Annotated in this window: 51 protein-coding genes and 1 pseudogene (1 of these 52 running past the window's edge); 29 read left to right on the top strand and 23 right to left on the bottom strand. The window is 72.2% G+C overall.

The features are described from left to right. A protein-coding gene (locus P3T37_RS23910; RefSeq protein ID WP_280725867.1) for a class I adenylate-forming enzyme family protein crosses the window boundary here: on the bottom strand, nt 1–1,213 show its 5' portion. 494 nt of this gene lie to the left of the window's left edge; only the first 1,213 of its 1,707 coding nucleotides appear in the window; its start codon is at nt 1,211–1,213; its stop codon lies off the left edge, out of view. 139 nt (nt 1,214–1,352) lie between these two features. Then, complete coding sequence (locus P3T37_RS23905) at nt 1,353–2,510, bottom strand: acyl-CoA dehydrogenase family protein (RefSeq protein WP_280725866.1); 1,158 nt, start codon at nt 2,508–2,510, stop codon at nt 1,353–1,355. Nucleotides 2,511–2,719: 209 nt separating this feature from the next. Between P3T37_RS23905 and P3T37_RS23900 the strand changes: the two genes are divergently transcribed. Both P3T37_RS23900 and P3T37_RS23895 read left to right on the top strand, forming a co-directional pair. Continuing rightward, nucleotides 2,720–3,913: a TetR family transcriptional regulator gene (locus P3T37_RS23900; protein ID WP_280725865.1), complete on the top strand. Its 1,194-nt coding sequence runs from the start codon at nt 2,720–2,722 to the stop codon at nt 3,911–3,913. An 85-nt stretch (nt 3,914–3,998) separates the two neighbouring features. Continuing rightward, nucleotides 3,999–6,746, top strand: coding sequence for a PKD domain-containing protein (locus P3T37_RS23895; RefSeq protein WP_280725864.1), 2,748 nt, complete (start codon nt 3,999–4,001; stop codon nt 6,744–6,746). Nucleotides 6,747–6,827: 81 nt separating this feature from the next. Here P3T37_RS23895 and P3T37_RS23890 read toward each other — a convergent pair whose 3' ends face one another. After that, the gene (locus P3T37_RS23890; protein WP_280725863.1) at nt 6,828–7,814 is read right to left on the bottom strand and encodes an AsnC family transcriptional regulator; all 987 of its coding nucleotides are present in this window, start codon (nt 7,812–7,814) and stop codon (nt 6,828–6,830) included. Nucleotides 7,815–7,929: 115 nt separating this feature from the next. Here P3T37_RS23890 and P3T37_RS23885 point away from each other — a divergent pair, with 115 nt between their 5' ends. Continuing rightward, nucleotides 7,930–9,492, top strand: a complete 1,563-nt coding sequence (locus tag P3T37_RS23885; protein ID WP_280725862.1) for an MFS transporter — start codon at nt 7,930–7,932, stop codon at nt 9,490–9,492. On the opposite strand, the gene P3T37_RS23880 is transcribed toward P3T37_RS23885, so the two are convergent. Next, a complete protein-coding gene (locus tag P3T37_RS23880; RefSeq protein WP_280725861.1) occupies nt 9,471–9,788 on the bottom strand; it encodes a hypothetical protein in 318 nt (105 codons plus the stop codon). The genes P3T37_RS23885 and P3T37_RS23880 overlap by 22 nt on opposite strands. 274 nt (nt 9,789–10,062) lie before the next feature. On the opposite strand from P3T37_RS23880, the gene P3T37_RS23875 reads away from it, so the two are divergent. The 6 genes from P3T37_RS23875 (at nt 10,063) to P3T37_RS23850 (ending at nt 19,522) form a co-directional block, all read left to right on the top strand. Next, a complete protein-coding gene (locus P3T37_RS23875) occupies nt 10,063–12,009 on the top strand; it encodes an ATP-binding protein (RefSeq protein ID WP_280725860.1) in 1,947 nt (648 codons plus the stop codon). Next, a complete protein-coding gene (locus P3T37_RS23870; RefSeq protein WP_280725859.1) occupies nt 12,006–14,393 on the top strand; it encodes a hypothetical protein in 2,388 nt (795 codons plus the stop codon). The genes P3T37_RS23875 and P3T37_RS23870 overlap by 4 nt, the downstream gene beginning before the upstream one ends. A 101-nt stretch (nt 14,394–14,494) precedes the next feature. Next, nucleotides 14,495–15,133 carry a VTT domain-containing protein gene (locus tag P3T37_RS23865; RefSeq protein WP_280725858.1) on the top strand — a complete coding sequence of 213 codons (639 nt, stop codon included), beginning with the start codon at nt 14,495–14,497 and terminating at the stop codon, nt 15,131–15,133. 219 nt (nt 15,134–15,352) lie between these two features. Continuing rightward, nucleotides 15,353–17,122 (top strand): threonine/serine exporter family protein, encoded by a 1,770-nt coding sequence (locus tag P3T37_RS23860; RefSeq protein WP_280725857.1) that lies wholly within the window; start codon nt 15,353–15,355, stop codon nt 17,120–17,122. A 50-nt stretch (nt 17,123–17,172) separates the two neighbouring features. After that, on the top strand, nt 17,173–18,108 hold the full coding sequence (locus P3T37_RS23855) for a hypothetical protein (protein ID WP_280725856.1): 936 nt from the start codon (nt 17,173–17,175) through the stop codon (nt 18,106–18,108). A 139-nt stretch (nt 18,109–18,247) separates the two neighbouring features. Further along, nucleotides 18,248–19,522, top strand: coding sequence for a C40 family peptidase (locus P3T37_RS23850; RefSeq protein ID WP_280725855.1), 1,275 nt, complete (start codon nt 18,248–18,250; stop codon nt 19,520–19,522). A gap of 171 nt (nt 19,523–19,693) precedes the next feature. On the opposite strand, the gene P3T37_RS23845 is transcribed toward P3T37_RS23850, so the two are convergent. Further along, nucleotides 19,694–20,209 (bottom strand): NUDIX domain-containing protein, encoded by a 516-nt coding sequence (locus tag P3T37_RS23845; protein ID WP_280725854.1) that lies wholly within the window; start codon nt 20,207–20,209, stop codon nt 19,694–19,696. A gap of 155 nt (nt 20,210–20,364) precedes the next feature. Further along, nucleotides 20,365–20,943 carry a TetR/AcrR family transcriptional regulator gene (locus P3T37_RS23840; protein WP_280725853.1) on the bottom strand — a complete coding sequence of 193 codons (579 nt, stop codon included), beginning with the start codon at nt 20,941–20,943 and terminating at the stop codon, nt 20,365–20,367. Between the two features lie 91 nt (nt 20,944–21,034). Between P3T37_RS23840 and P3T37_RS23835 the strand changes: the two genes are divergently transcribed. Further along, nucleotides 21,035–21,481 (top strand): DUF1772 domain-containing protein, encoded by a 447-nt coding sequence (locus tag P3T37_RS23835; protein ID WP_280725851.1) that lies wholly within the window; start codon nt 21,035–21,037, stop codon nt 21,479–21,481. Between the two features lie 45 nt (nt 21,482–21,526). Here P3T37_RS23835 and P3T37_RS23830 read toward each other — a convergent pair whose 3' ends face one another. After that, nucleotides 21,527–21,949, bottom strand: coding sequence for a hypothetical protein (locus tag P3T37_RS23830; RefSeq protein ID WP_280725850.1), 423 nt, complete (start codon nt 21,947–21,949; stop codon nt 21,527–21,529). A gap of 118 nt (nt 21,950–22,067) precedes the next feature. Here P3T37_RS23830 and P3T37_RS23825 point away from each other — a divergent pair, with 118 nt between their 5' ends. After that, nucleotides 22,068–23,393, top strand: a complete 1,326-nt coding sequence (locus P3T37_RS23825) for a GNAT family N-acetyltransferase (RefSeq protein WP_280725849.1) — start codon at nt 22,068–22,070, stop codon at nt 23,391–23,393. A gap of 92 nt (nt 23,394–23,485) precedes the next feature. Here the strand turns inward: P3T37_RS23825 and P3T37_RS23820 are convergent, their stop codons facing one another. The 3 genes from P3T37_RS23820 to P3T37_RS23810 all read right to left on the bottom strand — a co-directional run bounded on the left by P3T37_RS23820 (nt 23,486) and on the right by P3T37_RS23810 (nt 25,625). After that, nucleotides 23,486–24,298 carry a TetR family transcriptional regulator gene (locus P3T37_RS23820; RefSeq protein WP_280725848.1) on the bottom strand — a complete coding sequence of 271 codons (813 nt, stop codon included), beginning with the start codon at nt 24,296–24,298 and terminating at the stop codon, nt 23,486–23,488. Nucleotides 24,299–24,578: 280 nt separating this feature from the next. Further along, nucleotides 24,579–25,121: a DCC1-like thiol-disulfide oxidoreductase family protein gene (locus P3T37_RS23815; RefSeq protein WP_280725847.1), complete on the bottom strand. Its 543-nt coding sequence runs from the start codon at nt 25,119–25,121 to the stop codon at nt 24,579–24,581. Between the two features lie 99 nt (nt 25,122–25,220). After that, on the bottom strand, nt 25,221–25,625 hold the full coding sequence (locus P3T37_RS23810; protein WP_280725846.1) for a hypothetical protein: 405 nt from the start codon (nt 25,623–25,625) through the stop codon (nt 25,221–25,223). 112 nt (nt 25,626–25,737) lie between these two features. Here P3T37_RS23810 and P3T37_RS23805 point away from each other — a divergent pair, with 112 nt between their 5' ends. Then, nucleotides 25,738–26,286, top strand: coding sequence for a GNAT family N-acetyltransferase (locus P3T37_RS23805; RefSeq protein ID WP_280725845.1), 549 nt, complete (start codon nt 25,738–25,740; stop codon nt 26,284–26,286). Nucleotides 26,287–26,377: 91 nt separating this feature from the next. On the opposite strand, the gene P3T37_RS23800 is transcribed toward P3T37_RS23805, so the two are convergent. Further along, on the bottom strand, nt 26,378–27,586 hold the full coding sequence (locus P3T37_RS23800; RefSeq protein WP_280725844.1) for an MFS transporter: 1,209 nt from the start codon (nt 27,584–27,586) through the stop codon (nt 26,378–26,380). Nucleotides 27,587–27,705: 119 nt separating this feature from the next. Between P3T37_RS23800 and P3T37_RS23795 the strand changes: the two genes are divergently transcribed. Further along, nucleotides 27,706–28,674 (top strand): LysR family transcriptional regulator, encoded by a 969-nt coding sequence (locus P3T37_RS23795; protein ID WP_280725843.1) that lies wholly within the window; start codon nt 27,706–27,708, stop codon nt 28,672–28,674. A gap of 75 nt (nt 28,675–28,749) precedes the next feature. Here the strand turns inward: P3T37_RS23795 and dmpI are convergent, their stop codons facing one another. The 3 genes from dmpI to P3T37_RS23780 form a co-directional block, all read right to left on the bottom strand. Next, nucleotides 28,750–28,932: a 4-oxalocrotonate tautomerase DmpI gene (gene dmpI, locus P3T37_RS23790; protein ID WP_280725842.1), complete on the bottom strand. Its 183-nt coding sequence runs from the start codon at nt 28,930–28,932 to the stop codon at nt 28,750–28,752. Nucleotides 28,933–29,047: 115 nt separating this feature from the next. Beyond that, complete coding sequence (locus P3T37_RS23785; RefSeq protein WP_280725841.1) at nt 29,048–29,971, bottom strand: LysR family transcriptional regulator; 924 nt, start codon at nt 29,969–29,971, stop codon at nt 29,048–29,050. Between the two features lie 100 nt (nt 29,972–30,071). Beyond that, nucleotides 30,072–30,701: a YceI family protein gene (locus P3T37_RS23780; RefSeq protein WP_280725840.1), complete on the bottom strand. Its 630-nt coding sequence runs from the start codon at nt 30,699–30,701 to the stop codon at nt 30,072–30,074. 156 nt (nt 30,702–30,857) lie between these two features. On the opposite strand from P3T37_RS23780, the gene P3T37_RS23775 reads away from it, so the two are divergent. The 3 genes from P3T37_RS23775 (at nt 30,858) to P3T37_RS23765 (ending at nt 35,481) form a co-directional block, all read left to right on the top strand. Beyond that, the gene (locus tag P3T37_RS23775) at nt 30,858–34,079 is read left to right on the top strand and encodes a DEAD/DEAH box helicase (RefSeq protein ID WP_280725839.1); all 3,222 of its coding nucleotides are present in this window, start codon (nt 30,858–30,860) and stop codon (nt 34,077–34,079) included. Beyond that, nucleotides 34,076–34,273 (top strand): hypothetical protein, encoded by a 198-nt coding sequence (locus tag P3T37_RS23770; RefSeq protein WP_280725838.1) that lies wholly within the window; start codon nt 34,076–34,078, stop codon nt 34,271–34,273. The genes P3T37_RS23775 and P3T37_RS23770 overlap by 4 nt, the downstream gene beginning before the upstream one ends. A gap of 71 nt (nt 34,274–34,344) precedes the next feature. Next, entirely contained in the window at nt 34,345–35,481 is a 1,137-nt protein-coding gene (locus P3T37_RS23765; protein ID WP_280725835.1) for a MerR family transcriptional regulator, read from the top strand. Nucleotides 35,482–35,492: 11 nt separating this feature from the next. Here P3T37_RS23765 and P3T37_RS23760 read toward each other — a convergent pair whose 3' ends face one another. Continuing rightward, nucleotides 35,493–36,143, bottom strand: coding sequence for an MOSC domain-containing protein (locus P3T37_RS23760; protein ID WP_280725834.1), 651 nt, complete (start codon nt 36,141–36,143; stop codon nt 35,493–35,495). Between the two features lie 79 nt (nt 36,144–36,222). On the opposite strand from P3T37_RS23760, the gene P3T37_RS23755 reads away from it, so the two are divergent. Further along, nucleotides 36,223–37,020: a YwqG family protein gene (locus P3T37_RS23755; RefSeq protein ID WP_280725833.1), complete on the top strand. Its 798-nt coding sequence runs from the start codon at nt 36,223–36,225 to the stop codon at nt 37,018–37,020. Between the two features lie 19 nt (nt 37,021–37,039). Here the strand turns inward: P3T37_RS23755 and P3T37_RS23750 are convergent, their stop codons facing one another. Continuing rightward, entirely contained in the window at nt 37,040–38,461 is a 1,422-nt protein-coding gene (locus P3T37_RS23750; RefSeq protein ID WP_280725832.1) for a phosphatidylinositol-specific phospholipase C domain-containing protein, read from the bottom strand. A gap of 173 nt (nt 38,462–38,634) precedes the next feature. Here P3T37_RS23750 and P3T37_RS23745 point away from each other — a divergent pair, with 173 nt between their 5' ends. From P3T37_RS23745 to P3T37_RS23735, 3 genes are all read left to right on the top strand, one after another. Continuing rightward, nucleotides 38,635–39,027, top strand: coding sequence for a helix-turn-helix transcriptional regulator (locus P3T37_RS23745; RefSeq protein ID WP_280725831.1), 393 nt, complete (start codon nt 38,635–38,637; stop codon nt 39,025–39,027). A 126-nt stretch (nt 39,028–39,153) separates the two neighbouring features. Then, complete coding sequence (locus P3T37_RS23740; protein ID WP_280725830.1) at nt 39,154–39,723, top strand: hypothetical protein; 570 nt, start codon at nt 39,154–39,156, stop codon at nt 39,721–39,723. Between the two features lie 115 nt (nt 39,724–39,838). Then, nucleotides 39,839–40,168, top strand: coding sequence for a DUF2516 family protein (locus P3T37_RS23735; protein ID WP_280725932.1), 330 nt, complete (start codon nt 39,839–39,841; stop codon nt 40,166–40,168). Between the two features lie 69 nt (nt 40,169–40,237). On the opposite strand, the gene P3T37_RS23730 is transcribed toward P3T37_RS23735, so the two are convergent. Next, nucleotides 40,238–41,914, bottom strand: coding sequence for a PP2C family protein-serine/threonine phosphatase (locus P3T37_RS23730; protein ID WP_280725829.1), 1,677 nt, complete (start codon nt 41,912–41,914; stop codon nt 40,238–40,240). 210 nt (nt 41,915–42,124) lie between these two features. On the opposite strand from P3T37_RS23730, the gene P3T37_RS23725 reads away from it, so the two are divergent. Continuing rightward, nucleotides 42,125–42,706, top strand: a complete 582-nt coding sequence (locus P3T37_RS23725; protein ID WP_280725828.1) for an O-acetyl-ADP-ribose deacetylase — start codon at nt 42,125–42,127, stop codon at nt 42,704–42,706. 142 nt (nt 42,707–42,848) lie between these two features. Here P3T37_RS23725 and P3T37_RS23720 read toward each other — a convergent pair whose 3' ends face one another. Continuing rightward, the gene (locus P3T37_RS23720; protein WP_280725827.1) at nt 42,849–43,685 is read right to left on the bottom strand and encodes a class I SAM-dependent methyltransferase; all 837 of its coding nucleotides are present in this window, start codon (nt 43,683–43,685) and stop codon (nt 42,849–42,851) included. A 334-nt stretch (nt 43,686–44,019) separates the two neighbouring features. On the opposite strand from P3T37_RS23720, the gene mshA reads away from it, so the two are divergent. Beyond that, the gene (mshA, locus tag P3T37_RS23715; protein ID WP_280725931.1) at nt 44,020–45,348 is read left to right on the top strand and encodes a D-inositol-3-phosphate glycosyltransferase; all 1,329 of its coding nucleotides are present in this window, start codon (nt 44,020–44,022) and stop codon (nt 45,346–45,348) included. A gap of 61 nt (nt 45,349–45,409) precedes the next feature. Further along, on the top strand, nt 45,410–45,928 hold the full coding sequence (locus tag P3T37_RS23710) for a YbjN domain-containing protein (protein WP_280725826.1): 519 nt from the start codon (nt 45,410–45,412) through the stop codon (nt 45,926–45,928). On the opposite strand, the gene P3T37_RS23705 is transcribed toward P3T37_RS23710, so the two are convergent. Then, a complete protein-coding gene (locus P3T37_RS23705; protein ID WP_280725825.1) occupies nt 45,925–47,214 on the bottom strand; it encodes an MFS transporter in 1,290 nt (429 codons plus the stop codon). The genes P3T37_RS23710 and P3T37_RS23705 overlap by 4 nt on opposite strands. 99 nt (nt 47,215–47,313) lie before the next feature. Here P3T37_RS23705 and P3T37_RS23700 point away from each other — a divergent pair, with 99 nt between their 5' ends. After that, entirely contained in the window at nt 47,314–48,072 is a 759-nt protein-coding gene (locus tag P3T37_RS23700) for a phosphoglyceromutase (RefSeq protein ID WP_280725824.1), read from the top strand. A 59-nt stretch (nt 48,073–48,131) separates the two neighbouring features. Here the strand turns inward: P3T37_RS23700 and P3T37_RS23695 are convergent, their stop codons facing one another. Together P3T37_RS23695 and phoU are read right to left on the bottom strand one after the other, a co-directional pair. After that, nucleotides 48,132–48,320: a hypothetical protein gene (locus P3T37_RS23695; RefSeq protein ID WP_280725823.1), complete on the bottom strand. Its 189-nt coding sequence runs from the start codon at nt 48,318–48,320 to the stop codon at nt 48,132–48,134. A 179-nt stretch (nt 48,321–48,499) separates the two neighbouring features. Further along, complete coding sequence (gene phoU, locus P3T37_RS23690) at nt 48,500–49,180, bottom strand: phosphate signaling complex protein PhoU (RefSeq protein WP_280725822.1); 681 nt, start codon at nt 49,178–49,180, stop codon at nt 48,500–48,502. Between the two features lie 275 nt (nt 49,181–49,455). Here phoU and P3T37_RS23685 point away from each other — a divergent pair, with 275 nt between their 5' ends. Together P3T37_RS23685 and P3T37_RS23680 are read left to right on the top strand one after the other, a co-directional pair. Next, the gene (locus P3T37_RS23685; protein ID WP_280725821.1) at nt 49,456–50,736 is read left to right on the top strand and encodes an ATP-binding protein; all 1,281 of its coding nucleotides are present in this window, start codon (nt 49,456–49,458) and stop codon (nt 50,734–50,736) included. Next, entirely contained in the window at nt 50,733–51,428 is a 696-nt protein-coding gene (locus P3T37_RS23680) for a response regulator transcription factor (RefSeq protein WP_280725820.1), read from the top strand. The genes P3T37_RS23685 and P3T37_RS23680 overlap by 4 nt, the downstream gene beginning before the upstream one ends. A 71-nt stretch (nt 51,429–51,499) precedes the next feature. Here the strand turns inward: P3T37_RS23680 and P3T37_RS23675 are convergent. Beyond that, nucleotides 51,500–52,539: pseudogene (locus P3T37_RS23675) on the bottom strand (IS30 family transposase). Nucleotides 52,540–52,983: 444 nt separating this feature from the next. Continuing rightward, nucleotides 52,984–53,667 carry a DUF461 domain-containing protein gene (locus P3T37_RS23670; RefSeq protein ID WP_280725819.1) on the bottom strand — a complete coding sequence of 228 codons (684 nt, stop codon included), beginning with the start codon at nt 53,665–53,667 and terminating at the stop codon, nt 52,984–52,986. A 463-nt stretch (nt 53,668–54,130) separates the two neighbouring features. Here P3T37_RS23670 and P3T37_RS23665 point away from each other — a divergent pair, with 463 nt between their 5' ends. The 3 genes from P3T37_RS23665 (at nt 54,131) to ispF (ending at nt 56,118) form a co-directional block, all read left to right on the top strand. After that, a complete protein-coding gene (locus P3T37_RS23665; protein WP_030244332.1) occupies nt 54,131–54,613 on the top strand; it encodes a CarD family transcriptional regulator in 483 nt (160 codons plus the stop codon). Between the two features lie 250 nt (nt 54,614–54,863). Further along, complete coding sequence (ispD, locus tag P3T37_RS23660; RefSeq protein ID WP_280725930.1) at nt 54,864–55,625, top strand: 2-C-methyl-D-erythritol 4-phosphate cytidylyltransferase; 762 nt, start codon at nt 54,864–54,866, stop codon at nt 55,623–55,625. Continuing rightward, the gene (gene ispF, locus P3T37_RS23655; protein ID WP_280725818.1) at nt 55,615–56,118 is read left to right on the top strand and encodes a 2-C-methyl-D-erythritol 2,4-cyclodiphosphate synthase; all 504 of its coding nucleotides are present in this window, start codon (nt 55,615–55,617) and stop codon (nt 56,116–56,118) included. Before ispD ends, ispF begins: the two co-directional genes overlap by 11 nt. Nucleotides 56,119–56,204 lie beyond the last annotated feature (86 nt).

The raw sequence follows: 56,204 nt of genomic DNA, 5'->3' as shown, positions 1-56,204 counted from the left end.
CGCCGGACGGATCCGCGATCCGTACGGACACCGCGGGGGAGGGGCGGCCGATGCTGCCGGGGAACTCGAAGTAGCGGGTGCCCACGCTGGCGATCACGCTGCCGCAGGTCTCGGTCAGCCCGTAGCCGTTGCGGGCCTCCATCCGGCCGGCGAACCGCTCGGCGATCCGCCGGGGCAGCTCCGGCGGTGCGGCGGCGCCACCGGTGCTGATCGTTGCGAGGCTCGGCAGCGACGCCTGCGCGCGGTCGACGGCGTCCAGCAGCCCGAGCGCGGTGGTGGGCACGCCCGTGAACGCGGTGATCTCGTGGCGGGCGATCAGCTCCAGCGCGAGCGCGGGATCCCACTTGCGCAGCAGGACGGCCGTGCCGCCGCTCGCCATCAGCGGGAACAGCGTGGTGAAGGCGGCGACGTGGAAGAACGGCCAGGTCAGCAACGCCGTCTGCGGGGTGGCCTGGGCGGGTTCCCGACCGGCCGTCAGGACGGCGGTGGCGGCGAAGAAGCGCGGGCTCATGGTGGCGGCGCACCAGGCGGACTGGGTGGCGGTCACGCCCTTGGGGCGGCCGGTGGTGCCCGAGGTGTACATGATGGTCGCGTCGTCCTCGGGGGAGACCGCCACCTCGGGGGCCGGCATGCCGTCGGCGGGGGCGGGCAGCCGCTCGTACCGTTCGGTGCCCGGGACGGGGGCGTCGGCGACGCCCACGGTGAGCAGCCAGGGACGGTCCGCGCCGCAGGCGGCGAGCCAGGGTCCGAGCCGCTCGACGCGTTCGGCGTCGGCGACGATCAGGCGGGGCGAGCAGTCGTCCAGCGCATGACCCAGCTCCTCGCCCGACCACCAGGCGTTCAGCGGGACGGCGATCAGCCCGGCCAACTGGGTTGCCCAGAAGGCGACCTGCCACTCGGGCAGGTTGCGCATCGCGATCGCCACCCGGTCGCCCGGGCGCAGCCCGTACCGGTCCAGGCAGCGGTGGGCCAGCGCGGCCGCCGCCGCGTAGTGCTCGGCGTAGCTGTAGCTGTTCTCGCCCAGCACCAGGAACGGCCGGTCGCCGTGCGCCAGGGTGGCTTCCAGGACCTCGCGCAGCACGGCGGGCCCGCTGGTGTAGCGCGGCCCCTGCGGCGTCTCGGTCACCGCGAACGGCGTGCCGGGGGCGGACAGCGCGGCCTGCACCCGGGCGACGACGGCGAGCGAGTGGCTGGACGGTACGGGGCGGGCCATGAACGTCCTCGGGGTGGGCTCTCGGAGGTGGCGGCGGGCTGCCTGGGGGAGCAGCCCACCGCCGTCGGGCGGCCGGTGGAACCGTGGGGGTGGCCGCCCGGGTGCTCGGCCGCTGGTGCCGACCGAGTCTCGAAAGGGGCTACAGGCCCATGGACTTGGCGATGATGGTCTTCATGACCTCGCTGGTGCCGCCGTAGATCCGGAAGACCCGGTTGTCGGTGTAGAGCCGGGCGATCGGGTACTCCAGGATGTATCCGTAACCACCGTGCAGCTGAAGGCACTTGTCGACCACCACCGACGTCGACTCGGTGCAGAAGAGCTTGAGCTCGGCGGCGTCCGCGATCGTCAGCTCACCGGTCTGGTAGAGCTCCAGCGCCTGGTCGACCATGGCCTGCTGGGCCGTCACCTGGGACTGGCAGTCGGCCAGCGTGAACTTGGTGTTCTGGAACTCCGCGACCGTCTGGCCGAAGACCTTGCGGTCCTTGACGTAGGCCAGCGCGAAGCGCACCGCGGCGGCCGCGGCCGCGTAGGCGCCGACGGCGATCGCCAGCCGCTCCTGCACCAGGTTGTGGGCCAGGTAGCTGAACCCCTTGCCCTCCTCGCCGAGCAGGTCCGCCACCGGCACCTTGACGTCGGTGAAGGCCAGTTCGGCGGTGTCGGAGGTGCGCAGGCCGATCTTCTGCAGCTTGCGGCCGACCGAGTAGCCGGGGGACTTGGTGTCCACGCACAGGATCGAGAGTCCGGCCCGGCGGTCGGCCGGGTCGTACGGCGCGGTGCGGGCGACCACCAGCACCAGATCGGCCACCACGCCGCCGGTGATGAAGGTCTTGGCGCCGTTCAGGACGTAGTGGGTGCCGTCCGCCGAGAGCTTGGCGGTGGTGGTGATGCCCGCGAGGTCGGATCCGGCGCCCGGCTCGGTCATCGCGATCGCGGTCATGATGTCGCCCGAGACGAAGCCCGGCAGCCAGCGCTGCTTCTGCTCCTCGTTGGCGTACTCCATGATGTACGGCAGGACCAGGCCGGTGTGCACGCCCGAGGACCCGAAGGTGACGCCCGCCCGGGCGGCCTCCTCGACCACCACGGCCTGGTACTTGAAGCCGGTCTCGCCCGCGCCGCCGTACTCCTCGGGGACCTCGATGCCGAACACGCCCAGCGCGCCGAGCTTGTTGTAGAACGAGCGCGGCGGGTGCCCCTCGGCCTCCCAGCTCTCGTAGACCGGGACGACCTCCTTGGCGATGAACTCCCGAATGGTGCTCCGGAACGCCTCGTGGTCCTCGTTGTAGACGGTACGGCGCACGATGGCGCTCCCTTCGCAGACGGCGCGGTTGGCCAGGGTGATCGTTGGGCCAAGTTAATCCTCGGTAGCCGCGCTGTCCAGAGTGCGCGACCGGTGAGTTCCCTCCAGGTGGAGGGCCCGCAACGGTGGACCTCCGGGCGGCTTATGTGAATCATTGCTAGCAGAACAGACAGGTCGGGTCGGGGCGGCCGAGGAGCCGGGAGGTGCGGATGGCGGAGCAGGCGGCGGCGCGCGGAGCCGCCCGGCGACCCCGGGGACGCCGGGGGCAGATCCTCGCGGTGGCCGCGGAGCAGTTCCACCGCAGCGGATACCACCAGGTCGCGATGGCCGAGGTGGCGGCGGCCGTCGGGATCACCGCGCCGGCGCTCTACCGCCACTACCGGGGCAAGCCGGAGCTGCTGCGCCAGGCCGTCCGTTCCGGGCTCGACCAACTGTCGGTGGCGGTAGCGGGAGTTGCCGAGTCCGCCGGACAACCGGAGGAGCTGGCCCGCGCATTGGCGGGCGTCGCGCTCGACCAGCGGGCGCTCGGGACACTCTGGCAGCGCGACGCCCGGCTTCTGCCGCCCGCCCAACGCGCCGCTCTGCGCCGCACGCTGCGCGCCGACGTCCGGACGGCGGCCGGCCTACTGCTCGCCACCCGCCCGGAACTGCCGTGTGCGGACGTCGAGTTGCTGGTCTGGTCGACGCTGTCGGTCTGCTCCAGCCTGTCGTACCACACCTTCGCGCCGCCCCGGCGCCGCTTCGAGCGGCTGCTTTGCGACCTGGTCCTCGCGCTCTTCTCGGCCTCCTGCGACGGCCGCCCAACTGCCGTCGCCGAGCGCCCGATGGTGCGCGGGGAGGTCGGATCGGTCGGCCGGCGCGAGGAGTTGCTGACCGCGGCCGTCCGACTGTTCCACGAGCGCGGCTTCGACAACGTCACCATCGACAGCCTGGGCGCCGCCGTCGGCATAGCCGGACCGAGCGTCTACCGCCATTTCCCCACCAAGGCAGAGCTGTTGGCCGCCGCCCTGGTCCGCTGCCGGGAACGCCTCTGGCACGAGGTCTCCGCCGCGCTCGCCGCCGCCAGCGGTCCGGCCGAGGCGCTGGAACGCGGCCTCGACGCCTACGTCGACTACGCCCGCCGCAACCACCACTACCTGGGTGCCATGGTGAGCGAGACCGACCGCCTGCCCGCCCCCGAGCGCAAGGCCGCTCTCGACTTCCGCCGCGACTTCCTGCGCGTCTGGGTCGGCCTCCTCCAACAGGTCCGCCCCGGCTACGACAACGCCGAGGCCCGGATCCGGGTCCACGCGATGTTCGCGGTCGTCAACGACGGCGTCCGCAACCCCGCCCACACGGCCCGTCCTGACCTGGGGGTGTGTCTGACCCTGCTCGCCCGCAGGGTGCTGGGGCTGGACTGCTGACGCATCAAATGACTGGCGGTGGGATGATCGCCACCGTCACAATGCGCTGCTGTCGGCAGCTTGCCAATCCGGGGGAACCCACATCTTGAGACTTCGCCACGTCGCCGGCCTCTCCGCCGCGACCGCCCTCACCCTGCTCGGCCTGCCCGCGATACCCGCGGCCGCCGACGCGGTGACCACCCTGTACGTCAACAACGCGGGCGGGAACTGCAGCGACGCCGGCAACGGCACTCAGGCGCTGCCCTACTGCACGATCTCGGCGGCGGCAAAGGTCGTCCAGCCGGGCCAGACCGTCCAGGTCGCGCCGAGCAGGTTCGGCTACTCGGAGCAGGTCGACCTCACCCACTCGGGCACGCCGGCCCAGCCGATCACGTTCGTGGGCGGTGCAGCTCCGGGCGGCAGTAACGGGGCTTCCATCCGGGGCGCCGGCATGACGCCCGGCGCGCATGCGCTGGGCATCAACGGCCTGCACGACGTCACGGTCACCGGATTCACCTTCGACGTGGGGACGTCGGTCGCGGTGCTCGACTCCAGTCGGATCACCGTCGACAACAGCTACGCCGTGGGCACCGTGGCCGTCTCCGGGCAGAGCGACCACGTGTCGATCACCCGAAACAGGATGCTGGACGTGGCCGTCTCGGCCGGGGTCCAGTCCACGGTGATCAGCACCAACGAGATCGACGACCCCAGCGTCGCGATCACCGCGGTCGATGCCCCCGGGACCGTCGTCACCAACAACACGATCTCCTACCAGTGCTACGGAGGTGTCTCCCTCACCGGCGCCTCGACGGGCTCCACGGTGGAGAACAACATCGTCGTCGGTACGCAGGCCAGCTGCCCGTCCGGCACCTCGGGGAACCTGATCTCGCTCTCCGCCGACTCCGTCGCGCAGAGCAAGGTGGACTACAACATCGTCCACCCGGCGTCCGGCCAGTCCGCCTACAACTGGGCGGGAGCGGCCTACAGTTCGCCGGCGGCCCTGCAGAGTGCCACCGGTCAGGGCGCTCACGACCTCGACGAAGCCGTGCAGTTCGAACCCGCCACCTACCCGCGCGTCCTCATCGCCAAGGACGGTTCCGCGGCGATCGACTCCGCCGACCCGCAGGCCCCGGGCATCCTCGACACCGATCTGCTCGGCCACAAGGCCGTTGACGACCCGAACGTGGCCAACACCGGTCCGGGTGGGAGCTTCCGTGACCGCGGCGCCGCCGAGTTCCTGGGTCTGACGTCGGCGGGCTTGGAGTTGCTGGAGCCGTACCTTCCCTACCAGGGCCCCACCCCGCTGGTGGTGTCGATGCAGGCGTCGGCGACCGACCGCTGGAACAGCAAGCTGACCTACAGCTTCGACTTCGGTGACGGCAGCGCGCCGGTCGTCACGACCGACGCGATCGTCACCCACACCTACCTCACCACGGGCGGCTACCGGCCCTCCGTCACCGTCACGGACGGGCTCGGCGGATCGCTGACGGGGACCGTGACGTCGACGCCTTCCCCGGTCAAGGTGACCGAGCCGGGATCGCTGGCCGCGAGTGTGACCGTGACTCCCGGTGGCGTGCCGCTCGGCTACCACTTCGTGGCGACGACCACCGGTCCCTGGGCCGTGGACAGCTACCAGTGGACCTTCGGTGACGGCAGCACAGCCACCGGCGCCACCGCTGACCACACCTACCAGAAGGCCGGCAGCTACAACGCCACCCTGACCGCCCTCGACGAGGACGAGCACACGGTGACCGTCCAGCAGACCGTGCAGGTCGCCCTCCAGCCCGCCGGCTACGTCCCGGTCGCGCCCACCCGGCTGGTGGACACCCGCAACATCGCCGGCGGCCGCCTCGCTCCGAACAGCGCGATGCTGGTCGCGACGCATGTGCCCGCCTCCGCCACCGCCGTGGTGCTCAACGTCACCGCGACCGGCGCGAGCGACTCCACCCACATCGACGTGGCGCCCACCGAGGAGTCCAGCACGTCGACCCTGAACCTCGTCCCGGGGCAGACGGTCGCCAACCTGGCCACCGTGGCGGTCGATCCGAACGGCAACGTCTCCGTCCGCAACAACAGCGGCTCGGTGGACGTCGTCGTCGACCTCTTCGGCTACTACGCGCCCGCCACCGCCGACAGGTTCACCACCACTGCCCCCACCCGTCTGCTCGACACCCGCAACGGCTCCGGCACGCCGCTCGGGTCGGGGGCCGTCACCACCGTGCAGGTGGCCGGGGTGAACGGGGTGCCGGCCGACGCGACGGCGGCCGTGTTCAACCTGACCGCCACCGAGCCCGACACCGACGGCTACCTCGCCGCCTACGCGGACGGCGCCGCCCGGCCGGGCACCAGCAACGTCAACTTCACCCGGGGCCAGACCGTGCCGAACCAGGCCATCGTGCCGATCGGCGCCGACGGCAAGGTGGCGATCTACAACTTCGCCGGCCACACCCAGGTGGTCGCCGACCTCTTCGGCTACTACAGCCCGGAGGGCAAGGGGCTCTTCACGCCGGTCGCCCCGACCCGCCTGGTGGACACCCGCAACGGCGCCGGTACCAAGGTCGGGCCCGGCAGCTGGCTCCCGGTCAGCGCGGCCGTCCCGTTCGGGGTCCCGGCGAACGCCACCGCGGCGGTGCTCAACGTGACCGCCACCGAGCCCGACACGGCGAGCTACCTCGCGGTCCGCGCCGACGGCTCGGGCACCCCGGGGACCAGCAACCTCAACCTGGTGCCGGGGCAGACGGTCGCCAACCACGTCTTCACCGGGCTCGACGCCAAGGGCGGCTTCGCGGTCTACAACCTCGCCGGGAACACCCACGTGATCGCCGACCTGTTCGGGTTCTTCACCGACAACTGAGCATCACGCACCCCCGAAACCCCTGGGCCCTGTCCGGTCGGCACTGACCGGACAGGGCCCAGGTCTGTCCCGGGGGACGGCCTACTCCGCCGGGTCGACCAGCCGGTGCCCGTCGGTCAGCAGCCCGGCGCGCTTCACCGTGCGGATCACCGGTGTCAGCTCGACCTTCTGGATCGCGGGCAGCGAGCCGACCTTGCCGGTGAGGAACTCGTAGAGCTCGTCGGTGTCGCGGCACAGCACGACGGCGACCAGGTTGGCCGAGCCGGTCACGGCGGCGGCGAACGGGACGCCCGGGTGCGCGGCCAGCGCGGCGCCCGCGGCGGGGAGGTCGGCGGGGGCGACCGTGGCCCACAGGGTGGCCTGGGTGGGGAAGCCGAGCAGCGCCGGGTCGATCTCGACGTCGAAGAAGAGCGCGCCGGTGTCGTGGAGGTGCTCCAGGCGGCGGCGGGCTGTGGACTCGGAGAGCCCGGTGGCGCGGGCCAGCTCCGGGTAGCCGACCCGGCCGTCCCTGGCCAGCGCGGCGAAGAGCGCGAGGTCGGTGGCGTCCAGCTGGACCTGTCCGTGGCCGGGCTGCCCGACGTGTTCCAGGGCGGTCACCTGCTGCGGGGTCAGCCGGTCCAGGCCCAGCCAGCGCGAGGGGCCGCCGACGAAGACCCGCAGCACGGTGTGCGCGGTCACCGCGGTGACCCGCTGGGTGCGCGGGAGCTTGTGCAGCAGCAGGGCGTCGCGGTCCTCCCGGGTGCGCGCCCGGGTGACGCAGTTGACCTCGGTGCCACCGGAGTTGAGGGTGACCCAGGCGATGTCGGGGCGGCGGGCCAGCGCGTCCGCGACGGCCACGGCGGCGTCCGGGGTGCACTGCAGTCGCAGCCAGGACTCCAGCAGCCCGACCCGGTGGCCGACCGGCAGCCCGACCACCCGGATCAGCCCGGCGGTGCGCAGCCGGCGGTAGCGGCGGATCACCGTCTGGTCCGAGACGTCCAGGACGGCGGCGATCCGGCTGAAGGGGGCGCGCCCGTCGATCAGCAGGGCCTGCACCAGCTGGTGGTCGAGATCATCGAGTTCTGTCATCGTCTGGCCAGCTTATGTCGGAATCCGGCGCTGCGGGCGGCCTGGATAGAGAAGTCAGTCGGTGCGGTGCGACCTTCAGGGGGACGAAACCAACTCGACCGAACGGAGAAGTCCGATGCGCAAGTGGCTGCCGCTGACCGCGGTGTGCCTGGGGGCGTTCATGCTGCTGGTGGACGTCACCATCGTGACCGTCGCCCTGCCGGACATGGCCAGGAGCCTGCACACCTCCTTCGCCGACCTCCAGTGGGTGATGGACATCTACGCCCTGGCCCTGGCAGCGCTGCTGCTCGGCGCCGGGTCGCTGGCCGACCTGGCCGGGCGGCGCAAGGTCTACCTGGCCGGCCTGGTGCTCTTCGCCGCCGCCTCACTGGCCTGCGGGCTGGCAACCGGCCCGGCCGTGCTGATCGCCTGCCGCGGTCTTCAGGGCATCGGCGGCGCGGCCATGTACGCCACCACGATGGCGCTGCTGAGCAGTTCCTACCAGGGCAGGGACCGCGGGATCGCGTTCGGCGTCTGGGGCGCGGTGAACGGCGCCGCGGCGGCGGCCGGCCCGGTGCTGGGCGGCCTGCTCACCCAGCACCTGGACTGGCGCTGGATCTTCTACGTCAACCTGCCGGTCAGCGCGCTGGCCGTGTTCGTGACGCTTCGCTACGTCGGCGAGTCGCGCAACCCGCACGCCAAGGGCGTCGACGTGCCCGGCATGGCCGCCTTCACGCTGGCGGCCGGCGCGGTCACCTACGCGCTGATCCGGGTCGGTGACAACGGCTGGACCTCCACCACCACGCTGGGCCTGTTCGCGCTCGGCGCGCTCGCCCTGCTGGCGTTCGTCCTGGTGGAGCGGCGCAGCAGCCGTCCGATGCTGGACCTGGCGCTGTTCCGTAGCCCGTCCTTCGTCGGCATCATGCTCGGCGGCCTGCTGCTCTCCGGCGCTGCCTTCTCCTACCTGGTGTACGCCTCACTCTGGCTGCAGTCGGTGCGCGGGATGGGACCGGTGACGGCCGGTCTGGCGTTCCTGCCGATGAGCATCGCGGCCTTCCTGGTGTCGGCGGCGGCCGGCCGGCTGCTGCACGGCGCCTCGCCCCGGTTGACCATCGGGATCGGCATGCTGCTGATCGGCGCGGGCGCGCTGCTTCAGGCCATGGTCGGTGCGGGGTCGAGCTGGACGGTGCTGCTGCCCGGCCTGGCGCTGGCCGGTGTCGGCGTGGGTCTGGCGACGCCCTCGCTGGCGGCCACCGCGATGGCCGCGGTACCGGCGGAGCGCGGCGGGATGGCGGCCGGTGCCGTCAACACCGCGCGCCAGCTGGGCAATGCGCTGGGGATCGCGGTGCTGGGCGCCGTCTTCCAGGACAAGGTGCTGGCCGCGCTGCGTGCCTCGGCGACCGCGCTCGCGGACCCGAGGACGACCGCGGACGCGCTGACCGGTGGCCGGGCGGCGGCCGTGATCGCCCGCACCGCACCCGGGCAGCGGGCGGCGGTGTCGCAGCTGGTGCACGAGGTGTTCGCGGCCGGACTGCGCCAGACCTTCCTGGTGGCGGGCGCGATGGGTCTGCTGGGCGGGGTGGTCGTCCTGCTGCTGGTCCGCCGCCCGGCCGCTCCTGCGGGTGTGCCGAAGGGCGGACCTCGTCAGGCCCGCCCTTCTCAGAAGCCGGTGACGGCTCAGGAGGCGATCAGCGGGTAGTGCACCGTGTGGCGGAAGTTGAGGTTGCCCTGCACGGCGCCCACGCCGCCCGAGTTGCCGGCCACGGCGGTGGTGTTGTTCTGGTTGCTGCCGCCGGAGCCGGTGGCGGTCTGCTGCGAGGAGTTGCCGTTGCCGGTCACGCTGCCGACCACGTTGCCGGAGCCCCAGTTGCTGACGATGCTGCTGTTGGATCCGTTGTCGGATCCGGCGGAGTTGTCGGCCTGGGCGGTGCCGATGCCGATGACGAGAAAGGCACCGAGGGCGGTGAGGGCGGTGAGTGCACGGGTACGGGACACGATGGTCTCCCTAGTTCTGCTGAGGTTGCGAGTGTGGCGCTCCCGGGGTGGCCGCCCCGGCCGCGCCGTTGTCTGACGTCGCACCAGCAGCATCCACCAGCGGATCGGTCGACTTCCACGGATTTCGGGGCGATTCGCTCAATCGTGTCAAATGGGTGAGAAGGCCGCCGTCCCAGGTTTGCGCCACGCCCCCGGGGGAAGCCCGCAGCCCCGTCCGTGGGGACCTGGGGAAAGCGCTGGTCCCAGGTTTGTCGTACTGGCAGACTGGGGCCTCATGTCTGAAGGTCACGAGCCAGACCGCACTCCGGGCGGCACACCGGGCACGCCGCCGAACCTGCGCACCACCGAGGTCGACCTCGGCGGCCTGGTGAGCGTCCTCGCCACGCACCTCTACTCCACGCCGCTGGTCGCGCTGCGCGAACTCGTGCAGAACGCGCACGACTCGCACACCCGCAGAAGGCTGGAGGACCCGGACGGCGCCGCCGGCCACACCCCCGAGATCCGGGTGCGCGCCGGAGCCCGCAGCGTGGCGATCGAGGACACCGGGGCGGGCCTGACCGAGCCGGAGATCCACGCCTACCTGGCCACCGTCGGCACCGGCTACACCCGGCTGCTGCGTGAGGTGACCGGCAGCGAGGAGCTGATCGGCGCCTTCGGCCTCGGCTTCCTCTCCGCCTTCTCGGTGGCCGACGAGGTCACCGTCACCACCACCTCGCACCGCGAGCCCGCGCAGGGCCACCGCTACCGCAGCCGCGGCGGCGAGCAGTACAGCGTCGAGCCGGTCGCGCCGCGGCGCACCCCGGGGACCGTCGTCGAACTGGCCCTGAAGGCCGAGCACGCGCACCTCGCCGACGAGCAGGCTCTGCGCGAAGTGCTGGGCCGCTACTGCGTCCTGCTGAGCGTGCCGGTCTACGTCGGCGACGACGAGAAGCCGGTCAACGCGATCCCGGTGCCCTGGCGCGAGCCCGTCCCGACGACCGGTCTGTACGCGGCGCGGATGGACTTCGCGGCCGCCTTCGGCCGCCGCTTCGCCCCGCTCACCGCGTTCCCGCTCAACCCGGCCGACGAGGGCGCCGACAGCGTCGGCCTGCTCTGGGTGCAGGACGGCGGCACGTACGGCAGCAGCGACAACCGCGACCTGGCCGTCTACCTGCGCGGCATGCTGCTCGCCGACGACGCCCGTGACCTGCTGCCGAGTTGGGCCGGTTTCATCGGCGGTGTGGTCGAGTCCAACCGGCTCACCCCGACCGCCAGCCGCGAGGACCTCCAGCGCGACGAGCACTATCGGGCGCTGCAACAGGAGTTGACCGACGCGATCGTCAACGGCCTGTACGAGACAGCCCGTTTGTACCCCAGCGCCTGGCGCCGGATCCTGGCCCGGCACGGGCAGGACCTGCTCGGCGCGGCGCTCTGCGACGACCGGCTCTTCACGCTGCTCGCCGACGACGTCCCGGTCCCCACCTCGCAGGGCGATCTGACGGCGGGTGCGCTGCGGGCCGCGGGCAACGGCGCGGTGCACGTCGCGCTCGGCTCCGGCGGCGGGTTCGAGGAGATGCTCTACCGGGCCATGCAGGTCCCGATCGCGCGCGGCGACCGCTACGCGGTGCTGCCCTTCCTGCGCCGCTACGCGCAGCTGCGGGACTGCCGGATCGTCGAGTTGGGCGCCGAGAGCGGCAATCGCGAGCTGTTCCGCGACCCGGAGACGCCGCTGCCGGCCGAGGAGGAGGCCTGGCTCGCCGCCGCGCTGGCCGAGGAGGGCGAGCAGCTGGTGCCCGCCAGGTTCGATCCGCCCGGCCTGCCGCTGGTGCTGGTGCCCGACCGCGAGGCCGAGTTGAAGGCCAGGATCGAGGACGACGCGGCGGACGCCCGGATCCCGTCCGCCGCCCTGCGGCTGGCCCGCGCCTTCACCGCCCGTACGGACGGCACGGTCAAGGCGCGGCTCTACCTCAACACCGCCTCGCCCGCGGTGCGCGACCTGCTGGCGGCCTACCGGTCGGGCCACACCGGCAGCGCCACGGCGGCCGGCCTGCTGCGCTCGCTCAAGGTGATCATGGCCGCGGCGGCCGGCTCGGCCGGCGGCGACCTCGCGGCCGCCCTGGCCGGGGTGGGCACCGCGGTGGCGGCGCTGACCGCTCCTTCTGACGCATTGTCAGTGGGGTTCGGCACACTGTTCGCGAGCGACGAACCAGGGCTGGACGAACGAGGGGAGGGCGGCCGATGACCACGGACGTCTGGGGCTGGGTCCACGACACGCATGCCCGGCTGGCCGAGGACGGCCAGCACCGGCTGGCCACCGCTCTCGCCGAGATCGCCGGCCACGCCGTCGACGGGCGCAACGACCAGCTCGACGCGATGTTCCCGGAGGCGCTGGCCTCGGCCCGCGCCCTCGGCCTGCCCTGGGCCGAGGTCTTCCTGCGGCACTGGCGGCTGCAGAACCTGCTGAACAAGCGCCACCAGGGTGAGCAGGCGATGGCCGAGGCGGTCTCGCTGCTGGAGTTCGCGCACCGCGAGGAGACCGCCGCCTGCCCGCAGTCGGTCTGCGCGGTGCAGGACTTCACCATCTGCCACGCCAACATCGACGGCCCCGGCTACGTCCCCGAGCGGCTCGCCGTGCTGGAGGAGGCGCTGGAGCGCGTCGAGCCGGCCCGGGCCTGCTTCGACTGCCTCTCCCGCGAGTACGCCGACACGCTGGAGGACGACGGCCGCGCCGAAGCCGCGCTCGTCCACCTGGACCGCGCGCAGAGCCGGATCCAGGCCGCCGGCGAGCGTGTCTCGCTGGCCTTCGGGCACGGCCGCGCCTCCGCGCTGTACCGGCTCGGCCGGTACGAGGAGGTGCTCACCGCGCTGGACACCGCCGAGCAGGCGTACGTCGCCGCCCGCAACGTCCTGGACGACGACGACCGCCGCAAGCTCGGCGTCCACCGAGCCCGCGCGCTGGCCGCGCTCGGCCGCTGGGACCAGGCGCTGGAGCAGCTGCCGCCGGCCGAGGAGGCCGACGCCTTCGCGGACGTCCGGCACCGCTGGGCCGACGCGGTGGAGCGCCTGGTCGCCGCCGACCGGTACCCCAACGACGTCCGCCTCGGTGTCCGGCTGGCCGGCTGGGTCTCCTACCTGGACGCCGCGGGTTCGCACCGCCCGTGCCTCGAACTGGCGCTGGTGGCCGGCCGGTTGGCGGTCCTTCGGGGTGCCGGTGCGGTGGCGCTCGCGCTGGTCGCCACCGGCGAGCGCAAGCTCACCGGGCTGCGCCGCACGGACGGTGTGGCCGAGCAGCTCGCCGAGCTGCGCAGCGCCGCGCTGGCGCTGGGCACCCCCGAACTGCCGGTGCCGGCCGGTGAGCTGGCCGACTGGCTGGCCGCCCGTCCCGAGACGGCCGAGCAGGACCCGGAGGGCGACGCGGACCTGCTGACCGCCGCCTGGGCGGTGGTCGGGCGAGAGCCCGCCGCCGACCCGGCCCCGGCCACCGACCTGCTGCTGCACCTGGCCGGGCTGCTCGCCTCGCTCGGCCACGAGCACGCCTCGGCCGAGCTGCTCTGGGCCCGCCTGGAGCAGGACCCGGGCCACCAGCAGCTGACCGGCATGCTCGGCTCGGTGCTGATCGAGGCCCGCGACGACGAGGGCATCCGCCGCCTGGCCGACCTGCTGGCCGAGCGCAGCCCGGGCGACGCGCACTGGATCCGGGCCCGCTGGGCAATCGCTCAGAGCCGCTGGGCGGAGGCCGTCGAGCAGTGCGAGGCGCTGCTCGCCCTGGAGCCGGACCGGATCAACCCGCGCCGGCTGGGTGCGGCCGCCGCCACCGAGCTCGGCGACCACGTCGCCGCCCAGCGGTTCTTCGAGGAGCTGCTGGAGCACGCGCTGCCGACCGACGGCACCCCGCCCGATCAGCAGTACCGGACGGTTCAGGAGTCCGACCTCTGGCACCTGCTGACCGCCGCCACCGCCAACCGCGACTGGCAGGCGGTGCGCGCCGCCGGGGCCCGGCTGGGCATCGAGTTCGACCAGCCCGACGGCCCGGTCGAGGAGGAGTGGCAGCTCGTCACCGTGCGGGCACGGCGCACCAACGGCGCGAACACCGATCTCCCCGCCGTCCGCACCGGCCCGGCCACCGCACGGCTGCTGCCGGTGCTGGGCGAGGACGTCCCGCTCAACCACCGGGACGTGGTGGTCTTCGCCCCCGCCCTCCTGGAGCACCCGCCGGCCGAGGACGCGCCGCAGGAGGAGCAGGAGCGCTGGCGGCCGACCTTCGAGCTGCTCACCCTGCTCGACCCGGCCGGGTACACCACGTACTGGTTGGACGGCGGCTGGCCCGGCTCGGAGGCCTGGGGCGCCTTCCGCGCCGCGCTGAGCGAGGCCGGGTACGGAGTCTGGGCGTACAGCGGCAGCCAGTACATGATCACCGACCCCGACTCCTCCGAGGAGGACGGCGAGCTGCCCGGGATCTACGCGGCCCTCGGCGTTCCGCCGACCGCCTCCGCCGCCGAGGCGGACGCGCTGCTGCACAAGCTGACCGGGCCGTGGGAGCACCCGCTGTCCTGGCTGGAGCTGGCCAAGGCGGCGGGCGCGGACCCGGCCCGGCACGAGGAGGTCGTCGACCGCTACGGCCTCTGACCCGCGACCGGTGCTTTGCCAATGCTTTACCATCACATGGTCAAGCCTTGGCGTGCGAGGTGCTGCCGCGAGGCCCGAGACCACCCCGGAGCGCGCCCACCGTGACCACCCTCGCCCTCGGCCCGTCCTGGCTCGATCCGACCACGCTGATCTCCGGCTTCGGACTGCTCGGCATCCTGGCCGTCGTGTTCGCCGAGTCGGGTCTGCTGATCGGGTTCTTCCTGCCCGGCGACTCGCTGCTCTTCACCACCGGCCTGCTGGTGGCCCACGGCCAGTACCTCACCCAGCCGCTCTGGCTGGTCTGCCTGCTGGTGGTCGCCGCCGCGATCGCCGGGGACCAGGTCGGCTACCTCTTCGGGCGGCGGGTCGGGCCCGGCCTGTTCCGGCGCGGGGACGCGCGGTTGTTCCGGCAGGAGAACGTCGAGAAGGCGAGCGCGTTCTTCGAGCGGCACGGTCCGAAGGCCATCGTGCTGGCCCGCTTCGTGCCGATCGTGCGGACGTTTCTGCCGATCGTCGCCGGGGTCAGCCGGATGAACTACCGGACCTTCCTGATCTTCAACGCGGCCGGCGGCCTGCTGTGGGGCGGCGGGGTGACGGTGCTCGGGTACTTCCTGGGCCAGGTGGCGTTCGTCCGCGACCACATCGATCTGATCCTGGTGGCGATCGTGCTGGTGTCGGTGCTGCCGGTCGCCTTCGAGCTGCTGCGCGCCCGCCGGGCGGCCTCCAGTCGTGCCGGGTGACGCGGTCGGGCTCGGCAGCCGTATTGTCTGCTCTCCGGACAGTCCGTCCGGTCGATTTTCGCCGCCGGCCTCGGCCGACCCGTACATGTGCGTCCGCGGTCGCCGTCAGGCAAGGTGGAGGCGAAGATCATGAGCGGTGGCGGGTCCACCCTTGGGTGGTGAGGAGCGGCAGTGCCTAAGCGGGGCCGACCGGGCGGCAGCGGAAGCGATACACCCGAAGTGGCCGACGACCCGGTCCAGGCCGTCCCACTTCCCGTCCCCACCGAGGCGCCTGAGCCCGAGTCCGAGTCCGCGCCCACCCCCGTGCTGCCCGCCGACGCGCCGCCCACCGAGGGCCTGCTCGGCCACCCCGTCCCGCCCGCCGACCAGGTCCCGGTCATCCCGTTCGCGCCGCCGCCGGTGGAGACCGCCGGCCTGCTCGGGCACCCGGCCGAGACCACCGAGCGGCTCGACCTGCTCGGCGCCGGCTCCGACGACACGCTCACCCCCGAGGTCTGGCGCGCCGTCGGCTACAGCCCGCCGACCGGCCTGGCCGTCCCCAGCCTGCGCGCCGGTGCCCCGGGCGCCGGCCCCTGGCCGGACCGGATGCGCACCCTGCTGCGCACCCCGATGTCCGAGCGCCCCGCCTTCGAACGCACCCCGCGCGAGCCGAAGCCCGAGGCCACCGCCCGGAACGTCCCGCGGATCCTCGACCTCACCCTGCGGATCGGCGAGCTGCTGCTCGCCAGCGGCGAGAGCGCCGAGGACGCCGAGGCGGCCATGCTCGGCGTCACGCACGCCTACGACCTGGACCGCTGCGAGCCGCAGGTCACCTTCACGCTGATCTCGATCTCCTACCAGCCGTCGCTGGTCGAGCCGCCGGTCACGGCGGCCCGGGTGGTCCGCCGCCGCACCTCCGACTACACCCGGCTGGCCGCGGTCTACCGGCTGGTCGCCGACATCACGGCCGAGAAGATCACGGTCAACGACGCCTACCGCCGGCTCGCCGTGATCCGCCGCAACCGCCACCCCTACCCGGTCTGGCTGATCTCGCTGACCACCGGACTGCTGGCCGGCGCGGCCACTTTCCTGGTCGGCGGTCAGATCGACGCCAAGGCCTGGCTGGTCTTCGTCAACGCCTTCATCGGCGCCGTCATCGGCGACCGGCTGGCCTCCCTGGTGGCCAGCCGCGGACTGCCGGAGTTCTACCAGTTCGTGCTCGCCGCGATGCCCGCCGCCGCCACCGGCATCGTCCTCTCGCTGCACGAGGCCGGACTGCGCGGCTCGGTGGCGATCACCGGTGGCCTGTTCGCGCTGCTGCCGGGACGCGCGCTGGTCGCGGCCGTCCAGGACGGTCTGACCGGCTTCTACATCACCGCCGCCGCCCGGCTGCTGGAAGTCGTCTACCTGGTGGCGGGCATCGTGATCGGCGTGATGCTGATCCTCTACGTCGGGGTCAGCTTCGACGCCCACCTCAGACCCGACGAGTCGCTGATCGGGTACTACAACCCGCCGATCCAGCTGCTCGCCGCGATGTTCCTCACGCTGGCCTTCGCGATGCTGCTGCAGACCGACCGCCGCACCCTGCCGATGGTCACCCTGAACAGCGGCATCGGCTGGTCCGTCTACGGCGTGCTGGTCTACAACGCCCACGTCTCGCCGATCCTGGCCACCGGGATAGCGGCCGGAGTGGTCGGCCTCTTCGGCCAGCTGATGGCCCGCTACCGCTCGGCCTCCGCGCTGCCGTACATGACCGCCGCCCTCGGCCCGCTGATGCCCGGTTCGGCGCTCTACCTCGGGATGCTCGCCTTCGCCCAGGGCCACTCCTCGGCCGGACTGGTCTCGATCAGCCGGGCGGCGGCGCTGGCCATGGCGCTGGCGATCGGGGTGAACCTCGGAGGCGAGGTGGCCCGGCTCTTCATGAAGGTCCCCGGCCTCGGCACGGAGGGCCGCCTCGCGCCCTACCTCGCCGCGCCCCGCCGTGCGGCGAAACGTACCCGGGGCTTCTGACCGGACGTTAGAGCCTGTGTCTGCCGTACCAACGCGAGGACGTACCGCCCATGCACCTTCCCGACCTGGTGGAGAGCTACCGCGACCACATCGTGGTGCCGCACAAGCAGCCGCTGTTCCTCCTGCTGGTCGGGTTCATCAGCTCCTTCGTCCTGATCCGGGTCAGCGTGCGGCTGATCCGGGCCCAGGTCCGCTGGTGGCCGGGAAACTTCACGCCCGGCGGCCTGCACATCCACCACATGGTCTTCGGCGTCGGCTGCCTGCTGGTGGCCGGCATCGGCGTCTTCGCGACCAGCGGCGGGCACCCCTGGATCGACTGGTTCGGGCTGCTCTTCGGGGTGGGCTGCGGGCTGGTGCTCGACGAGTTCGCGCTGATCCTGCACCTGGAGGACGTCTACTGGAGTGAGCAGGGCCGCAAGTCGGTGGACGCGGTGATCCTCGGCATCCTGGTGACCGCGCTGCTGCTGACCGGCTACGTCCCGCTCGGCGTGGTGCCCGGGCAGTCGTCCTCGGACTGGTTCGGCCGCTGGGGCCCGTTCGCGCTGATCGCGGTCAACGCGGTGATGTCGATCGTCGCGCTGGTGAAGGGCAAGCTCTGGACCGGGCTGCTCGGCATCATGGTGCCCGGCCTCTCCTGGCTCGGCGCCGTCCGCCTCGCCCGGCCCTCCAGCCCCTGGGCGCGCTGGCGGTACGCGGACCGGCCGCGCCGCCGGGCCCGCGCGCTGCGCCGTGAACGGCTGCTGCACCGGCGCGCGGACCTGGTCCGCAGGTGGGTCTTCGACCTCATCGCCGGGGCTCCCGACAAGGTCCCGGCGCACCACGCCGCGACCCACCGGGTCGCCGAACGGATGGCGGCCCGCGCCACCGCCCACCTCGACGCCCGTACGGCCGGCGCCGCCGAACGCGGCCCCGAGCACCGCCGCCGCACCGTCCAGGCCGGCCGGGCCCGCCCGTACGGGACCCGGGCGCCGCGCAGGCTGCCCTGACGTCCTGTCCCCAATCTCACCCGCTCGGCGGCATGGGGTTGGCATTGACGGATCGTCATGTTTGAGAATATTACGTCGAGTGACTGAATTGTCACGTCATGGGATATTTGGCTGATCGTCAGACGGAGAGGCATCTCTCGTGGCACGCAGGCTCCTTCCCGCTCTCCTCCTGGTGCTGACCACCCTGGTCGGGCCCGCCCTGGGACCCGCCACGGCCGTCGCCGGGCCCGTTCCGAGCCGCATGCCGCACGCCGCCCTTCCCGTGGACGACCCAGCCGACGGGACCTATCCATCGACCGACACGATCGACCGCGCGAAGGCGGACGCCGACCGCAGGTCCGCGGCGGCCACCGCCGCCGAGACGCAGCTCGCCGGCGCACAGGCCGAACTCGACCAGGCCGGCCGGCTCGCCGAGCAGGCCGTCGAGGCCTACGACGGCGCGCAGGTCCGCCTCGCCAAGGCCCGGACCGACGCCGCCGACGCGGCCCGCCGCTGCGCCGAGGCACAGGCCGCCCGGGCCGCCGCCGCCGATGACGCCGCCGCCCTCGCCGCAGCCACCTACCGGGCCGGCAGCACCCCCGAACTCGCCGCCATCAACGCCCTGCTCGGCGCCAGCGGCCCGCGCGCCGTCACCGACCAGGCGGTCGCAGTCGGCGCGGCGGGTGCCGACACCCGCCGGATCCTGGACGCGGCGACCTCCACCGCCGCCGCCGCGACCCAGGCCACCCGCGCCGCGAACGCCGCCGCCGACCAGGCCGCGCGCGCGGCCGAGACGGTCGAACGGGCCAAGTCGCAGGCGCAGTCCCGGCTGACGGCCCAGCAGGTCCTGGTCACCGAACTCGGCAAGCAGCGCGAACGCCTGCTCGGCGAACTCGCCACCGCCCGCAACACCACGGTGGACCTGGAGCGCCAACGCCTGGAGGCCCTGGAGGCCCTCGCCGCCCGCCAGGCCGAGCAGGCCGCCCAGGCCGCAGCCGCCGCCCATGCCGCGGCCGACGCCGCCCGCCACCCCGCCCCCGCCGAGTCCGCCCACGACGCCGTCGGGTCGGAACCGGCCGCGGCCGCCGCCATCGACTTCGCCCGCTCCAAGATCGGCCTGCCCTACATCTGGGGCGGCGAGGGCCCGGACGGCTATGACTGCTCCGGCCTGACCATGCTCGCCTGGCAGCAGGGCGGCAAGCACCTCACCCACTTCGCCGCCGACCAGTACGCCGAGTCCACCCCCGTCGACTACCCCCGACTCCGCCCCGGCGACCTCATCTTCTGGACCCACACCGGCCGCGCTGCCGACATCTACCACGTCGCCATCTACCTCGGCGACGACCAGATGATCGAAGCCCCCCGCCCAGGCATGGCCATCAAACAGGCCAGCCTCTGGATCATGGGCCGCCCCGACTTCTACGCCCGCCCGTAGCGCCTGCCCGGACGGTTGTAGGGACTCATCGCACTCTGCGCTTTCTCATCGCTTCTTCGCCTACTTTGCGCGGGGCGAAGAACCGATGAGACAACTGCGCTGGCGGCAGCGATGAGGTCGAGTGCGCTCGTGGAGCGCCTTTCTGACGGTAGCGGTCTCCTGGACGGAAGGTCACTCGACGCGGGGGAGTTCCGGCGAGCCGGTCAGGGCCTGGTACCGGGTGAAGGCTTCCTGGGCGTCGGGGACGAAGGACGGGCTGCGGATCGCGTCCCGGAGTTCGGCTTCGGTGAGCCAGGCGTGCCAGGCGACCTCCGAGGCATCCGGCGTGATCGGCTGGGTGATGGTGGCCTCGTGCACGCCCAGCCAGTAGGGGCTGATCACTCCGCGGCAGAGGTACTTGAAGACGAGCCGTGCGGAGGCGCGGACACCGATCTCCTCGGCGAGTTCCCGGGCCGCTGCGGCCTCGTATGTCTCACCCACGTTGACGGCGCCGCCCAGCAGCCAGTTGTACTGGCCGGGAAAGCGGGAGTCGTCGTCGGGACGTCGATGGACCAGGATCCGGCCCTCCGAGTCGCGGCAGACGGTCGTCGCGACGCGATGCAGCCACCGTTGGCGGATCGCCTCGCTCCGCTCCACGACTGCCAGTACGTGATCTTCCTCGTCAACGCGTTCCACCAGTTCGGCCACGGCGCACACGATGCCAGACGGCACTGACAGGTCCTCCCCGAAGAATGCGCAAAGAAGATGGGCCAGAACCCGCGCAACATCAGCGAGACCGCCGACAACAGCCCAGCTCACGCCGATGTCGAACGATGATCACTACGAGTCCCTACAACGGTGTGTCAGAGGACCGCGAGCCGGTCCACCAGCAGCTCCAGCCGCTGCTCGGCTTCCGGCGGCGGCAGTCGTCCGGCCCGGGTCAGGGTGGCCAGGCCGTGCAGGGCCGCCCAGAACACCTCGGTGAACAGTCCCGGGTGGACGCCGTCCCCGGCGACCTCGCCGAGGCTTTCCAACAGGGCGGCGAAGCCGTCCTTCAGCGGTTCCGGGGTGTCCTCGGCCGCGAAGGCCAGGCCGCCGTCGAGCTGGAACATGGCGTCGTAGACCGCCGGGTTGCGTTCGGCGAAGTCGAGGTAGGTGCGGGCGAGGGCGGTGACCCGGGTGCGGGGGCCGTCCGCGCCGGTGGTCGCGGCCCGCAGCGCTGCGGCCATCTCGGAGGCACCCTCCAGGGCGACGGCGCCGATGATCTCGCGCTTGCCGCGGAAGTGGCTGTAGAGGACGGGCTGGCTGTACTCGATGCGCTCGGCGAGCCGACGGGTGGTGACCGCGTCCCAGCCCTGCTGCTCGGCGAGTTCGCGGGCCGTCGCCACGATGAGGCGCTCGCGGCTCGCCCGTTCGCGTTCCTTGCGTTCCTGTACCGACATGATTCGATCCTAGCACCGCTAGACAGACGAGCGGCAGTAGTACTAGCGTTGCCTCATCACCTAGCAGCGCTAGATCAGTGGAGGGGTCATCATGCTCGAGGCACTCAAGGTCGTCACCACCGTCGTCGTCGGAGTGATGGCGGGGGTGGAGTTCTCCGTCGCCTTCGTCATCAACCCGATCCTCAGCGCACTCCCCGACGACAGCCGCGTGCTCGGCCGCGCCCACGGGGGCCGGATGCTCGGCGCCGTGATGCCGGTCTGGTACATCGGCTCGCTCGTCCTGAGCGCGATCTGGGCCGTCGCCGGATGGCACCGCCACGGCGCAGGCCTGGTCGTCATCGCCGCCGCGCTGCTGATCCTCAGCGTGATCATGTCGCTCCTGCTGCTCGTCCCGATCAACAACCGGAGCAAGACGTGGACCGCCGAGAACCGGCCCGAGGACTGGAAGGAGCAGGAGAACCGCTGGGACCGCTTCCACTACGCCCGCGTCGCCGTCATCATCGCCGCCTTCACCCTGCTGGCCGCCGCCCTCGCCTGAGCCGCCACACCGCCCTCGGCTTTGCTTGGCAGCAGTGGCGGGGGGTCACTGGTACGGCTGCCAGTCGTCGCGGTAGGCCGTGGAGTTGCCGGCGAGGCGCCAGCTGCGGCGGCGTTGGGTCAGGGTCCAGGTCTCGGGGGCATGCCGGACGGCGTCGATCCAGGCGGCGAGTTCGGGGAGGGCGTGCTGCCGGAGGGCGTTCCGGGCCTCGGCCCGATCGGTGGCCGGGAGCGGGACGATGCCGATTCCCACGCTGCGCGGCGGGCTGGAGTGGCTGCCGGCGAAACTGTAGTTGGAGGAGATCGGCGGGTTCCAAATGACCGTCAGCAGAGTCCCGTCGTCCATGGGGCGCTCGTGGAAACTCAGGGAGTAGACGCCCGCCTCCGGTACACCCAGGACGGTGCGGATGTCGGTTGTGGTGAGCGGCCACGACTGATCACGCGGCAGGCGGCGGTTTCTGGCTGGCACGGCCCCGAGGATGGCATGCGTCCGGGTGGAAGCGCACCCGCCTTTCGATCGGGCGACCGGACGGTGGCCAAGGGGAAAATCGGGTGCCGGATTTGTCCGGTCGTCGTACGGTGGCCGGATGAGCACCCAAATGCCGCGCAGCGGAGAAACGACGCCGGGGCACGCCACTGCGGACGCGGCGGGGGTCGGCGCCGGATCGGTCGACGGCGTCGAGATCCGGGCCGTCGGGGAGGCGGACCTGGGTGCCTGGGGCGCGGCGGTCAGCACCGGGTTCATGCGGCCCGGCGTGCCGGTGGCAGTGGAGTTCCGTCGGCTGCGGCTCTTCCCCGGACGGACGCTCGGCGCGTTCGACGGTGACCGCTGTGTCGCCACCTACCGCAGCTTCCCCACCGAACTGACGCTTCCCGGCGGTGCGTTGCTGCCGGTCTCGGCGATCACCGGGGTCACCACGACCCAGACGCACCGCCGGCGCGGCCTGCTCACCACGATGATGCGCCAGGACCTCGACGCCTCGCGCGAGCGCGGCGAGGCCGTCGCGATCCTGGTCGCCGCCGAGTACGGCATCTACGGCCGGTACGGCTTCGGCCCGGCGACCCGGCAGCACGGCTGGGAGATCGACATCGCCCGCTCAGGCGGTCTGCGCGCGGACCTGCCGGAGGCGGCCGGCGGCCGACTGGAACTGATCAGCATGACCGAACTGGGCAAGCTCGGGCCCGAGTTCCACGAGCGGTGGCGACGTACCCACCCGGGTGCCATCGCCCGTGACGAGTCCTTCTGGAAGGTCGCCAACGGCGAGATCACCCCGCCGGGCTCCGACTGGAAGGAGCCGTTCGCGCTCGTCCACCGCACCGCTGAGGGCACGGTCACCGGTCTGGTCGTCTATGCGGTCGAGGACGTCTGGGACCACAGCAACCCGAACTGCCCGCTGACCGTGAAGGACTTCCTGGCCATCGACCAGCCGACCGCCAACACGCTCTGGCGGTACGTCTTCTCGGTCGACTGGGTCCGCCGGGTGATCGTCCAGAACATCGGACCGGACGACCCGCTGCCGCTGCTGCTGGGCAACCCGCGTGCGGCCGTCCCGTACGAGGAGAACTTCGACCTCATGTGGCTGCGGGTCCTCGACGTCCCGGCGGCCTTCGGCGCCCGGACGTACGCGAGCGCCGGGCGGGTCGTCCTGGACGTCGCCGACCGGGACGGATACGCCGCGGGCCGCTGGGCACTGGAGACCGACGCCGACGGCACCGGGCGCGCGGTCCCGACCACCGAGGACGCGGACCTCGCCCTGTCCGCGTCCGCACTCGGCACGCTCTACCTCGGCGCCGAGTCGGCCGCCCGGCTCGCGGCGGCGTCGCTCGTCACCGAGCGGCGGCCCGGCGCAGCTGCCGCGCTCGACCTGATGCTGTGCACGCCGCTGAAGGCGTGGAACCCCGACAGCTTCTGACCGGGTCGGTGGTCATCCAGCAGTGGTGGTAGTACGCGTTTCGGTGGAACGCTGCCTGTTGAGCTGATCAGGCAGCGTTCCACCATACGGTCCTACCGACTCTGGGTGCGCCCGATGGTCGGGAGTATGAAGTCGTGGATCAGCCCCTTGGCATCCCGCACGATCGGGCGGAACACCCGGTAGCGCGACAGGTTGATGACTCGTCCGGCCAGCGGCGTGGACCGTCGGACGAACTCCCGGGTCCGCTCGGTGTCCGGTGTCCGGTCGAACACCCAGTACAGGACCACAATCATGAGGTGGAGCCAGAGCAACTCCGGTAGCAAGTCAGCAAGTTCGCTGTCCAGCTTGGGGGCGAGCTCTGAGCCTGTCAGTACCTCGTGGAACAACTCGACTGACTTGGCCCGGGCGGGGTGGGACTCGTTCGAGAACGGGCTGAGCGAGCTTGTCGGGTCGGCTGCCGTACGGAAGAACTGGGACGCGAATCCGTGATACTCCGCCGCGCAGTCGATCCAGGAGGTGAGAGCAATCTCGAGACGTTCCGAAAAGTCTTTTTTGCCCGCCATTCGATTTCTGGCATCGGCCGCATGCTCGTAAGTCATTTGGTCGTAGAATCCTTGAATCAAGAATTCTTTCGACGCAAAATAGTAATATGCATTGCCGACTGAGACACCGGCCTCGGCGGCGATGGCGCGCATGGTGGTCTTGTCGTAGCCGCGCTCCTTGAACAGGCGCATTGCGGTGTCCAGGATCAGGGCGCGGGTCTGCTCGCTCTTGTCGGTCTTCGGGAGCGCCCGCCCTCCAGGAAGTTGCGGGGGCGTCGGGGGCTGCTCGCCTGTACTGGGGCTTCCGCTGGCGCTGTTGCTGGGCTCATCCACGTTGGCTGAGCTTGCCGGGGTGTCGGTCATGCGCTCACGACTCCTGAAAGCTCGCCCTGCCTGGAAGTCGTCAAGGCCGTTCCGAGGGTTCGCATTGTGGCGGTGTCCAGGATCAGGGCGCGGATCTGCTCGCTCTTGTCGGTCTTGGGCAGCGCCCGGCCGCCGCGGACCTCGGGCTGCCGCGGGGGGTGTGAGGGCGGTGTGGGCAGCTGGTCGTCGGTGGGCCGGCCGCCGGGGCCAGGGGCGCCGGGGCGGGGGGTTTCGTTGCTGCCGGTGTCTGTTGCCACTGCGTCGTCCACGATGGTTGAGCCTAGCCGGGGACCGGGCAGGTCCCGTCGCTACATCCCGCGGAGCCGGCGTCGTACTCCGGGGCCGGTAGCTCGGCTAGGTCCGGTTGATCCGGTAGGCCGGGTCGGGCGGTACCGGGTGCCCCCTCCGCACCCGGTGCCGCCCGACCTGCCCGACCTCCCCGGTCCGCCCCTGTCGCAGCGCGGTACTTGCTCGCTGCGAAGGCCGCCGCTCGGGCGAGCGGCAGACCGGCCGGGGTGCTGAGCCGCTGGGCGAGTGGCCGGTGCTCGGCCAGCGCCCAGAGGCAGGCGACGAAGGCGTGCGGACCACGCCAGACCTCGCCGGTGTTCGCGACCACGGTGATCTCGCCGAGCGAGGCGTCGTGGTCGAGCTGTGGATAGCGCGCCTGCGCCTCCGCGGAGGCCGCCGCGACGAACTCCAGTGGGACGAGCTGGGGCTGTCCGCGGAGCCAGGCGGTGAGGTTGCGGCAGAGCAGGCAGCCAGGATCGTGCAGGACGGTCAGGCGGGTGACGGCCGGGCCGGCCGCGCTGTGGTGATCGGTCATCGGGTGGTGCCACCTTCCGGCTGTCCGGCGTCCCGGCCGCGGGGTTCCCCGGCTGGGTGGAGCGGCTGGGCTGGGTGGGGCGGCGAGGTCGCCCCGGGGTCAGGCCTTGGCCGGCTGGGTCCAGCCCTGGGGAGCGACCGGCGGGCGGTGCTGGCGGTCGAGTGCCCCGCGGCGGCGGATCCGGTTCAGCACGTACACGTTGGCCAGGTGCACCAGGCCGAGGATCAGCAGCACCGAGCCGAGCTTCACCGAGAGGGCGTCGAAGACCCCCTGGAGGTTGACGACCTGCGATCCGTTCTTCATCCACAGGACGACGAACCCCAGGTTGAGCAGGTAGAACCCGACCACCAGCAGGTTGTTGACCGCATCGGCGAGGGCACCGTCCCCGGCGAAGACGTCGGCCAGGAAGACCTTGCCGTTCCGGGTGAGGGCGCGGGCGACCCAGACCGTGACGCCGGTGGCGACGGGCAGGTAGGCGGCATAGCTGACGACTGTGTAGTCCATCGGGACCACTCCGTTTCGAACGTGTTCAAAACCTCCTGGTCGTGACTGTAGACCTGTTTTTGAACGTGTTCAAGCTTGGAATGGGTGATCGACCGTGTGGCAGGCTCGGGGTGTGAACGAAGCGAAGTCCGTCCCCCCTGCCGCCGTTGCCGTATCGATCCGCGTGGGAGGGGTCGGCGACGCCGCGGCGGTGGCCGCGCTGCACGCCGAGAGCTGGGCCGTCGCGTACGACGGGATCGTCCCGGCGGCCGCGCTGGGCGCCGGGCTGCTCGGGGAGCGGGAGGCGCTGTGGGAGATCCGGCTCGGCGTCGACTACGGCGAGCCCGCCAACACTCCGCGGCTGCTGGTGGCGGAGAGTGCGCCGGGGCGGCTGGTGGGCTTCGCCTACCTCGTTCCGCAGCCGGATGGCCGGCTGCTGCTGGACAACCTGCATGTCCGGCCCGGCCTGACGGGCGCCGGCATCGGCGGCGAGCTGCTGCGGGAGGCGCGCGCGTGGGCCGGGGCGGAGCATTCCGGTGCGGCGCTCTATCTGGAGGTGCTGCGGGAGAACCACCGCGCTGTCGCGTTCTACGAGCGGGCGGGCGGGGTGCGCACGGATGAGCGGTGGGCGGTGTTTCCGGGGGGCTTCGAGTTGCCGGAGTACGAGTACACGTGGGCGTAGCGGAAGGTGGGACGGAGGACGGCTGACAGATATCGTCAGCCGTCAGCCGTCAGCCGTCAGCCGTCAGCCGTCAGCCGTCAGCCGTCAGTGGTTAGCTCGCGTCTCGCGCGTGTCGGCCGAGGAGGCGCGAGCCCGTCAGTGTGACCAGCAGGGCGAGGGCGGCGGCCGCGGCGGAGAGGGCGTAGCCGGCGGCCGGGCCGGCGTGCTGGGAGGCGAGGCCGCCGGCGGCCGAGCCCGCCGAGATGCCGGTCACGATGCCGGAGACGGCCAGCGCCATGCCCTCGTTCAGCGTGCCCGTCGGCAGGATCTGCTGGAGCAGCGTCATGCCGGTCACCATGGTCGGCGCTGTCCCGGTGCCCGCCGTGAAGAGGACGACGGCCAGTACTCCCACCCCCGCGCCGAGGCCGGCCGCCGCGAGCGGGAGGAGCATCAGCCCGGTCATCGCCGTGAGTCCGAGCAGGAAGCGGACGACCGGGCTTCGCCGGGCCGGCCACAACCCGAACACCAGGCCCGACACGCACGATCCGCCCGCCAGCAACCCCAGCAGTCCGCCTGCCGCGGTCTGCTGCCCGCGCCCGCCGAGGTAGGCGAGGGTGGTGACCTCCAGCGATCCGAATACCATCCCGACGGCCAGGAAGGCGGCGACCAGGACCACGGTGCCGGGCGCCCGCAGCGGAGAGCGGGGGAGGTTCGCGGGGCTGCCCGAGACCGGTGGTTCGGTCCGGCGCTGGGCCGCGAAGAGCAGGGCGCCCACCGTGGACAGCACGGTGGAGGCCAGCACCCCGGCCTCGGGGAAGAGCCGGGTGCAGAGCAGGATCCCGAGGACGGGTCCGGCCATGAAGCAGAGTTCGTCCAGCGCCTGTTCCAGGGAGTTGGCGGTGCTGCGGGCTGCCGGGTCGTCCCGCAGCAGGTGGGTCCAGCGGGCCCGGGCCATGCCGCCGATGTTCGGCCCGGCGGAGGAGGCGAGGGCGCAGGCGAAGAGCGTCCAAGCGGCCGCTCCGACGTGGACGCACACCAGCAGTGCGACGCGGGGGAGGGCGGTGAGCAGGATCGCGGGCACGGTGACCCGGGCCTGGCCGTGGCGGTCTACCAGCCGTCCCAGCAGCGGCATGCCGACGGCCGTCCCGACAAGTCCGGCAGCCGAGACCGAGCCGGCCAGCGCGTACGAGCCGCGCCGGTCGGCGATCATGGCGAGCATGCTGACGCCCAGCATGCCGAAGGAGAGCCGGCTGAGCAGTCCGTAGCAGGTGAAGGCGGCCGCGCCGGGTAGGGCGAGGAGTCGGCGGTACGACGAGAACACAGGGCTCCAGGCGGAGGAAGGGGGAGGAAGAGGAGAACCCTCAGCCTGGGCCGCGCGCGTACTGCTGGTCCAACACCTGTTCGGGAGCATTGACGCACTCACGTTGTTAATCTGCTGCCATGCCCGTCGACCTGCACCCTCGTCTGCTGCGCGGCTTCGTGGTGACCGCGGAGACTCTGCACTTCGGCCAGGCGGCTGCTCGCCTGCACCTGGCTCAGCAGGCGCTGAGCCGGGACATTCGTACGCTGGAGCGGCTGCTCGGCCGTGAGCTCTTCGTCCGGACCACGCGCAGCGTGGCGCTCACCCCGGCGGGTGAGCAACTGCTGCCGCAGGCACGCCGCTTGCTCAGTCTGCAGGAGGAGATGCTCGCCCCGGCGGCGGATCGGCCGCTCCTGGTCGACCTCAACAGTGCGGTGACCGGCGACGACCTGACGGCGGACCGGATCCTGGCCGCGGCTCGTGCGGCCGATCCCCAGGCCGAGCTCCTGGCCCGCTATCACGGTGGACTCGCCTCTGCGGCGCGTGAGTTGGTCGCCCACCGGCTGGACGTCTCGTTCGGTTGCTTCAGCGGTCTGCCGACTGCCGTGCGCGATCAGCTGTCCCATCTCCCGGTCAGGCTGGAGCGGTTGGCGGTGATGCTGCCGCAGGGACATCCGCTCGCGCGGCACAGCGCGGTGCGGGTGGCGGAGCTGGTCGGCCATCCGGTGGACATCTGTGCCGGGAACCCGGCCACCACCGAGTGGACCGACTTCGGTGAACGCCTGCTGGCTGCCCACGGGTTGACGGCCGCCGCGCCGTTCACGCCACCGGTGGGAGCGGACGAGACGGCCCGCTACATCGCCCGGCACGGCGACCCGATGCTGACCACCCTGGGCGGTCCGGAGCTCGCCGGCACGGTGACTCGTCCGCTGGTCGATCCGGTGCCGCTCACCCTGGTCGGCATGGTGTGCCGAAAGGGCTGTGCCGGTAGGGGAGTTGAACTGCTGCGCGGTCAGGCGCGGGAGATCGGGGCGCGGGAGGGCTGGTTGCTGCGTCCGCAGGGGAGCTGGCTCTCCGCCGAGGACGCCGAGTTGCTCGGCGGCATGTGATCGGCGGCATGTGATCGGCGAGGGTGGCCGGGGGCGGCGGGGGGAGTTGCCACCCCGATCCGCCGCCCCGGACGGTCACTTGTCGGCGATGAGCTTGCCGGCCGCGCCCCAGCTGTCGGTGGGCACCTCGTGGATCCAGACCTGAACCGTCTCGGCCGGGATCTGGTAGGCGTCCACGAAGGCGTCGGTGATCCGGGCGACCAGGTCGCGCTTGAGCTCGACGTCGCGGGGGCCCTGCTGAACGGTGACGATCGGCATGATCTGCTCCTTGATCGATCGGCCGGCACCGGCTGTTCCGGTGCGTTCTGCCTACGGGGAACAGTTCATCGCGGGACACCGGCCCTGACCCAGACCCGAATCACTCTCGCAGCGATCACGAATCCTGATCGTCACTGGTCAGCTGGGCTCGGCAGGCCTCCAGGAGCAGGTCGAGTCCGGTCGCGGCGGCCGGCGCCGATCCGGCACTGCGGCGGACCGCGAGCGAGGTCGGCAGCGCCAGCCCGGGCGAGGCGAACGGGACGAAGGCGACCCGGGGGATCCGCATGATCCGCGCGTTGGCGCCGTAGACGACCGTCCACATCGGAGTGCCGGACCCGATCGCGGCCAGGGTGTCCTGCAGGGTGCTGGAGGTCGGGCCCGGGATCGGCTCGAAGCCCGCCTGCTGGCAGCCGCCGAGGACGAGGTCGACCAGCGCCGGGTGGTTGCGGCGCTCGGTGAGGCGCAACGGCAGTTCGGCGAGGTCGGCCAGGCGCAGCGAGTCGCGCTCCGCGAGTGGGTGCCTGCCGGGAACAGCGGCCACCAACTCGTCCTGCCAGAGCGGCAGATACCGCAGCTCCGGGGAGTCCGGCGGGACCGCTCCGCGGACGAACGCGGCGTCCAGGCGACCGTCCGCCAGCTGGGCCAGCCGCTCCTTGATCGGCAGTGCGGCCAACTCCACTCGCAGGCCGGGGGCGTGCTGGTCGAAGGCGTCCAGGATCCGGTCCAGGCGCTCGCCGAGGCCGGTGATGGTGCCGAGGCGGAAGGTGCCGAGCCGCCCGGCCGCGAGATCGGCGGCGACCGCGCGGGCCGCGTCCTCGGCGCTCAGCACCGCTCGGGCGGCAGGCAGAAACGCCTCACCGGCCGGCGTGAGCCGGACCAGGCGAGGCGTCCGGTCGAACAGGTCGACCCTCAACTCCCTTTCGAGCCGCCGGATCTGCTGGCTGACGGCGGGTTGCCCGATCAGCAGCCGCTCGGCGGCCCGTCCGAAGTGCAGTTCCTCCGCCACCGTGACGAAGTACCGCAACTGGCGCAGTTCCACAGCCCCTCCGCTCTTCCGGTCTCCCCGGGACATCCTGCCCGAGGCGCAGCGGGCGGAGAGGCCGGGGGAGGCCGGAAGAGCGGAGGGGCGGGACGGGGTGTCAGCCGGCCCGGACAGCGGAGATGTCGAAGCTCAGCTTGACCTTCTCGCCGATCAGCACCCCTCCGGTCTCCAGCGCGGCGTTGTAGCTCAGGCCGAAGTCGGTCCGGTCGACGGTGGCCGTGCCCTCGAAGCCGACCCGCTCGATGCCGTAGGGGTCGGTCGCGGTGCCGGTGAACTCCAGGTTCAGGACGACCGGGCGGGTGGTGGCCTTGATGGTGAGGTCGCCGGTCAGCCGGTAGGTGTCGGCGTCGATCTGCTGGGTGGAGGTGCTGCGGAAGGCGATCTCCGGGAAGGCCTCGGCCTCGAAGAAGTCACCCGTGCGCAGGTGTCCGTCGCGCTGCTCGTTGCCGGTGTCGACGCTGGCGACCTTGATGACCAGCTCGGCGCGGGAGTCGGCCGGGTCGCCGCCGTCGAGGTGCAGCTTGCCGTCGTAGTCGGTGAACTCGCCGCGGACGTTGGTGACCATCGCGTGGCGGACGGCGAAGCCGATCCTGCTGTGCGTGGCGTCGATGACGTAGTCACCGGTGAGGTGCGACAGGTCGGTGCCGGGGGTGGTGGCGTGGCTCGGTGCCCCCGGCAGGGTGGCGGTGGCGGATTCGGTGACGGTCTTGCGGCTGAACAGGCCCATGGCTCCTCCTGAGGTCCGAAGCCATTTGTTTAGGCTTCAACTTGTTCTCCACCGTAGCGCGCTTTGGTTCAATGTTCAACCATCTGGTGAATCGGGATGTCGCAGGTCGCGGCTACGCTGCAAGGAGACTGTTCGCAGACCGGAGGGCCGGGTTCTATGTTCGCCGTACACGGCCTCTGGCTGGCGGGCGGGCGGCTCGCCCTCTGGGCCGAGGATGCGCGAGCCCTGGCCGCCGCGCGCGGGCCGGTCCCCGGCGGGCCCGATGCGGTGCGCCCGCACCCGTACGCCTGTCCGGCCGGCCTGCTGGCGGAGCTGCTGGCCGGGATCGGGCCCAGGCTGGAGTGGCTGGCTGGGCAGGCGCCGGAGCGCTGGGCGACGCTGGCGCTGCCCTCGCTCAGCGGCTCGCCCAGTCCCTCGCCCGAGCTGCTCGGCACGCGGGGTGCCAGTGGTGTCTCGCTGCGTTCCTGGCGGGTGCCGGCGCTGCTCTTCGAATCGGCCGAGGCGGCTCAGCTGCTGGGCGAACTATTCGATCCCCGTTGGGCGTTGAGCAGCTCCGAGCTGCCGGGGGCCGGGCGGGTGGATGTCGCGTACGGGGCGTCGCTGCGCTGGCTCACCGGCGTGCACGACCTCGCCTGGCGGCTGGCCGGGCGGGGGCGGGTCCTGCCGGCCCTGGTGCGCGAGGGTGGGGTGCCGCACGCGCGCTGGCGGCCGGTGCTGAACGCTGCCGAGCGGCGCGAGGCCACGGCGCTGGCGGACGGTTGCCCGCCGGTCTGCCGCGGCGAGCGGGACGGCGGCGATCTGCTCGGCGAGGTGCTCGACGTGCTGACCGACCGCGAGGTGCGCGCCGCGCTGGCCGAGCAGCCGCAGGCGCTCCGGCTGCCGCCGCTCCCCGATCCCCTGGAGGCCGCGGACGGCCGCGAGCGGCTGGCGGAACGCTGGTTCGTGGCGCTCGGTGCCGCCGACGGCCGGATCGCCGTCGACGCGGCACCGGGGACGGCTGCCGATCCCGAGGCGTTCGACGCGCTGGCCGGCCGCCTCGCCGCCTGGTACGCCTCCGGAGGGCCCGCCGCCGAGTCGGTCCGGCTCTGCTTCCGCCTGGTCGAACCGCTCGGCCCCGACCCCACCGACCCCGAGGGCCGCCCTTCCGACGACCACTGGCGGCTGGACTTCCTGCTCCAGGCCGCCGACGAGCCCTCGCTGCTCGTCCAGACCGCGGATCTGTGGGCCGGCGGCGCGGCGCTCGCCGCCTTCGAGCGCAAGACCGACGACCCGCAGGCCGCCTACCTGGCCGAGCTGGACCGCGCGGTGCGCTGCCGCAGCGAGCTGCGGCCCGCACTGCGCAGCGCCCGCCCGGACTCGCTGGCGCTGGACCGGGCGGGCGCGCTCGCCTTCCTGCGCGAGGCGGCGCCGGTGCTGACCGCAGCCGGGTTCGGCGTGCTGCTGCCGACCTGGTGGCAGCGGCCGCCGCGGCTGGGCATGGCGCTCGCCGCTCGGGTGGCCGCGCCCGGCGCGGTGGAGACGCCCGGGCAGGTCGACCGCGACGCCGTGGTGGCCTTCCACTGGCAGGCAGCGCTGGACGGAAAGCCGCTCACCGCTGAGCAGTTGGCCGATCTGGCCGCGGCCAAGGAGGGACTGGTCCGGGTCCGCGGTCAGTGGGTGGAGGTGGACGCGCAGCAGATCGCCGCTGCCGTCGCCTTCCTCTCCCGTGAGGGGCGCGGCGAGACGACGCCGGGACGGCTGCTGCGGCTAGCGCTCGATCCGGAGGCCGTCGTCGGCGGTCTGCCGGTCACCTCCGTCCGGGCCGCAGGCGTGCTCGGCGGACTGCTCCGCGCGCAGGTGGACGGCGGCGAGGACCGCGCGGACACCGCAGTGTCCACGGCGGTGCCGCTGCCCGACAGCTTCGGGACCGCGCTGCGCCCGTACCAGGAACGCGGGGTGGCCTGGCTGCGGTCGCTCACCCGGCTGGGTCTGGGGGCGGTGCTCGCCGATGACATGGGCCTGGGCAAGACCGTGCAGACGCTGGCCCTGCTCAGCGCCGAACAGGCCGAGCAGGCGGAGCAGGCCGAGCAGGCGGGGCGGCCGGGGTCTGCCGAAGTGGGACCGACCCTGCTGGTCTGCCCGATGTCGCTGGTCGGCAACTGGCGGCGCGAGACAGCCCGGTTCGCGCCGTCCCTGCGGGTGCATGTCCAGCACGGCGCCGAACGGCCCACGGGCGACGAGCTGCGCGCCGCCGTGAGCGCGGCGGACCTGGTGATCACCACGTACGGGCTGGTCCAGCGTGACGCCGAGCAGCTGCGCCGCATCCCCTGGCGCCGGGTGATCGCCGACGAGGCGCAGATGGTCAAGAACAGCGCCACCGCCCAGTCCAGAGCGCTGCGTTCACTTCCGGCCGACCATCGGATCGCACTGACCGGCACGCCGGTGGAGAACCGGCTCGCCGAGCTGCACGCCATCCTCGACTTCGCCAACCCCGGGCTGCTCGGCTCGGCTTCGGCCTTCAGGGAGCGCTATTCGATCCCGGTGGAGCAGCACGCGAACGCCGAGCGGCTCGCCGAACTCCGGCGCCGCACCGGCCCGTTCATCCTGCGACGGTTGAAGGGCGACCCCGGGGTGGCCGCCGAGCTGCCGGCCAAGCAGGAGATGACGGTCTGGTGCACGCTCACCACCGAACAGGCCGGCCTCTACCAGGCCGTGGTGGCAGACCTGTTGCACCGGGTGCAGGGGATCAAGGGCGTCGAGCGCAAGGGGACCGTCCTTGCGGCGATCGGCAAGCTCAAGCAAGTGTGCAACCACCCGGCCCAGTTGCTGCACGACCGCTCGGCGGTGGCCGGCCGGTCCGGCAAGCTGGCGCGGCTGGAGGAGACCCTGGAGGCCGCCCTGGCCGAGGGCGACCGCACCCTGGTCTTCACCCAGTACGCCGAGTTCGGCACGATGCTGCACCGCCACCTGGCCGAACGGCTGGACACCGAGGTGCTCTACCTGCACGGGAGCCTCAGCGCGCGCCGCCGCGAGGAGCTTATCGCCCGCTTCCAGGAGCGGGACGGGCCCGGCGTCTTCCTGCTCTCGCTCAAGGCGGGCGGCACCGGACTCAATCTGACGGCGGCCAACCAGGTGATCCACCTGGACCGTTGGTGGAACCCGGCGGTCGAGCAGCAGGCCACCGACCGGGCCCACCGGATCGGTCAGCAGCGGGACGTTCAGGTGCGCACCTTCGTGTGCGTCGGCACGGTGGAGGAGCGGATCGCGGAGATGATCGAATCCAAGCGCGCGCTCGCGCAGACGGTGGTCGGCGGTGGCGGCGAGCGGTGGCTCACCGAGCTCTCCGTCGAGGAGCTGCGCGAACTGGTCACCCTCTCGGAGGAGGCGGTCGCGGAATGACGGATCGCGCGATCGACCGCCTGGAGGGTTACTGGCTGGGCGAGTTCGTCCTCGGCGAGGCGGCCGAGGCCGACGCGGAGGGGGCGGACGCGCCAGTGCTCCCGGTCGACCGGCTGTCGCCTCCGGAGATCACCGTGCGGGGACGGAACCTGGCGGTGCTGCTGGCTCCCGCCTACCGGGCGATGACCTCGTGACCGATCCTGCTCAAGCCGCAGCAGCCGTCCGGCTTGACCCTCGACCTGGTCGAGACTCCAGAGTCATCGGCATGGAGAGCGAGATGCGCAGTATCGGCCGGCTGGCCCGCGAGAGCGGCCTGACCGTCAGTGCGCTGCGGTTCTACGACGGCGCCGGTGTCCTCGGACCCGCCTGGGTGGATCCGCAGAGCGGCTACCGCTGGTACGCACCGTCCCAGTTGGCCGACGCCCGGCTGATCTGCCGGTTGCGCCGGGTCGGACTGCCGCTGGCCGACATCCGGCTGGTGCTGGCCGAGCCCGCCGGTTCGACGGCCGCCCGCAGTGCGCTCGACGCGCACCTGCGTCGGCTGGAGGACGGCCTGGCCGATGCGCGCCGCGAACTCTCCTCCGTCCGAGTCCTGCTCGACCAGAGGGAGCACCCGATGACCACGTCCACCCCCACCGTCCGACTCACCCTGGACCGCGGCGAGTTGGCCGCCGCGCTGGCCGCCGTGCGCTTCGCGGTGAGCGCAGACCCGGAGCTGCCGATGCTCGGCGGCGTCCTGTTCGACCTGGACGGCGACGTGCTGCGCCTGGTCGCCACCGACCGGTACCGGATCGCGGTCGCCGAGGCCGCCGCGCAGCGTCTGCCGGGGTCCGGCGGCAACGACGTCGACGCGGCGGCAGGCGGGTCGAGCGTGCTGGTGCCCGCCGGGCTGGCCGACGAGATCCGTGGACTGGCGGAGGCTGTCGGCGCCGACGAGCTGACCGTGCTGGTCGGCGGCGGGCGGGTGGCCGTCTCGGCGGACGGGCGCTCGGTCGAGGGTGACACCCTGGACCTCGACTTCCCCGACTACCGCCGCCTGCTGCGCCTGGAGACCACCCACCGGGTCGCGATCGAGGCGGCCGAACTGCGCCGGGCGGTGTCGGACGGCCCGACCCGCAGCAGCGCCTCCGCCCCGGACGGCACCGAGGTCGCGGCCACCGTCCTCGTGGTCGACGCGGCGGGGAACGTCCGGGTCGCCGACGACGTCGAACCCACGGCGGACACCGCGGCCGACACCGACCTGCGGGTCGCGGTGAACCAGGAGTTCCTGCTGGAGGCGCTGGCCGTCGGCACCCAGAGTCAGCTCGTGCTCGAACTCGGCGGTGCGATCAGCCCGTTGGCGATTCGACCGGCGGCCGGCGAGGGTGCCTTCTCGCTCCTGATGCCGATCCGGCTCGGCTGACACCCGCTCCGCTACTGCCCGGTGCGCCGGCGGACGGTCGCCTTCGCCTCCTCCGGCAGGGCGTCGGCGGCCAGCAGGCGCGGCAGCAGGTCCGGCTCCAGGGTCAGCGCACGGAAGCTGAGCGCGACGGTCACGTCATGGTCGGGCCGGTGCACGATCTCGACCGGATCGCCGGCCCGGATGTCGCCCGGCTCGATCACCCGCAGATACGCCCCGGGCAGCGCGGCCTGGGTGAACCGCTTGATCCAGCCCGCCCGTTCCAGCCAGCCCTGGAACGTCCCGCACGGGATCCTCGGGCAGGAGACCTCCAGGACGACTGTCGTCCCGATCCGCCAGCGCTCCCCGATCAGGGCGCCGTTCACGTCGACGCCGAGGGTGGTCAGGTTCTCCCCGAAGGAGCCGGAGGCGAGCCGCCTGCCCAACTCGGGCTCCCACCGGTCGAGATCCTCCCGGGCGTAGGCATACACGGCCTGGTCGGAACCGCCGTGGTTCCGCAGGTCGTAGACCCGGTCGCCGGCCAGCCCGACCGCGCCGGTGCCCCGGGGACCGGGCTCGCTGACGGCCACCGGGCCGTCGACGGGCCGCTTGTCGATGCCGGTCTCGGCGGCGCCCTTCCACGGGTTCGGCCGAGGCCTGCCGACATTGACCGAGAGCAGCTTCATACTCCCGACGCTACGTTCCACCGCAGGCCGGGGCCACCGGATATCCGCCTGCCCCGGATCGGGTTGAGAGGATCCCGGCATGGAATTCGATGACGCCACGGAGTTGCGCCGGCAGTGCGCCGAACGGCTCGGCGAGAAGGCCGGCGGGCAGTTCGCGGCCATGGCCCGCCGCGGCTTCCGGCTGAGCCCTGCGACGGACACCACGCAGGCCGCCGGCCGCTGCCGGCTCGGCGGACCCGCGCTTCTCGAACCGGGCACCCCCTGGCCCGAACTGGACGGCGTCCCGCTGTCGCTGCTCGCCGTACTCGACACCGACGCCCTCGCTGCCTGGCTCGGGGACGAACTGCCCACGCGGCCGGGCCTGCTCAACTTCTTCTCCCTCGATCCGGACGTGCCGTACGAGGTGTACCGGGAACTGGACACCTACCGGCCCGAGGCGTACCGGGTGGTTCCCGCCGATCCCGGGCGGGCGGTCGAGATCGCCGCACCCGTACCGGCGAGGAGCTATCCGGCCACCTCCGTCCACGCCGCCGAGGTCACCATGCTCCCGGACTGCTGGGACGTCGAGGACGGTGACGTCGACTTCGATGCGGACGAGCACTGGGGCGCGGCGTCGCTCATCCTCACCGAGATGGCAGACCTCGACGGCAACACCGCCGACAGCCACTGCGCCTTCGGTTGGCCCGACACCTCCTACACGCTCCGGGTGACCTCCCGCGACGCCGACGGGCCTGCGATCCATCTGCTCCAGCTCGCGTCGGATGCGCAGCTCGGGTGGGGCTGGGGTGACGTCGGAACGCTCTACTTCACGATCCCAGTGAAGGCGTTCACCGAGGGTGACTTCAGTAAGGCCACGGCGGAGGGGCAGTGCTGTTGATTCAGCCTCGAATCGCAGGTCAGGCGTGGAGCCACTGCTCGTTCGTGGAGCCCTGGCAGTCCCAGATGTCGAGCTGGGTGCCGCCGGTCTGCCAGCCGGGGACGTCGAGGCACCTGCCGGAGGCGGGGTTGACGAGTTCGTGCTTGCCGTCGGGTACCCATTGCTGGTTGGCGAAGCCGTTGCAGTTCCACAGTTCGACGGGGTTGCCGTTGGCGGTGCCGGCGTTGCGAACGTCCAGGCACATTCCGGCAGGTGTCCGGACGGTGTTTCCGACGATGGTCCACATCTGCGGGGCGGTGCCGTTGCACGCGTAGGCGTCGACCTTCGCGCCGGCGGCGCCGTTCCCGGCGTAGTCGTCCAGGCAGTAGCCGGGGATTCCTGAGGTGATGGGGGCCCGGTTGCGGTAGATGATGTCGTCCATCAGGGCCCAGCCGGGGAAGTCCATCATGACGACGCCGAGGTGGCCGCCGTTGCCGCCGCCGCTGTTGAGGTAGTTCATCAGGTCGATGTTCACGCCGGGGGCCCGGAAGCCCCCGGCGACGTTCGCCGGGAAGGTCCCGTACGGCACACAGTTCGCCGATGTGTAGGTCACGAACGTGGAGTGGTTGGTGTTCTGGGCCGCCTGATTGAGGTTGCTCTGTACGGCGCTCCACTTCTGCGGCTGGTTGCAGACCGAGTAGGCGTCCTCCTTGTTGTCGTTGTACCCGGAGATGCCGTAGCCGTAGTCACCGCCCTGGGGCCCCTCGAAGCTGGTCAGCACGATCTTTCCGCGGGCCTGGTTGAGCGTCGGCATGCCGGTCGGGTGGCCCGGGACCACCGAGGAGCCGTAGAAGAGACCTGAGTACTGGGCCACGTACTGGTTGAAGATGGTTTCGCGCGTGCTCTGGTCGACCGTCGAGGGATCGTCGGTGCAACTCCCTGTCTGTCCTGTGCATTCGGAGTGGAGACGCATCAGGATCGTCTCGCTGGGATAGGCGCTCAGGAAGGCTCGCGCCTTTGTCAGGACGTCGTCGAAGTTCGCGTTCTGGTAGTAGCTGCCGTGGTGGATGGCGAACTTGCCGCCGATGACCCGGACTCGGATGTCGATGGCGCGGATGCCGCGTTGTAGCTGAGTTGTCAGGGTTGCCGCGCTGTCGCCGTAGTTCTGCTGGGTCTGGACCCACTCACCACCGTGGAGGGCGAGTGTCTCGTGGGTACCGGGGATGGACATGTCCGACAGCGAGGTGTCGCCGGGTACGGAAGCCATCCAGTTCGCGTGCCAGGACGGTCCGATGTTGTTGAAAGCGTCGTTGTTCGATGTTCCGTTTGCCGCGGCGGGGTCGGCCGCGACCAACGGGGTGAGGGCGAGTACGGCGAGGACCATCGCGGCGCGTGCGGCGCGGTTCGCGCCTCGGCGCAGGGCGGTGCGGAACTTGCGGCCGAGTGCTGGTGGTTGCGTCACAGGAGGCCTCTCGAGGAACGGAAATCAGGTCCGTGCCCTGGATATCGCGGCCGGAGCACTGCCGTGAAGGAGCGATACGCGCAGACTCGGTGCCCGCACGGGCAGCCCCGGTAGCGCGAGCTGGCGCTAGCGGCCTGCTTGCATTTGCAAGCACCTGGGGGCAGACTCCTGGTATGGCCTCACTGAATGTCGGCTCGCTCGGCGAGTACATCCGCGAGCAGCGACGCAGCGCGCAGTACTCGCTGCGGCAGTTGGCGGAGGTCGCGGGGGTTTCCAACCCGTACCTCAGCCAGATCGAGCGCGGGCTGCGCAAGCCGAGCGCGGAGATTCTGCAGCAGATCGCCAAGGCGCTGCGGATCTCGGCCGAGACGCTCTACGTCCAGGCCGGAATCCTGGAGGAGCGGCCCGGTGAGGGGCTCGAGTTGCGGGCCTCGATTCTGGCCGATCCGTTCATCAGCGAGCAGCAGAAGCACGCGCTGCTCGCGGTGTACGAGGCCTTCCTGAAGGAGAACGGCCTCAAGGAGGGTGCGCACGGCGAGACTCGGGCACCCGTGGCCGACGACTGAGGACGCGGTACGCGGCGCCGCCCGTGAGGTGGGCGCCGGATGGACAGGCAGTTGCCAACACAGTCAGCACACGACAGCTACGACAGGCCCGTTGCCGGGCTTTCGAGCCTGGGAAGGACCGGTCACATGCCGATCACCGACGACATCAAGAAGACCCTCAGCGACCCGACCCCGCTGTACGCCCTCGCGGGTGCCGGAGACTTCGCGTACGAGAAGCTGCGCGAGGTGCCGGGAAAGGTCGAGGCGCTCGCGGGTGACCGCCGCGGTGCCCAGGAGCTGGCCGCGGCCCGCTTGCAGGAGGCTCAGGCCCGGCTGGTCGGGGCCCCGGCGAAGGTGGCGGAGACCGTCACCGGGCTGCCGACCGAGTTCAGGGCACTGCAGGAGCTGGCCCAGGGCTTCGCGCTGCAGCAGGTGGGCCGGGCCGTGGAACTCGTGGTGAAGGCCAAGGAGGTCTACGACGAGCTCGCCGTGCGCGGCCAGGCGGTCGTGGAGAAGGGCCAGCCGGCTGCCGGCGCGGACGAGCCGGCGCCCAGGGCGGCTGCTGTCGTTGTCGAGGTGGTTGAGCCCGCCGAGTCCGTGGAGCCTGCGGAGACCGCGGAGACTGTCGACGCCGAGGTCGTGGACGAGCCGGAGACCAAGGCCGAGGCGCCCGCGAAGAAGGCCCCGAGGGCGCGGAAGACCACTGGCACGAAGTAACCCGGCACATCCGGACCAGCCGGTACGTTGGGAGTTGTGTGGACGGTCGGCGGCGCCTTGACGGGCGGCCGTTCCGTCGTTCAGCCGGAGCCGTAGCGAGGAGAACACAGTGGAGATCCTGCTGTTCGACGTCCTGAACCCCTTCTGGTGGCTGTCCACCGCGATGGTGCTGTTCAAGCTGTACGCCCTGGTGGACGCCGCGCTGCGGCGCGACGACGCCTACCGGGCGGCGGACAAGAAGTCCAAGCGGTTCTGGCTGGTCATCCTCGGCCTCGCGCTCGGTGTCGACCTGCTCTTCGGGGCGAGCGTGCTGGCCCCGCTGACGCTGGTCGGCCTGGTCGCCGCGATCGTCTACATGGTCGATGTCCGTCCTGCGATCAAGCAGCTGACGGACGGGCGCGGTGGTGGCGGCCGGCGCAACATCGGCCCGTACGGGCCCTGGTAACGGGTAACTCCGGGTGCAGTGAGGGCCCGTCCGCCGATCGGCGGACGGGCCCTCACTCGTTGCGGCAGGTCAGCCCATGATGAGCGGTGTCTGGGCGCGCTCCAGCAGCAGCACGGCCACGTCGTCCGTGAGCGCTCCGCCGTTGAGTTCCTCGACCTGGGCGATGGCGCTGTCGACCAGTCGGCCGCGGGTCAGTCCGGCGGCCTGGTGGCTGCCGATCAGGTCGATCAGGCCCTCCTGCCCGAGCCGGCTCGATCCGGTGCCGACCCGTCCCTCGACCAGGCCGTCGGTGTAGAGCAGCAGGCCCCAGCCGGGCGGCAGCTCCACCTCGTGGGCCGGCCAGACGGCTTGGCCGTCGTCGCAGGCCAGCAGGCCAAGGGCCGGTCCGGCCTGATCGAACGGGAGCAGCGCCGGGCTGCCCTCGGGGCTGAGCAGCAGCGGCGACGGGTGACCGGCCAGGTAGAGCCGGGCGTGCTCGGCCGGGGCCGCCGACCGAGTGGCGGACCGGGCACCGCCCCGCTGCCCGCCGATGCCGGCGGCGTCAGCAGCGCCGACCGTGCCGGCAGCACGCGCGGTGTCAGCGGCTTCGGTGGGGCCGGGGGAGAGGACCACCATGCAGAGCGTCGCGAAGATCTCGTCGCTGCGCCGCTCGTGCTCCAGGACGTGCTGCAGGGTGGTGAGCAGGGCCTGCCCGGTGAGCCCGGCGAAGACCAGGGTGCGCCACGCTATCCGCAGTGCGACGCCGAGGGCGGCCTCGTCCGGGCCGTGGCCGCAGACGTCGCCGATCACCACGTGGACGGTGCCGTCGTCGGTGCGGACGGCGTCGTAGAAGTCGCCGCCGAGCAGGGCCCGGCTGCGCCCGGGGCGGTAGCGGCGGGTGAAGGAGAGCCGGGCGCCGTCGAGCAGCGGGGTGGGCAGCAGGTGGCGTTGCAGGCGGGCGTTCTCCTGGCCGCGAAGCTCCGCCTCGACCAGGCGGCGCTGGGACTCGTCGGCCCGTTTGCGTTCGACCGCGTAGCGCAGGGCGCGGGCCAGCAGCGGCCCGTCGGTCTCGTGCTTGACCAGGAAGTCCTGGGCGCCCGCCGCGACGGCCGCGGCGCCGAGGTCGGAGGCCGCCGCGTCGGTGAGGACCACCACGGCGGTGTTGGGGGCACGGCGCAGCAGCTCGCGCAGCCCGTCGAGCTGGTCCAGCCCGCCTGGGCCGTCGAGGGCGTCAGGGCCGCATGTCGTGCCCGAGTCGATGCCTGTGCCTGTGCCTGTGCCCGGGGCCTCGCCGTCGGAGGACGGCAGCTTGGCGGGGGCTGCGAGGTCGAGGAGCACGCAGCTGAAACCGGCGGCGCGCGGTCGACCTCGCCGGCCGCTCGCCGAGGCGGCCGAGAGCTGGGCGGCGGCCTGTTCGATGCCGTTGGCCCAGTGCAGTTCGATCGGGGTGTAACTCTCGGTGACCAGTTGGGCGATCAGGGCCGCGTCCGAGGCGTCGTTCTCGATCACCAGTAGGCGGAACGGGGCTTCGGGGGTGCCGGCCGTCGTCCCGCCGGTCGTCGCCCGAGGACGCGGTATCGGGGCGGCCTCGCCGTGCCCGACCCTGCTCTCGGTGTCGGACGGCGGTGTCGGCCGGCTCACCGGGAGGCTGCCCGGGAACTCGGAGGGGCGTCCGGCGGCGGTGCTTCTGCGGGTGGCCAGCACTCCGGCAGCGGCGCCCGGCCGGTGCGCGGCGCTCGGCGCCCGCCCGTCTCCCGTTGCGGGCATTGGTCGATCCTCCCTTTCCCCGACTGGGCAACGGTCGACATCCGCGCGCAGTGCCCGCCTTGGTGTCGGAGACTTTCTCGCGACCATAACGTGATCTCCGGAAATTTCTCTGGCCGACCGGCGCCGATGTGGCACGAGCCACGCTCCTGGCGGGACGAGCGATTACGTTGGGTACTCGTGTCGGGCGGTGTGGGATGGGAGGCGGGCACGGTGACGCAGATCACGTTGGCCGAGGGTGACATCACGGAACAGCAGGTGGACGCGGTGGTGAACGCGGCCAACTCGTCCCTGCTCGGGGGTGGTGGGGTGGATGGCGCCATCCACCGCAAGGGCGGCCCGGAGATCCTCGCGGACTGCCGCAGGCTGCGGGCCTCGCACTACGGCAAGGGCCTGCCGACGGGCCGGGCGGTCGGCACCACGGCCGGGCGGCTGCCGGCTCGCTGGGTGGTGCACACCGTGGGGCCGGTCTTCCTGGCCGAGGAGTACGACCGGCGGGCTGAGCTCATGGCCTCCTGCTATCGGGAGTCGCTGCGGGTGGCGGGCGAGTTGGGTGCGCGGACGGTGGCGTTCCCGGCGATCTCGACCGGGGTGTACGGATGGCCGCTGGAGGATGCGGCGCGGATCGCCCTCACGACGGTGGCCGAGGCCTGCCGGTCGGAGGAGGGCGAGGCTGAGGAGGGTGGGACCGAGGGGGGAGTGGCAGGGCTGGTCGAGGTGCGCTTCGTGCTGTTCGGCGCAGCGGCGTACGAGGCCTTCGAACGCGTGCGACGCGAGCTGGTGCAGCGGAGCTGAGGGCAGCTCGTGCGACCGCCCCTATCGTGACGCGGTGGGGCGTCAACACGCCAGGGGAATTCGATAACTCGTTCGAGTGAATCGATGATCCCAGGTCGTCAGGTCCGGCTGGCCCGGCACATCCGACACGTCCGGCGGTCTCTCACGGCGCCAGCGCACTCCACGGCACCGTGACCTCCCCCTGCCGCCACCGCCCCCGCGCGTCGACCAGCGGCCAGCTGCCCGCCAGCGACGTGCAGGCCGCGACCCACCGCTGCCGCGCCCCGAACGCCCCGTACGGCGCCGCGGCCGACCACGCCCGGTCGAAGTCCGTCAGGAAGGCGTGCACCGGCCGCCCCGGCACGTTGTGGTGGATCAACGCCTTGGGCAGCCGCTCCGCCAGGTCGGACGGCTGGCCGAGCCCGCCCAGCCGGGCGGCGAAGGTCACCGTCCGCGGCCCCTCCGGGCCCAGCGCGACCCACACGTGCCGCCGTCCGATCTCGTCGCAGGTCCCCTCGACCAGCAGTCCGCCCGGCGCCAGCCGTCCGCAGAGCCGCTCCCAGACCGCGGCCACCGCCGACTCCTCGTACTGCCGCAGCACGTTCGCCGCCCTGATCAGCAGCGGCCTGGCGCCGCCCGGCCCGGCACTGTCCAGCGGTACCTCGAAGCCGCCTCGCCGGAAGGTCAGCAGCGGCGGATCGGCGTACGGAAGTGCGGCCGCGACCCGCTCGGGCTCGATCTCGATGCCGACCACCCGGACGTCCGCCCGGACCGTGCGCAGCCGGCCGGACAGCTCCACGGCCGTCCAGGGCGCCGCGCCGTACCCGAGGTCCACCGCGACCGGCGGTAGCGGGAGCGAGCGCAGCGCGGGCCCGAGGGTGTGCGCGATCCAGCGGTCCATCCGGCGCAGGCGGTTGGTGTTGGTGGTGCCCCGGGTGACCGTCCCGACCGGGCGGGAGGACCGCCCACGGGCAGCGGCGGGGTCGAACGAGGCGGCCATGCCCGCAGTTTATGCGGGCGCAGATGCGCCCCCTGCGGGCGGATGCGCGCCCCCGTGCCCGTGCGCGCGCCTCCTGATGGCCGCCCTCGGGAATACCGTCCTTCGCCGCCGCGGTTGTGACACTGGACGTGAGCCCGTCGAAGCCGCTGTTCAGGGCAGCTCCGGCGAGTTCGCCCACCGGGCGGACTACCGGGGAGACTGGGAGGCCGGAACGAGCGGCGAGACCGGGGAGACCCGGGACGAGCGGCGTCCTGACAGCAGTCGGGGAGTAAGAGGAGGCTTCAGCCAGGTGACGCAGCACCCGGTACGGACGGCGCGCCGCGCCCAGACTGCGCTGGCGCCCACGCGCGGGCGCCTGCAGGTGCTCGTCGGCGGCCGCGCCCGCCGCCCGCGCCGCGTGGCGATGCTCAGCGTCCACACCTCCCCGCTGCACCAGCCGGGCACCGGCGACGCGGGCGGGATGAACGTCTACATCGTGGAGCTGGCCAAGCGCCTGGCCGAGCTCGACATCGAGGTCGAGGTCTTCACCCGGGCGACCTCCTCCGACCTGCCGCCCACCGTCGAGCTGGCGCCGGGTGTGCTGGTCCGGCACGTCACGGCGGGCCCGTACGAGGGGCTGATCAAAGAGGATCTGCCGGCCCAGCTCTGCGCCTTCACCCACGGCGTGCTGCGCACCGAGGCCGGCCACCGTCCGGGCCACTACGACCTGGTCCACTCGCACTACTGGCTCTCCGGCCAGGTCGGCTGGCTGGCCGCCGAGCGCTGGGGCGTGCCGCTGGTGCACACCATGCACACCATGGCCAAGGTCAAGAACGCGGCGCTGGCCGAGGGCGACACGCCCGAGCCGCCCGCCCGGCTGATCGGCGAGAGCCAGGTGGTCGAGGCCGCGGACCGGCTGATCGCCAACACCGCGGACGAGGCCGGGGAGCTGGCCCAGCACTACGGCGCCCGTCCCGACCAGCTCGCGGTGGTGCACCCCGGCGTCAACCTGGACGTGTTCCGGCCCGGCGACGCGGTTGCCGCCCGTGCCCGGCTCGGGCTGCCGCAGGACGCCGCGGTGCTGCTCTTCGCCGGCCGGATACAGCCGCTGAAGGCGCCCGACGTGCTGCTCAAGGCGGTGTCGGTGCTGCTCGCCCGGCGGCCGGAGCTGCGCGAGCGCCTGGTGGTGCCGGTGGTCGGCGGCCCCTCGGGGACGGGACTGGCCGAGCCCAAGAGCCTGCAGAAGCTCGCCGCCCAGCTGGGCATCGGCGACGTGGTGCGCTTCCACCCGCCCGTCGGCCAGCCCGAGCTGGCCCAGTGGTACCGGGCGGCGACGGCGCTGGTGATGCCCTCGTACAGCGAGTCGTTCGGGCTGGTGGCACTGGAGGCGCAGGCCTGCGGGACGCCGGTGGTGGCGGCAGCGGTCGGCGGCCTGCCGGTCGCCGTGCGGGACGGCGAGACGGGGACGCTGGTGCCCGGCCACGACCCGCAGGACTGGGCGCGCGCGCTGGAGCCGTACGTCGTCCAGCCGGAGCTGGTGGCCCGGCAGGGCGCGGCGGCGGCCCGGCACGCGGCCCGCTTCGGCTGGGGCGCGGCGGCCGGCGGCACGGCCGAGGTGTACGCGGGGGCGATGGTGCGCCCGGACGTCTGGCTGGGTGGCGGCACCCGGCGCCGCAGGGCGTAGGACGCCGTCGGTACCGGTGCGCCGCTGCGGGGCGCCGGTACCAGCGGGTAACGTCACCGCCATGGCAACCCGTACCAAGGACGAGGCCCTCTCCGTGCTGCGCGCCGCCCTCGACGAGGCAGGCGTGCCCTGGGAGCCGGCCGTCAGCGACGCGTACACCCTGGTCGCGACGCTCCCCGGCACCCGCAAGCTGAGCACCACCTGCGCCCTGCGGGTCGGCGACCACAGCCTCTCGGTGAACGCCTTCGTGATCCGCCGCCCGGACGAGAACCACGAGGCCGTCTTCCGCTGGCTGCTGGAGCGCAACACCCGGATGTACGGCGTCGGCTACGCGCTCGACGCCCTCGGTGACGTCTACCTGACCGGGCGGCTGCCGCTGGAGGCGCTCACCGCGGACACCGTGGACCGGCTGCTCGGCACGGTGCTGCAGAACGCCGACGAGCCCTTCAACACCCTGCTGGAGCTGGGCTTCGCCTCGGCGATCCGGCGCGAGTGGGAGTGGCGCACCAAGCGCGGCGAGTCGACCCGCAACCTGGAGGCCTTCGCCCACCTCTCCGGCCCGGAGCAGCACCAGTCCTAGGCATCGACGCGGCTGTCGACGCGGGCGGCGGCAGCGGCAGCGGCAGTGGCGGCGGGGACCGCGGCGGCCGCGCGGGTGCGCCGGCCGAGCAGCATGAACCCGACGCCCGCGATCGTCCCGATCACCGCGCAGCCGCCCCACACCACACCGCCGCCCGCGTGCTGGAGCAGGAACCCGCCGACCGCCGGTCCCAGGCAGGCCGCGGACGACCAGGCGAGCGAGTACGTCCCCTGGTAGCGCCCGCGGGCGTGCGTCGGCGACATCTCGGCGACCAGTCCCGTGGTGGTCGGCGTCTGCAGGATCTCGCCGACCGTCCAGACCGCGACGGTCAGCCCGTAGACGACGGCCGACGACCCGGCGAACGCCGTCAGCCCGAACCCCCAGCCCACCAGCAGCCCGCCGACCAGCAGCAGGGTCCCGCGGTCGTGGTGCCTGGTCAGCCGGGTCAGCGGTATCTGCAGCAGCACGATCAGCAGCCCGTTGACCGCGGCCACCAGGCCGAACTGCGTGGTGCTCAGCCCGGCTTCGCCGATCTGCACGGCCAGCGTGGTGCTGCCCTGCTGCATCACCATGGCGAACAGGAAGGTGAGCCCGACCACGGCCATGAACCGCCGGTCGCGGAAGACCGTGCCCAGGGTGACCTGCGGCTGGGCCGACTCGCGCGGAGCGGCGGCCGGGCGGGTCTCGGGGACCTTGACGAAGACCACCAGCGCGCAGAGCAGGGTGGAGGCCGCGTCGGCCAGGAAGAGCGTCAGATAGCCGTGCGCGGCCACCAGGCCGGCCACCGTCGCTGAGACACCGAAGCCGATGTTGATCGCCCAGTAGTTCAGCGCGTACGCCCGGACCCGGTCCTCGGCGGGCACCACGTCCGCGATGACCGCCGAGATGGCCGGTCGCGAGGCGTTGCCGCTCAGGCCGACCAGGAAGGCCACCGCGGCGATCATCAGCTGTCCGTCGGCGAATCCGAGGGCCGCGGTGCTGGCGGCGGTGAGCAGCTGGGCGGCCAGCATGGTGGGGCGCCGCCCGATCCGGTCGGTGAGCACGCCGCCGCCGAGGGCGGCGATCACCGAGCCGAGGCCGTAGAGCGAGGCGACCAGGCCGGCGTAGGTGGCGGAGTAGCCGCGCTGGGCGGTCAGGTACAGCGCGAGGAAGGTGACCACGAAGCCGCCGAGCCGGTTCACCAGGGTCGAGAGCCAGAGCCACCAGAACTGCTGCGGCAGTCCGCCGAGGGATTCGGCGGCGGCTCGGCGCAGCCGGCCGGGAGCGAACGGGGCAGGCGTGGTCACGGAAGCTCCGGAATGGTAAGTGGCTAAAGCGATAAGCGCACATTACCGGTGAGCTCATGGCCCGGTCAGCCCATTTTTCGCTCCCCTAAGATGTGGGCCATGGCTGACACGACCTACCGACTCATCCTGCTCCGCCACGGCGAGAGCGAGTGGAACCAGAAGAACCTCTTCACCGGCTGGGTCGACGTCGACCTCAACGAGAAGGGTGAGAAGGAGGCCGCGCGCGGCGGCGAACTGCTCGCCTCCGAGGGCCTCTTCCCCGATGTGGTGCACACCTCGCTGCTGCGCCGTGCGATCCGCACCTCGCAGATCGCCCTGGACAAGGCCGACCGGCACTGGATCCCGGTCAGCCGCAGCTGGCGGCTGAACGAGCGCCACTACGGCGCTCTGCAGGGCAAGGACAAGGCGCAGACCCTGGCCGAGTTCGGCGAGGAGCAGTTCCAGCTGTGGCGCCGCTCCTACGACACCCCGCCGCCGGAGCTGGCCGACGGCAGCGAGTTCTCGCAGGCCGGTGACGCCCGCTACGCCGACATCCCGAGCGAGCTGCGCCCGCGCACCGAGTGCCTCAAGGACGTCGTCGACCGGATGCTGCCGTACTGGTACGACTCGATCGTCCCGGACCTGGCCGCCGGCAAGACCGTCCTGGTCACCGCGCACGGCAACAGCCTGCGCGCGCTGGTCAAGCACCTGGACGGGATCTCCGACGAGGCCATCGCCGGCCTCAACATCCCCACGGGCATCCCGCTGGTCTACGAGCTGGACGCCGACTTCAAGCCGGTCAACGCCGGTGGCCGCTACCTGGACGCGGAGGCTGCCGCCGCCGCCATCGAGGCCGTGAAGAACCAGGGCAAGAAGTAAGCGAATAAACGATCAGGCCCCTCACCGGCGCAGTGCGCGCCGGTGAGGGGCCTTCGTGCTCAGTGCCCGCCGCAGCAGCCGCCGCTGGCGCCGCCGCACTGGCAGGGCGCGCCGGACTGGCAGCCGCAGCCGCAGCCCGGGCCGCAGCCGCAGGCGCCGGCGAGCAGCGGAAGGCTCACCCGGGCGTGCCGGGGTGACTCGGCGGCGGTACGGGGAGTGGGTACGGGCCGGGCGGGAGTGGTGGTCATGGTGCTGAGCCCTCCTCGATCGAGGCAGCCGGTGATGGGCTGTCTGCTCATCGAGTGAAGCGCCCGCCCGCGGGGGGCGTCAACGGGCGCGTAGAAGTGGGGGCGCACAGTCCTCGTGCGCCCCCACGGCGCGTCGCCCGGTTCGCGCCGGGCCCCCGGCGCGAACGGCAACGCGGGTCTCAGGCCCCGGCGAGCGGCTTGTCGTCGGGGACGAACTCGCCGGCGTGCTCGCCGGTGACCAGGAAGACCACGCGCTTGGCGACCGAGACGGCGTGGTCGGCGAAGCGCTCGTAGTAGCGGCCGATCAGCGTGACGTCGACGCCGGTCTGGATGCCGTGCTGCCAGCGGTCGTCGATCAGGTGGGCGAAGAGCTCGCGGTGCAGGTCGTCGATCGCGTCGTCGTCCCGCTCCAGCTGGAGCGCCGCTTCGACGTCCTTGGTGGCGATCACCTGGCCGGCCTTGGCCACCAGGCGCTGGGCGAGCTGGCCCATCTCCAGGACGATCGGGTGCAGGTCGTTCGGCACGGCCGACTCGGGGTAGCGCAGCCGGGCGACCTTGGCGACGTGCCGGGCGAGGTCGCCGCAGCGCTCCAGGTCGGCGCTCATCCGCAGGCTGGTGACCACGATCCGCAGGTCGGTGGCGACCGGCTGCTGGCGGGCCAGCAGGTCGATCGCGCGGTTCTCCAGCTCGTGGTGCAGGTCGTTGACCCTGGAGTCGGCGGCGATGACGCCCTCCGCCAGGGCGAGGTCGGCGTCGAGCAGCGCGGTGGTGGCGCGGCCCATCGCCGAGCCGACCAACCTGGCCATCTCGACCAGGCCGTCGCCGATCGAGTCGAGTTCCTCGTGGTACGAGTCGCGCATGCTTTCTTCTCTCCTCAGTAGCTGTGTCGGTGGCGGTGCCGACCGATCGGTCCGCGGTACGGGGTACGCGCCGGACGACCGCTGCGGGTGGCGCGCATCGTACGCGCGTCACGGCCCCACACGGGCTGCACGGCCCAGACTGGGCCGTCCGGGCGACCGTGCGCGCCCGCTGTGGTGAACCGGCGGCTGCCTGAAGGTGAATTCTCGGCAACGCGTGGCGGATGCCTTGATCTGGGACTGTCAGGAGGCCGGGGCGATGCGCTTAGGCTGACGACATGGACGTGAATGTGGCCGCCGCCGCTGCCTGTGCCATCGCCGGGCTCGGCGTCGGTCTCACGGCCGCCATCGCCTTCCGCTGGAGCGAGCGCGAACAGTCCCGAGGCAGCAGGAGTGGCAATGGCAGAAGAACCGGTACTTCGACAGTGAGCTCTCCCTTGCAGGACTCGGCGCTCCCTCCCGGCGTGGACACCGTGCTCTCGGTGCTGCGCTCCTGCGCGATCGTGCTCGGCGACGGCGACGAGGTGGTCAAGGCCAGCTCGGCGGCGTACGCGATGGGCCTGGTCAGAGGCGGGGCGGTGGCCGTCGAGCCGATGCTGGCGCTGGCCCGGGCGACCCGCCGCGACGGCGAGATCCGCCAGGTCGAGCTGGACGTCCCGCGGCCCGGCGTGGCGCGGGCCGGTGAGCCGCTGGCCGTCTCCGTCCGGGTGGCGCCGCTGGGCTCGCGGCTGGTGCTGGTGCTGGTCGAGGACCTCACCGAGCGCCGCCGGATCGAGGCGGTCCGGCGCGACTTCGTCGCCAACGTCAGCCATGAGCTCAAGACCCCGGTCGGCGCGCTCTCGTTGCTCTCCGAGGCGGTCGCGGACGCGGCCGACGACCCGGAGGCCGTGCAGCGCTTCGCCGGCCGGATGCAGATCGAGGCCACCCGGCTGGCCAGCCTGGTGCAGGAGATCATCGACCTCTCCCGGGTGCAGGACGACCGGCTGCAGATGGAGCCGGAGCCCGTCCCGGTGGACGAGCTGATCGCGGAGGCGATCGACCGCTGCCGCCAGCAGGCCGCCGCCAAGCAGATCCACATCGCGGCGGGCGGCATCGCCGGACTGCACCTGCACGGCGACCGCGGCCAGCTGGCCGCGGCGCTCGGCAACCTGGTGGAGAACGCGGTCAACTACTCCCCGCCGCGCACCCGGGTGGCCATCGCGACCCGCCGGATAGCCAGCGCCGCCGCCATCGGTGAGGCGGACGGCGAGCTGATCGAGATCTCGGTGACCGACCAGGGCATCGGCATCTCGGAGAAGGACCGCGAGCGGATCTTCGAACGTTTCTACCGGGTGGACCCGGCCCGCTCCCGGGCGACCGGAGGCACCGGCCTCGGCCTCTCGATCGTCAAGCACGTGGCGGCGTCGCACGGCGGCACCGTCTCGGTCTGGAGCGTCGAGGGCCAGGGCTCCACCTTCACCGTCCGGCTGCCCGCCGGGCAGTCCCCCGCGCCCGACCCGGCACACCACTTTGAGCCGTCAACCCCATCCCCCCTTCCTGCCCCGGAGGCCCGATCGTGACCCGAGTACTGGTGGTCGAGGACGAGGAATCGTTCAGCGACGCCCTGTCGTACATGCTCCGCAAGGAGGGCTTCGAGGTGGCGGTGGCCGCCACCGGACCCGACGCGCTGGAGCAGTTCGAGCGCAACGGTGCCGACCTGGTGCTGCTCGACCTGATGCTGCCCGGCCTGCCCGGAACCGAGGTCTGCCGCCAGCTGCGGGTGCGCTCGAACGTGCCGGTGATCATGGTGACCGCCAAGGACAGCGAGATCGACAAGGTCGTCGGCCTGGAAATAGGTGCGGACGACTACGTCACCAAGCCGTACTCGACCCGCGAGCTGGTCGCCCGGATCCGCGCGGTGCTCCGCCGCCGCGGCGAGGACGGCGGCCCGGGCGAGAACGGCGGCGGCCCCGGCGCGCTGGAGGCCGGCCCGGTCCGGATGGACGTGGACCGGCACGTGGTGACGGTGGACGGCGCCAAGGTCGACCTGCCGCTCAAGGAGTTCGACCTCCTGGAGATGCTGCTGCGCAACGCCGGCCGGGTGCTCACCCGGATGCAGCTGATCGACCGGGTCTGGGGCGCCGACTACGTCGGGGACACCAAGACCCTGGACGTTCACGTCAAGCGCCTGCGGGCGAAGATCGAGCCGGACCCGGGCGCACCGCGCTACCTGGTGACGGTCCGCGGCCTGGGCTACAAGTTCGAGCCGTAAACCGCGACGCGAGCACGCCGAGGGCCCCGCTCCTCCTTGGGTTCAAGGGGTCGTCGCAACACCACTTGGTTTTAGGTGGTGAGTAGATCACGTAGACGCTCGGCTGGGGTATTCCAGCCGAGCGTCTTGCGTGGGCGGCCGTTGAGTTCCTGGGCGACGTGTTCGAGGTCTTCGGGGCCGTGCAGGCTCAGGTCGGTTCCCTTCGGGAAGTACTGCCGCAGGAGCCCGTTCGTGTTCTCGTTCGAGCCGCGTTGCCAGGGCGAGGCCGGGTCGCAGAAGTAGACGGGCATGCCGGTGGCCATGCTGAACTGCCTGTGACGAGCCATCTCGCTGCCCTGGTCCCAGGTGAGAGAGCCGCGCAGGTGGGCGGGCAGGGTCTGGACGGTGCGGACGAGCCCGTCGCGGACGGTCTCGGCGTCGTGGGCTCCGCCCGGCAGGTGGACCAGCATGGTGTAACGGGTGCTTCGTTCGACCAGGGTGGCGATCGCGGAGCGCCCGCCCGCGCCGATGATCAGATCCCCTTCCCAGTGGCCGGGCACCGCCCGGTCCTCGACGTCGGCGGGGCGGTCGCTGATCATCACCATCGGGTCGATGAACCGCGGGGTGCGCCGCTCCGGGTCGCGGCGGGGTTTGCGGCGGGTCCGGCCGGAGCGGACGGCTGCCTGCACTTCCCGTTTCAGGCCGCCGCGCGCCTGGAAATACAGCGCCTGATAGATCGTTTCCACGCTCACCCGCATGCTCTCGTCGTCGGGATGCTCCGTCAGCAGAGCGTGGCAGATCTGTTCCGTGACCACCGCCTGCGCAGTCCGCCCTGGACGAAGCGACGCAGCCGTCCCTCGCGCAGCAGCTTGCGCTCCTTGGGCCGGGGCCTGCGCGCCGCCGCCGCCCGGTGGGCCGCGTAGGGCCGGTAGCCCTCGCTGCCCGCGTTCGCGTCGATCTCCCGCTTGACCGTACTCGCCGGCCGCCCCAGGGCCCGTCCGATCGCCCGCAACGACTGACCCAGCGCCTGGAGATCCCGTATTTGTTCGCGCTCGGCCAGTGTCAGGAACCGCGGATGCAGTTGCTGTTCCAGGGCCCTCAGGCCCACTGGTGCTGTGGTCACGCCGCCCATCGTGACGGTCCCGGCGGTGTAGTCGACACGGCGGCCGTCGGTGTAGGTGCGCGTGGTGCGGGTCTTCTTGACGCCCCAGTCCCAGTCCTTGGCCGTACGCTCGTTCACCCCGATCTGCCGGGCCGCCGCCCGGCGTGCGACACCGGCGGCCCGAAGCTGCTCGTACTCATTGCGACCGGGGTGCCGCCGCGGCAGGCGCACCGAGCTCTGTCCGGCCTTCCGGGCCCAGCCGAAGGCAGTGTTCCGGTTCACCCCCAGCTCACGCGCCACCACGGTCACATTCCCCACGGCACCCAGCCGCGCAAGGAAACGCTCCCTCAAGCCCGAAAGATCATCGCGTCCAACGCCCACGGTCCCCGCAACTCCCACAGATCGCGGGCGTTGCGAGGACCGTTAGAACCCAAGCTCCCTCAGGGAGGAGCGGGGCCCTCGGGCGTTCGCAGGTCAGTGCGTGCTGGCCGAAGCGCCCGGCGAGGCCGCCGTCGTCGCCGACGCCGACGCGGAGGCGCCGGCCGAGGCCGAGGCGGAGCCCGACGGCGAGGCCGCGCCCGTGCTCGGGCTGCCCGAGGCCGCTGCCGAAGCGCCGGCCGACGCCGAGGCACTGGCCGACGGCGAGGCCGGACCGAACGAGGCGTAGGCGCCGGCGGCGGAGTTGACCTGCGCCTGGACGTCGACCTTGCCGGCCTTGTCGAACGCGAAGTCGGCCGGCGCGAAGCCGCCGACGTTCAGCGTGACGGACGACAGCTGGGCGGTGGGCTGCCCGTCGCCGCCGACCAGCACGGCGCCGCCGGCCGGGATGACGATGCCGGGGATCGTCGCGCCCTTGGCGTCCGCGAAGGTCGCGGTGCCGTTGGCCACGGTGAGCGACTGCAGGGTCTCCGGGGCGGAGCCGGTGTTGCTGATGTTCACGGTGACGTTGGCCGGGCCGGGCTGGCCGCTGGCCTGCATCGCGCCGGTGACGACGACGATGTTGTTGAGCTTGAGGTCGTTGCCGATGGAGGTGGCCGGGGTGTCCGGCTTGACCTTGGCGGTGTCCGGTGACGGGCCGTCGGCACAGGCCGACAGCGAGATGGCGGCAAGGGCGAGAACGAGGGCGGCACTGCCGCCGCGTCGAAGGCTGCGGCTCACGGCGGCGGCATCTCCTTGGTCACGAGTCGGGTGGTCAGCGCTCAGATTACCGACCGCACTTATCCGGTTCTCACGGGGTGGCCCCGTGTCGCGTGGGGAGCGCTCGTCCGGGGGGCCGTGCGGGGCCGCAGACCCGGGCCCTGGACGGTGCGCAGCTGCCGTAACCGGGGGGAGCGCTCCGGGCGCGGCGGCCGGGAACTCGATCAAGATCAGATCACGATCGGGAAACGTCGGATATTCGGCTCCGCGGGCAAGATCGAATCATGGTTTGCGACCCGCCGCCACATGTTTCGGTGGAACCGAGAAGGGCCTCCGACCTGCGGGAAGCCCGCTCCAAGGGGTGGCCGCAGCACGTCGCAGGGGTCCTTGTCAAGCCCCGAGACCCGCCCTGACCTGCGAAAACGCCCTTCGGGTGGACGGAAAAGCGTGTTATTCTGGAAAGCCACGGAAGGGGTCCTGTCACATGACGTTCAAGGTTGGCGACACGGTGGTCTACCCCCATCACGGGGCTGCACTGATCGAGGCCATCGAAATTCGCCAGATCAAGGGTGTGGACAAGACCTACCTGGTGCTGAAGGTTCAGCAGGGTGACCTCACGCTGCGCGTGCCCGCGGAGAACGCGGAGTTCGTCGGCGTGCGCGACGTGGTCGGCCAGGAGGGTCTGGACCGGGTCTTCGAGGTGCTGCGTGCACCGTACACCGAGGAGCCCACCAACTGGTCTCGCCGCTACAAGGCGAACCTGGAAAAGCTCGCGTCGGGAGACGTCATCAAGGTCGCCGAGGTCGTCCGCGACCTGTGGCGTCGTGAGCGCGAGCGCGGTCTGTCGGCAGGCGAGAAGCGGATGCTCGCCAAGGCTCGGCAGATTCTCGTCAGCGAACTCGCGCTGGCGGAGAACACCAACGAGGACAAGGCGGAGACGCTGCTCGACGAGGTCCTCGCCTCGTAGTGCGGCGATAGCCGTGTACAGCGCCCGGCGCTGCGGTATCGCCCGTGACCAGTGATGGTCCGGGTGATGCGGTGGCCCTCCGGGCGCTGTGGCATGCCCGGACGCAGTCGTATGCTCGCCGTACGCGCAGAGCGCTCTGCGCGCGCGGCCGCACGCCGGTACCCGAGAAACGGTGCCGGAGTGGAAGGGGTCCGGTGCACTGCCCGACGGGTACGCCAGGGCCATACCCACTTCGCCGAAGGAGTGAAACCTGAACAGCACAGGAGCAGTCGCAGCAGCCGTGGTCCCCGCCGCAGGGCGGGGCGAGCGGCTCGGTCCCGGGGCCCCCAAGGCCCTGCGCGAACTGGGCGGCGCGCCGCTGCTGGTGCACGCCGTGCAGGCGCTGGCCCGCAGCCGGGCGATCGGCCCGGTCGTCGTGGTGGCCCCGCCGGACGGGGTGGCCGAGGTGCTCGGTCTGCTGGACGGCCACGGGCTGGACGGCCAGGACGTCCGGGTGGTGGCCGGCGGCGCGACCCGGCAGGAGTCGGTCCGCCTCGGCCTGGCTGCTGTCCCGGCGGAGATCGCGATCGTGCTGGTGCACGACGCGGCCCGCCCGCTGGTGCCGGTCGAGGTGGTGGACGCGGTGGTCGCCGCGGTGCGGGACGGCGCCGAGGCGGTGGTCCCGGCGGTGCCGCTGGCCGACACCGTCAAGCGGGTCGAGCCGCGCCCGGGCGGCGCGCCCGAGCCCGTCCTCGACACGCCCGACCGTTCGACGCTGCGCGCGGTGCAGACCCCGCAGGGCTTCCGCCGCGAGCTGCTGGACGCCGTGCACGCCAAGGCGCTGGCGGACGAGAGCGCGGCGGACGCGGGCGCGCTGCCGGCGGTCACCGACGACGCCGGCCTGGTCGAGCGGTACGGCGGCCGGGTGGTCGTGGTGCCGGGCCACGAGGAGGCCTTCAAGGTGACCCGTCCGCTGGACCTCGTCCTCGCCGAGGCCGTACTCGCCCGCAGGAGGGCCTCCGATGGCTTCTAGCCCCGTGATCCCGAGGATCGGGATCGGCACCGACATCCACGCCTTCGAGGCCGGCCGCCCGCTCTGGGTGGCGGGCCTGGAGTGGGAGGGCGCCGAGTACGGCCTGGCCGGCCACTCGGACGCCGACGTGGTCGCGCACGCCGCCTGCGACGCGCTCTTCTCCGCGGCCGGGGTCGGCGACCTCGGCACGCACTTCGGCACCGACCGCCCCGAGTGGGCCGGCGCCTCCGGGGTGCGGCTGCTCGGCGAGGCGGCCCGGATCGTCCGGGCGGCGGGTTTCGAGATCGGCAACGTCTCGGTCCAGGTGGTCGGCGTGCGGCCGAAGATCGGCAAGCGCCGCGAGGAGGCGCAGGCCGTGCTCTCGGCGGCGGTCGGCGCGCCGGTGTCGGTCTCCGGCACCACCTCCGACGGCCTGGGCCTGACCGGCCGGGCCGAGGGCCTGGCCGCGCTCGCCACCGCGTTGGTCTACCAGCGCGACACCGCCTTGGAATAGTCGCGGATTGACGGGTGTTCAGGTGGGCGGGTCCGGGCGGAGTCGGTAGCGTGGACCGTCGTCGATCACGCTCCGAAACGAGGACC

The sequence above is a fragment of the Kitasatospora sp. MAA4 genome (assembly GCF_029893355.1).
Lineage (GTDB): Bacteria > Actinomycetota > Actinomycetes > Streptomycetales > Streptomycetaceae > Kitasatospora.
Note: the sequence above shows the minus strand (reverse complement) of the source record. Positions and strands in the feature narration are given on the sequence as shown.

Bases quoted from the DNA above. Each gene is read 5' to 3' on its own strand.
- P3T37_RS23755 (WP_280725833.1), top strand. From the start codon at position 36,223: ATGGAATTCGATGACGCCACGGAGTTGCGCCGGCAGTGCGCCGAACGG.
- P3T37_RS23855 (WP_280725856.1), top strand. From the start codon at position 17,173: ATGCACCTTCCCGACCTGGTGGAGAGCTACCGCGACCACATCGTGGTG.
- P3T37_RS23775 (WP_280725839.1), top strand. From the start codon at position 30,858: ATGTTCGCCGTACACGGCCTCTGGCTGGCGGGCGGGCGGCTCGCCCTC.
- P3T37_RS23730 (WP_280725829.1), bottom strand. From the start codon at position 41,914: ATGCCCGCAACGGGAGACGGGCGGGCGCCGAGCGCCGCGCACCGGCCG.
- P3T37_RS23765 (WP_280725835.1), top strand. From the start codon at position 34,345: ATGGAGAGCGAGATGCGCAGTATCGGCCGGCTGGCCCGCGAGAGCGGC.
- P3T37_RS23740 (WP_280725830.1), top strand. From the start codon at position 39,154: ATGCCGATCACCGACGACATCAAGAAGACCCTCAGCGACCCGACCCCG.
- P3T37_RS23875 (WP_280725860.1), top strand. From the start codon at position 10,063: ATGTCTGAAGGTCACGAGCCAGACCGCACTCCGGGCGGCACACCGGGC.
- P3T37_RS23770 (WP_280725838.1), top strand. From the start codon at position 34,076: ATGACGGATCGCGCGATCGACCGCCTGGAGGGTTACTGGCTGGGCGAG.
- ispF (WP_280725818.1), top strand. From the start codon at position 55,615: ATGGCTTCTAGCCCCGTGATCCCGAGGATCGGGATCGGCACCGACATC.
- P3T37_RS23885 (WP_280725862.1), top strand. From the start codon at position 7,930: ATGCGCAAGTGGCTGCCGCTGACCGCGGTGTGCCTGGGGGCGTTCATG.
- P3T37_RS23710 (WP_280725826.1), top strand. From the start codon at position 45,410: ATGGCAACCCGTACCAAGGACGAGGCCCTCTCCGTGCTGCGCGCCGCC.
- P3T37_RS23870 (WP_280725859.1), top strand. From the start codon at position 12,006: ATGACCACGGACGTCTGGGGCTGGGTCCACGACACGCATGCCCGGCTG.
- P3T37_RS23780 (WP_280725840.1), bottom strand. From the start codon at position 30,701: ATGGGCCTGTTCAGCCGCAAGACCGTCACCGAATCCGCCACCGCCACC.
- P3T37_RS23840 (WP_280725853.1), bottom strand. From the start codon at position 20,943: ATGTCGGTACAGGAACGCAAGGAACGCGAACGGGCGAGCCGCGAGCGC.
- P3T37_RS23685 (WP_280725821.1), top strand. From the start codon at position 49,456: ATGGACGTGAATGTGGCCGCCGCCGCTGCCTGTGCCATCGCCGGGCTC.
- P3T37_RS23825 (WP_280725849.1), top strand. From the start codon at position 22,068: ATGAGCACCCAAATGCCGCGCAGCGGAGAAACGACGCCGGGGCACGCC.
- P3T37_RS23795 (WP_280725843.1), top strand. From the start codon at position 27,706: ATGCCCGTCGACCTGCACCCTCGTCTGCTGCGCGGCTTCGTGGTGACC.
- P3T37_RS23745 (WP_280725831.1), top strand. From the start codon at position 38,635: ATGGCCTCACTGAATGTCGGCTCGCTCGGCGAGTACATCCGCGAGCAG.
- P3T37_RS23815 (WP_280725847.1), bottom strand. From the start codon at position 25,121: ATGACCGATCACCACAGCGCGGCCGGCCCGGCCGTCACCCGCCTGACC.
- P3T37_RS23810 (WP_280725846.1), bottom strand. From the start codon at position 25,625: ATGGACTACACAGTCGTCAGCTATGCCGCCTACCTGCCCGTCGCCACC.
- P3T37_RS23890 (WP_280725863.1), bottom strand. From the start codon at position 7,814: ATGACAGAACTCGATGATCTCGACCACCAGCTGGTGCAGGCCCTGCTG.
- P3T37_RS23900 (WP_280725865.1), top strand. From the start codon at position 2,720: ATGGCGGAGCAGGCGGCGGCGCGCGGAGCCGCCCGGCGACCCCGGGGA.
- dmpI (WP_280725842.1), bottom strand. From the start codon at position 28,932: ATGCCGATCGTCACCGTTCAGCAGGGCCCCCGCGACGTCGAGCTCAAG.
- P3T37_RS23835 (WP_280725851.1), top strand. From the start codon at position 21,035: ATGCTCGAGGCACTCAAGGTCGTCACCACCGTCGTCGTCGGAGTGATG.
- P3T37_RS23695 (WP_280725823.1), bottom strand. From the start codon at position 48,320: ATGACCACCACTCCCGCCCGGCCCGTACCCACTCCCCGTACCGCCGCC.
- P3T37_RS23700 (WP_280725824.1), top strand. From the start codon at position 47,314: ATGGCTGACACGACCTACCGACTCATCCTGCTCCGCCACGGCGAGAGC.
- phoU (WP_280725822.1), bottom strand. From the start codon at position 49,180: ATGCGCGACTCGTACCACGAGGAACTCGACTCGATCGGCGACGGCCTG.
- P3T37_RS23760 (WP_280725834.1), bottom strand. From the start codon at position 36,143: ATGAAGCTGCTCTCGGTCAATGTCGGCAGGCCTCGGCCGAACCCGTGG.
- P3T37_RS23820 (WP_280725848.1), bottom strand. From the start codon at position 24,298: ATGACCGACACCCCGGCAAGCTCAGCCAACGTGGATGAGCCCAGCAAC.
- P3T37_RS23720 (WP_280725827.1), bottom strand. From the start codon at position 43,685: ATGGCCGCCTCGTTCGACCCCGCCGCTGCCCGTGGGCGGTCCTCCCGC.
- P3T37_RS23665 (WP_030244332.1), top strand. From the start codon at position 54,131: ATGACGTTCAAGGTTGGCGACACGGTGGTCTACCCCCATCACGGGGCT.